We start from the raw sequence: 55,960 nt of genomic DNA, 5'->3' as shown, positions 1-55,960 counted from the left end.
TCACCGAAGGCGAATTCCTCAAGATCGAAAAGCTCGAGCTGGCCACTGGCGAAGCCGTAACTTTTGATCGTGTTCTGCTGATCGGCAATGGCGACGATGTTCAAATCGGCGCCCCGGTTGTTGAAGGTGCCAAGGTTGTAGCTGAAGTGATCGCCCAGGGCCGTCACGACAAGGTCACCATCATCAAGTTCCGTCGTCGTAAGCACCACATGAAGCGCCAGGGCCACCGTCAGTGGTACACCGAGATCAAAATCACCGGTATCCAGGCTTAACTCGTTTCAGTCTGATCCCTTTATAGGAGTATTGAACTCATGGCACACAAAAAAGCTGGCGGTAGTACCCGCAACGGTCGCGACTCAGAAGCTAAACGCCTTGGCGTGAAGATGTATGGCGGCCAGAAAATCATTCCTGGCAACATCATCGTGCGTCAGCGCGGTACCCAGTTCCACGCCGGTTACGGCGTTGGCATGGGTAAAGATCACACCCTCTTCGCGAAAATCGAAGGCGTGATCAAGTTTGAAGTAAAAGGCGCTTTCAACCGCCGTTACGTGAGCGTCGTTGCGGCTTAATTGCGCGACTGCTGGGAAAGCCCCGTCCTTGCGACGGGGCTTTTTTGTTTCTGTATTATTGGGGTTCTTGCCAAACTGTCCTGGGTGCTAGCGTTCAAATTGAATGCAGGTCAATTTTGCAAGAACCTGGTGTTTCTCGTTTTAGATAACCCGCCTTGTTGCGGGAGGCGTACCTATGAAATTCGTCGATGAAGTATCGATTTCTGTAAAGGCCGGTGATGGTGGCAACGGCATGATGAGCTTCCGTCGTGAGAAGTTCATTGAAAATGGCGGTCCTAACGGTGGCGATGGTGGTGATGGCGGCTCGATTTATATCGAGGCCTTTGCCAATCTCAATACCCTGGTGGACTACCGCTATACCCGCCGCTTCCAAGCGCCAAATGGTGACAAGGGTGGTAGCACCGATTGCACTGGCGCCAAGGGTGAGGATCTGATCCTGCCGGTGCCGATTGGTACCACGGTGATTGATGCCGGCACTCAAGAAGTGATTGGCGACCTGACTCGTGCCGGTCAGCGTTTGCTGGTGGCGCAGGGCGGCTGGCACGGGTTGGGTAATACGCGCTTCAAGTCGAGTACCAACCGTGCGCCGCGGCAGACTACGCCGGGTAAGCCGGGTGATGCGCGCGACCTGAAGATGGAATTGAAGGTGCTGGCAGATGTGGGCCTGCTGGGCTTGCCAAATGCCGGCAAAAGCACCTTTATCCGCTCGGTCTCTGCGGCCAAGCCGAAAGTGGCAGATTATCCGTTTACCACCCTGATCCCCAATCTAGGTGTAGTCAGTGTTGATCGTTACAAGAGCTTTGTGGTCGCCGATATTCCGGGGTTGATCGAGGGTGCGTCTGAGGGTGCGGGTCTCGGTATTCGCTTCCTTAAGCACTTGTCGCGTACCCGTCTTCTGCTGCACCTCGTAGATATGGCCCCGCTGGATCTGACTGATCCAGCTGAGTCGGCGGCCACCATTGTCGATGAGCTAACTAAATTTAGCCCGTCGCTGGCTGAGCGGGAACGCTGGTTGGTGCTGAACAAGGCGGATCAGATTCTCGATGAGGAGCAGGAGGCGCGCGTCGCAGAGATCGTCGCTCGGATTGAGTGGGCGGGTCCGGTGTACGTGATTTCTGCTCTGGCGCGCGAAGGCACTGAGCAGTTGTGTTATGACATGATGGACTTCCTTGAGGCGCGTGCTGAGCGCATCCAAGAGAACCCAGAGTTCGCGGCTGAGTTGGCTGAGCTCGATACACGCATCGAAGATGAGGCGCGTGCTCAGTTGCAGGCGCTGGATGATAAGCGCGCGCTGCGCCGTTCCGGGGTTCGGGCGGTCAGTGATGTCGACGAAGACGATAGCTTCTGGGATCAAGAAGACGAAGATGATGGCCCGGAAATCATTTACGTCCGGGATTAAGCAACTACAAAAACGCCGCTTAATTGCGGCGTTTTTGTAATCACAGGTCGCGGCTAAGGTTGGATGATCATGCGTGACAAGGTAACCGGTGCGCAGCGCTGGGTAGTGAAGATTGGCAGTGCGCTGCTGACCGCTGATGGGCGTGGCTTGGATCGTGCGGCCATGGCGGTGTGGGTCGAGCAGATGGTTGCGCTGCGTGAGCAGGGCGTTGAGCTGGTGCTGGTGTCCTCGGGTGCGGTAGCGGCCGGCATGAGTCGCTTAGGTTGGGTGGCGCGTCCAAGTGCCATGCATGAGCTGCAGGCGGCTGCAGCGATTGGGCAGATGGTGCTGATCCAAGCCTGGGAGTCGAGCTTCGCTGAGCATGGTCGCCGTACTGCGCAGATTCTGTTGACCCATGATGACCTGTCGGACCGTAAGCGCTACCTGAATGCGCGCAGCACGTTGCGTACGCTGGTGGATCTGGATGTGGTGCCGGTGATCAATGAAAACGACACCGTGGTCACCGATGAAATTCGTTTCGGTGATAACGATACCTTGGCGGCCTTGGTGGCTAACCTGGTTGAGGCTGATTTGTTGGTGATCCTGACGGATCGCGACGGCATGTATAACGCCGACCCGCGGCATAACCCGAATGCCGAGCTGATTTATGAGGCGCGCGCAGATGATCCGGCTTTGGATGCCGTGGCGGGTGGCGTGGGTGGTGCGTTAGGGCGTGGCGGTATGCAGACTAAGTTGCGTGCGGCGCGCTTGGCGGCGCGTTCTGGAGCGCATACGGTGATCGTCGGTGGTGCCATCGAGCAGGTATTGGCCCGACTCAGGTCTGGCGAGCGCTTGGGTACGTTGCTGGCGCCTGAGCGCGGTATGCTGGCGGCGCGTAAGCAGTGGTTGGCTGGGCATCTGCAGACTCGTGGCGCGTTGGTGCTTGATGATGGTGCGGTCAAGGCGTTGGCGACCGGCACTAGGAGCTTGCTGCCTGTTGGTGTAAAGGCGGTTCAGGGTAGCTTTCGTCGTGGCGAGATGGTCGTTTGTGTGGCGGTGGATGGTCGCGAGATTGCGCGGGGTTTGGCTAATTACAGTGCGCTTGAGGCGCAGAAGATCATTGGTCAGCCGTCTGATGCTATTGAGAGGTTGCTCGGCTATGTGGATGAGCCTGAGTTGGTGCATCGGGATAATTTGATTCTGGTCTGAGGGAAGGCTGATGCGAACTATAAAGGGATTGCTGGGTGCGCTGATGTTGCTGCCTGGGTTGGCGGTGGCGGAAAAGATTGGTGAGGTGTCGACGGTTTTCAAGCTTATGGGGCCGAACGACAAGATCGTTGTCGAGGCTTTTGATGATCCCAAGGTGGCTGGGGTAACCTGTTACCTCTCGCGAGCCAAGACCGGTGGTGTCAAGGGTGGCCTGGGGCTGGCTGAGGACCGTGCAGAAGCCTCGATTGCTTGTCGTCAAGTCGGGCCGATCAGCTTTCTCGATACGCTCAAGGATGGCGATGAGGTCTTTCGTGAGCGCACTTCGCTGGTGTTCAAGACCATGCAGGTGGTGCGTTTCTTCGATCAGAAGCGCAATACCCTGGTTTATCTGGTCTACAGCGATAGAGTGATCGAGGGCAGTCCGCAAAATGCGGTGACGGCTATTCCGATTCTGCCTTGGCCGCAAAAGCCCTAAATGAAAAAGCCCGAAACGATTCGGGCTTTTTCTTGTGTGTCGGTTGTCGTTTTTTGCTGGGCGGCTGTGAGGTGATTGGTGTTTTCTATAGGCAATAAAAAACCGGCGTTTAAGCCGGTTTTCTTACATCTAGCATTGAGTCGCGAGCAGCTTAAGCAGCTGCAGCTTCGCTCAGGGCTTTGATGTGGCCATTCAGGCGGCTCTTATGGCGAGCTGCTTTGTTCTTGTGGATGATGCCTTTATCGGCCATACGGTCGATTACCGGCACAGCCAGGGTGTAAGCGGTAGTTGCAAGAGCGGCATCCTTGGCTTCAATAGCCTTGATAACGTTCTTGATGTAAGTACGGACCATCGAGCGCTGGCTGGCGTTATGGCTACGACGCTTCTCAGCCTGTTTTGCGCGTTTTTTGGCAGAAGGTGTATTGGCCACCGTCAAGCTCCTCGAAAAAATTCTGGGGGTTACAAACAAATAAGGCCGCGAATCATGCCGATATGAGGGCGTGCTGTCAACCCTATAGGCGTTTCCCTGTGCTGGCCTGACCAGTGGCTGGGCGCTACACTCGTCGCCTTTGCGCGACGGCGGGTTGTCCGCGGCGGTGCTTGTTTGCGGAAATCGAATTATTACATGAATTTGCTCAAGTCGTTGGCCGCTGTCAGCTCCATGACCATGCTTTCGCGTGTATTGGGCTTTGTGCGTGACACCATCATCGCTCGCACCTTCGGTGCTGGCGTGGCTTCAGACGCCTTTGTGGTGGCATTCAAACTGCCGAATTTGTTGCGCCGTATTTTTGCCGAAGGCGCCTTTTCCCAAGCCTTTGTGCCAATTTTGGCCGAATATAAAACTCAGCAAGGTGAGGAGGCGACCCGCACGTTTCTCGCTTATGTGACGGGTCTGCTGACGCTGGTGCTGGCGCTGGTCACCTTCATCGGCATTCTGGCTGCGCCTTGGATCGTCTGGGCGTCCGCGCCGGGATTTGCTGATGAGGCGCAGCGGTTTGAATTGACCACTGATCTGCTGCGGATCACTTTTCCTTATATTTTGCTGATTTCTCTATCATCGCTGGCGGGGGCGGTACTCAATACCTGGAACCGTTTCTCGGTGCCTGCGTTTGTACCGACCTTGCTGAACGTCAGCATGATTGTCTTTGCGTTATTCCTGACGCCGTATTTTGATCCGCCGATCATGGCGCTGGGTTGGGCGGTGCTGGTGGGTGGTTTGCTGCAGTTGTTATTTCAGCTGCCTCATCTGCATAAGATCGGCATGCTGGTACTCCCGCGGCTGAACCTCAAAGACACCGGTGTGTGGCGGGTGGTCAAGCAGATGGGGCCGGCGATCTTCGGGGTCTCAGTCAGTCAAATTTCGTTGATCATCAATACGGTGTTTGCCTCGTTTCTCGTTGCAGGCTCCGTGTCATGGATGTACTACGCCGATCGCCTGATGGAGTTGCCGGCCGGAGTGCTTGGCGTCGCGCTGGGGACCATTCTGCTGCCGGTCTTATCAAAAACCCATGCAGGGGCTAGCCGCGAGGATTACTCCAAGCTGCTCGACTGGGGGTTACGTCTGTGCCTGGTGTTAGCGCTGCCGAGTGCAGTGGCGTTGGCGATTATCTCCGAGCCGCTGATCGCTTCGCTATTCCAGTACGGCAAGTTCACCGCTGCCGATACGGTTATGACCCAGCGCGCGCTGATTGCTTATTCCCTCGGGTTGGTCGGGATTATTTTGGTAAAAATCCTCGCGCCAGCCTTCTACGCCCAGCAGAACATCAAGACTCCTGTGCGAATTGGGTTGGTGACGCTGCTGGCCACCCAGGCGATGAATCTGCTGTTTGTCCTCGTCATTCCTCTGGCTCATGCGGGCCTGGCGTTATCTATCGGCTTGGCTGCTTGCTTGAACGCGGGCCTGCTGTATTGGCAGTTGCGCAAACACGACATGTTTACTCCGCAGCCAGGCTGGGCATTGTTTGCCGGTAAGCTGTTGTTGGCGTTGCTGGCGATGGCGGCAGCACTCCTGTTAGCCATGCAGCAGCTTCCGGCTTGGGCGGACGGCAGCATGTTCTGGCGATTGCTGCGTTTAGGTGGGTTGGTGGGGGCGGGGTTGATGGCCTATTTCGCCGTGTTGGCGCTATTGGGCTTTCGCTTGCGCGACTTTGCCCGGCGCAGCGCGCTCTGAAGGCGGCTAATTTGCCGCCTGTTGTCTGCTGCACGGTGTGCGTATAATCGACCACTTTATGAGCAAGAAGCGCGTTATGCAGCTGGTTCGAGGCCTACACAATTTGCGGCCCCAGCATCGGGGCTGTGTCGCCACTATCGGTAATTTCGACGGCGTCCATCGTGGTCACCAGGCCATCTTGGCACGCCTGCGTGAGCGCTCTGCCGAGCTGGGCGTGCCAAGTTGCGTGCTGATTTTCGAGCCGCAACCCCGTGAGTTTTTTGCGCCCGAGGGCGCGCCGGCACGCTTGGCGCGCTTGCGTGACAAGTTAGCGTTGTTGGCCGCCGAGGGTGTTGACCGAGTGCTGTGCCTGAGTTTCAACCGTCGCCTGCGTGAATTGAGCGCCGCCGAGTTTGTGCAGCGCGTGCTGGTAGACGGTTTGGGTGTGCAGCATCTGGAAGTCGGCGATGACTTTCGCTTTGGCTGTGACCGTGCCGGCGATTTCGCTTTTCTAGCCGAAGCCGGTGAGCGTGAAGGTTTCAGTGTCGAAGCTGCCAGTACGGTCGAGCTGGACGGTATTCGTGTCAGCAGCACGCGGGTGCGCGAAGCCCTGGATGTCGGTGATTTTGCCTTGGCAGAGCACTTGCTCGGGCGGCCTTTTCAGATTGTCGGGCGGGTGTTGCACGGGCAGAAGTTGGGGCGGCAGTTGAATGCCCCGACCGCCAATGTGCAACTCAAACGCAAGCGTGTGCCGCTGCGCGGTGTGTATCTGGTTAGCACTGAAATCGACGGTCAGACTTGGCCCGGTGTGGCCAACATCGGGGTACGACCGAGTGTTGCAGGTGATGGCAGTGCCCACCTGGAAGTACATGTGCTGGACTTTGCCGGTGATCTATATGGCCGGCGTTTAACGGTGGCCTTCCACCGCAAGCTGCGTGATGAGCAGCGTTTCGCCTCGCTTGAGGCACTCAAGGCAGCCATTGCTGCCGATATTGTCGCCGCCCGTGCCTATTGGTGCGCTTAAACACATAGCGCCAACCGCTTAAAAGAGCCTGAAATGACTGACTACAAAGCCACGTTGAATCTGCCTGATACCCAATTCCCGATGAAAGCCGGACTGCCGCAGCGCGAGCCGCAGATTTTGCAGCGTTGGAATGAAATTGGCTTGTATCAGAAGCTGCGTGCGCAGGGCGAAGGCCGGCCGAAGTTCGTCCTGCATGACGGCCCTCCTTATGCCAACGGCAGCATTCACATTGGCCATGCGGTCAACAAGATCCTCAAGGACATTATCACCCGTTCGAAAACCCTCTCGGGCTTCGATGCGCCTTACGTGCCGGGCTGGGATTGCCATGGCCTGCCGATTGAGCACAAGGTGGAAACCACCTTCGGCAAGAACCAGCCGTCTGACTTGACCCGCGAGCGTTGCCGCACCTATGCCGGCGAGCAGATCGAAGGGCAGAAGGCCGACTTTATCCGCCTTGGCGTGCTGGGTGACTGGGACAATCCGTACAAGACCATGGATTTTGCCAACGAAGCGGGCGAGATCCGTGCGCTTGCTGAAATGGTCAAGCAAGGCTTCGTGTTCAAGGGCCTGAAGCCAGTCAACTGGTGCTTCGATTGCGGTTCGGCACTGGCCGAGGCTGAGGTCGAGTACCAGGACAAGAAGTCCGAGGCGATCGACGTGGCCTTCGTGGTTGAAGATGCCGACAAGCTGGCCGCCGCCTTTGGTCTGGCCAGCCTGCCCAAAGCCGCGTCTATCGTGATCTGGACCACCACGCCGTGGACCATTCCGGCTAACCAGGCGCTTAACGTCCATCCTGAGTTTACTTATGCCTTGGTCGATACCGGCGAGCGTCTGCTGCTGCTGGCTGAGGAGTTGGTGGAAGGCTGCTTGGCTCGTTATGGCTTACAAGGCGAAGTGATTGCGACTGCCCAAGGCGCTGCCTTGGAGCTGATCCGCTTCCGTCATCCGTTCTATGAGCGTTTCGCCCCAGTGTATCTGGCGGAGTATGTCGAGGTGAGCGCCGGTACTGGCGTTGTGCATTCGGCCCCTGCCTACGGTGAAGACGACTTCCGTTCCTGCAAAAGCTACGGTATGAGCAACGACGACATTCTCAGCCCGGTGCAGAGCAATGGCGTGTATGTCACCGATCTGCCGTTCTTTGGTGGCCAGTTTATCTGGAAGGCTAATCCGGCGATCGTCGCCAAGCTCGAAGAAGTCGGCGCGTTGCTTAAGCACGAAGCCATTCAGCACAGTTACATGCACTGCTGGCGGCACAAAACTCCGTTGATCTACCGCGCCACGGCGCAGTGGTTCGTCGGCATGGACAAGCAGCCGAACGAAGGCAACACTCTGCGCGAGCGTGCGCTGGCGGCCATCGAGCAAACTGAATTCGTCCCTGCCTGGGGCCAAGCGCGCTTGCACAGCATGATTGCCGGGCGTCCGGACTGGTGCATCTCGCGTCAGCGTAACTGGGGCGTGCCGATTCCGTTCTTCCTGCACAAGGCGTCGGGTGAGTTGCACCGCCGCACCGCCGAGCTGATGGAAGATGTGGCCAAGCGCGTTGAACAAGAGGGCATCGAAGCCTGGTTCAAACTCGACGCTGCCGAGCTGCTGGGCGACGAAGCGGCCGACTACGACAAGATCAGCGACACCCTGGACGTCTGGTTCGACTCCGGTACCACCCACCGGCACGTAATGCGTGGCTCGCACCCGATGGGCCACGACAGCGGCCCTCGCGCTGATTTGTACCTAGAGGGCTCCGACCAGCACCGTGGCTGGTTCCACTCGTCCTTGTTGACTGGAGCGGCAATTGATGGTCATGCGCCGTACAAAGAGCTGCTGACCCACGGCTTTGTGGTCGACGAAAATGGCCGCAAGATGTCCAAATCGATGGGCAACGTGGTCGCCCCGCAAGAAGTCAACGATAGCCTGGGTGCTGATATCCTGCGCCTGTGGGTGTCGTCTACCGACTATTCTGGCGAGATGGCCGTATCCAAGCTCATCCTGCAGCGCAGCGCCGACTCTTACCGGCGTATCCGCAATACTGCGCGCTTCCTGCTCTCCAATCTCAGTGGTTTCGACCCGGTGCAACACCTGTTGCCGGCCGAAGACATGCTGGCACTGGACCGTTGGGCGGTGGATCGCGCCTTGCTACTGCAGCGCGAGATCGAAGAAGCCTACGACAGCTACCGCTTCTGGAACGTCTACCAAAAAGTGCACAACTTCTGTGTGCAGGAGCTGGGCGGCTTCTACCTCGACATCATCAAAGACCGTCAGTACACCACCGCCGCTGACAGCGTAGCGCGTCGCTCCTGCCAGAGCGCGCTGTACCATATCGCTGAAGCACTGGTGCGCTGGATCGCACCCGTGTTGTCCTTCACTGCCGACGAGTTCTGGCAGTACCTGCCGGGCGAGCGCAATGAGTCGGTGATGCTCAATGGCTGGTACCAGGGCTTGAGCGAGCTGCCGCAGGACTTCGAACTGAGCCGCGAGTTCTGGGAACGGGTCATGGCGGTAAAGGTTGCGGTGAACAAGGAAATGGAAAACCTGCGCGCGGCCAAGGCCATCGGCGGCAACCTGCAGGCCGAAGTGACTCTGTATGCCGAGGACAGCCTGATCGCTGATCTAAACAAGCTCGGTAACGAGCTGCGTTTCGTGCTGATCACCTCCACCGCCAGCCTTGCGCCACTCAGCGCTGCGCCAGACGATGCGGTGGTGACTGAGGTGGCTGGCCTCAAGCTCAAGGTGCTCAAGTCCGCCCACGCCAAGTGCGCCCGTTGCTGGCATCACCGCGAAGATGTCGGTGTGAAGCCCGCACATCCAGAAATCTGCGGTCGTTGCGTAGACAATATCGAAGGCGCTGGCGAGGTTCGTCACTATGCTTAATAACGGTCTGCCTAAAGCCAGCCGTTTTGGACATTTGGCCTGGTTATGGCTGAGCCTGCTGGTTTTTGTGCTCGATCAGGCGAGCAAGTTTTATTTCGACAACAGCCTGACCATGTACCAGCAAATTGTGATCATTCCGGATTACTTCAGCTGGACGTTGGCCTACAACACCGGCGCAGCCTTCAGTTTTTTAGCGGATGCAGCTGGCTGGCAGCGCTGGTTTTTTGCGGCGATCGCACTGGTGGTCAGCGTAATTCTGGTGGTTTGGCTCAAGCGCCTCAAGCCGAGCGAAACCTGGTTGGCAGTCGCATTGGCTTTGGTGCTCGGTGGTGCGCTGGGTAATTTGGTGGACCGTGTGGTGTTTGGTCATGTGGTCGACTTCATCCTGTTGCACTGGCGTCAGCAGTGGTACTTCCCAGCCTTCAACGTAGCCGACATGGCGATTACCGGCGGTGCCATCCTATTGGCACTGGATATGTTCAAAAGCGAGAAGTCCGGAGACGCAGCCCATGAGTGATCCTCTCATCAATGTGCCGCGCATCGGCGCGAACACAGAAGTCACCCTGCATTTTGCCCTCAAGCTGGATAACGGCGATGTGGTCGACAGCACTTTCGATAAAAAACCGGCCACCTTCAAGGTCGGTGACGGCAACCTATTGCCTGGCTTTGAACAGGCTATTTATGGCTTGAAGGCAGGCGACAAGCGCAGCGTGTCGATCGGCCCGGAGCAGGGCTTTGGTCAGGGTAATCCGCAAAACGTCCAAGTGATGCCGCGCAGCCAGTTCCAGGATATGGAGCTGTCTGAAGGCCTGTTGGTGATCTTCAATGACGCCGCCAATGCTGAGCTGCCTGGGGTGGTCAAAGCCTTTGACGACAGCCAGGTCACCATCGATTTCAATCACCCGCTGGCCGGCAAGGCGCTGAGCTTTGATGTAGAAATCATCGAGGTTAAAGCACTCTGATCTGTCGCCCGCTGCTGTGGGAGCCGCTTTGGCCGTGAGGCTTTATTGCTCCGGCCTGATGGCTGCAGCTGCCTCTACAGATTAGTCATTCTTGAGTACGGCCTCGCCGTACGTTGGCCAGTAAGGTTCACCGCCGAGGTCCCCTCCATGCATATCAAACTCGCCAACCCTCGTGGCTTCTGTGCCGGCGTCGACCGCGCCATCGAGATCGTCAACCGCGCTCTGGAGGTCTTTGGTCCGCCCATCTATGTACGCCACGAAGTGGTGCATAACAAATTTGTGGTGGAAGACCTGCGTTCGCGTGGTGCTATTTTCGTTGAAGAACTGGATCAGATTCCTGACGATGTCATCGTGATCTTCAGCGCTCACGGCGTCTCTCAGGCGGTGCGCAGCGAAGCCGAACGCCGTGGGTTGAAGATCTTCGACGCCACCTGCCCGCTGGTGACCAAGGTGCATATGGAAGTGGTGCGCTACAGCCGCGAGGGGCGTGAGTGCATCCTGATCGGCCACCAAGGCCATCCGGAAGTCGAAGGCACCATGGGCCAGTACGACGCCAGCAACGGCGGCACCATCTACCTGGTTGAGGACGAAACGGACGTGGCTGCATTGCAGGTGCGCAACCCCGAGGCCTTGGCCTTCGTTACCCAGACCACCCTATCGATGGACGATACCAGCAAGGTGATCGACGCCCTGCGCAGCAAATACCCCGCCATCGGCGGTCCGCGTAAGGACGACATCTGCTACGCCACGCAAAACCGTCAGGATGCCGTCAAGCAACTCGCTGCTGAGTGCGATGTGCTGTTGGTCGTTGGTAGCCCCAATAGCTCAAATTCCAACCGCCTGCGCGAGCTGGCCGAACGCATGGGCACCCCGGCCTACCTGATTGATGGGGCCGAAGACCTTAAACAAGAGTGGTTTGCCGGTGTTACCGGCGTCGGGATTACTGCCGGCGCATCTGCACCGGAAGTACTGGTACAGGGCGTGATTAAGCAGCTTGGGGCGTGGGGCGCGAGTAATGCGCAAGAGCTGGAAGGGCGGCCGGAGAATGTAACGTTTTCGATGCCGAAGGAGTTGCGAATCATTACTCGTCAGTAAGCTGAGATGAGCGCGCCATGTTCAGCAGTTAAAGTACTAAGGCGCATTTTTGAGCATTACACAGAGAGTGGCTCGTAAAGATAAAAAGCCCAATCAGTTGATTGGGCTTTTTTGTTTTAGCGCCAGCACTCGTCTCTGGTTTTTTTCGTGCCTGTGCGTTCGCGTGCGCCTAGAGCATTTAGAGTTAGGTTGCCGCAGTCGACGTCACTGAACTGAGGAGTGGCCGTCAGGGTGTAGCCGCCGTCACTGGCCACGCTGCTCACCGCCAGGGTGTATTTACTGGTGGTGGATGTGGTGCTGGCGTTGAGTTTGGCTATGTCTCCAGTTGCCGTGATGTAGCGGTTGTTTTGTGAGTAATAGCGCTCTTGTGCGGCTGCGATATCACTGAGCAGCGCCTGGCCTTCGCTGCGATTACCGCGCTTTACATACTCGGCATAGCTTGGGTAGGCCACTGCTGCCAGGATGCCGATGATAGCCACCACTATCATCATCTCGATCAGGGTAAAGCCCTGCATTTTTCTGCTCGGTACTGGCATGGCAATTCTCACTCTGTTTCTTCGATACGGCGCCAGGAGTTGCGCGCATTAATGTTCGGCGGCGGCTTGATGCCTTCACAGCCCTGGCCGGTGCAAATTTCCAGGCCGTCAGGGGTGTCAGTGACCGTCAAGCCACCTTCGCCATCTTGTTTGATTGCCGAAACAATCGCTGTGGTGCCATCGGGTTTTACTTGCTGCATATCGAAAGCGTTGTAAGGCGTTTTCCCACCGGTAAAAGCGTTCAGGCCGTAAGTCCAGTTACTCGCACCATCGGCGCAGGGGTCGTCATTAGGTACGAGGGACTGGAAGTAAACGCTTTGGCCAATGGTGATCATCGGCTCTATGACCATTTCACCATCAAGCGTGCCGCCCTGCTTGAGGTCGAGTAGCCAGCCTTTCTTTTCATCCCAAGCAATAGCGTTCTGCGAAATGATTCGCGCAGCGGTGTTGCGAGCTTTTGAGTCGGTAGCGGTCACTTGGCTGCCGATGGTTTGTTCAACCAGCTTGGCGCGGGTGATACCGAGTGCGCTGGTAGTGCCTGCTTTTTCGCCACGGCTCTTCTCATCCCAAATGCCGTAAACGGTCTGGGCGATGTTTTTGTTGCCGTCCTTATCGGTGTCCTCGAAGTATTTGCCGGTCGCGAAGATAACCAGGTGGCCTACGCCGGTTGGGTGGCGAACCAAGGCGGGTGCAGCAGTAATGGGTTGTGGTGTTTCCGCCGTATTTGAGGCAACAGCGGTGAACATCGGCTTGCCGCCGTAAGCTACTGCGTAATCACTGATAGAGCCGCGGGTTTCAGGCTTTGAGCGTGCCAGTGGGTTATCAGCGTCACGAGTGCTTGGCAGCAGGTCAAAACGCCAGAGGTTGCCTTGCAGGTCGCCGGCATAAGCGTAGTCGGCCACGCTGTCGCCATTGTTGTCGGCCAGGCGTGGAGTGGACAGGCCATTGGCATTGCCATTGGTGCCAGTGACTTCCAGGCTTCTTTCTAGGGTGCCTTCAACTGCATCCACGATAAACAGAGCGGCTTTGCCATTGGTGTGGTTGCTGGCCTCGTAACCATTACCGAACACCACGGCCCAGCGGCCGTTGTGCAGGCGCGCGATGGTGGGCTGGGAGAAGCTGTTGCCCATTTTCACTGCGTTTGATGTAGTGATTTTGCTGTCATCAAACTCCCACAACAGTTTCTCGCTGCCGGGTGTGGTGATGTCCAAGGCGAAAATTGACTTGCCACCTGCGCGCAGGGTGCCGACCAGAATGGTGCGCCATTTGCTGCCATCATAAATATCAGCAACGACAGGAGAACCATCTACATAGAACTCGTGGCTGTAGTTCTTCCCGGTCAATTTGTTCAGCTTGGGGAATACCGCACTTGGAATAAAGGCAAACTCTTCGACGCCTGTCTCGGCGTTAAAGCCATGCAGCATGCCGTCGTTACCACCGACATAAACTCGTGAGCTACGAGTTGCTAACGATTCTTTGAACGTGGTGTAGGTGTCGTTACCTTCTAGACGGTTAGCCACTCCTGTCAGGTAACGCCCTCCTGATACGACCGCTGGGCTAGATGCGAGTAGATCACCCAATATACCGCTGCGAGTGCGGAATGTAGCGCCTTCACCAGTGCGCACGCCACGTAGGTAGTTAAGGCGGGCTTCGCCTTTACTGTCGGTGGTGTTGCCGTTTTCCGGATCTTTACTAAGCAGGTTTGCCAAAGTGCCCGATGTGTCTTTATTACCGGAATTAGCCCAGGTAAAGGACTGCAGGCCGCCACTGCCTGTGCTTTTTATCTTGATGTTTCGAGCATCCGCAGCGGGCATCTTGTCTTTGGCGCTCCACTTCTCCTTAAGTGCCAATTCAAACTTGCCTGAGCCGGCTGGCAGTTCGGTCCATTCTTTATTCGTGCGCACCAAATTACCCAGCCAGTTTTCGTCGCTAGCGTAGGAGGTTTGGTAGGACGACGTTACAAGCTTGCTATTATTTGGATCATTTTCATCGACCACTACCTGGCCTGAGTTGATCGCTGGTTTAGCAGCGGTAGATTTGCGATCGGCAATACGCGACATGATGTCGGCAAAGGCTTGTACCACTGATTCGGGGCTGTCCGCACTGAAAAAGTCGCCTCTTGAGTTGATAGCCGCGTGCCAAAGGTCATACACATTATTAGCACTGTCCGATTGTGCTTTTGGCCAGTTGCGTGTTCCAGTGGAGATATTTTTATAGCCAGGGCTTGCAAATGAACCATCGGTGCTATTCCATTCCAGGCCGTCTTGGTTTAGCGATGCGGTTAATCCGAGGCCGATGGTGAAGTTAGCCATATTCTGCCAAGTGGCAGGGTTATTTTGCGGGTTCCAGTATTTGTCTGTATCGGTACCCGACTTGTCTTTGTAATAAGGCTTTAAGTTGTTTTCAAGATCGCTATTAAGATCGGTCGCCCAGTAGTGAAAAGCTATGTCTGCAAGTGTATTATCAGTGGCGTCAGAGTATGGTTTGCGTGCCCCGCTGTAATTAACCCCGTCAGGAAAGTTAAAGTTAGATGTGTCTGATTTACTGTCAGTTGGACTGCCATTACTACTATTCCATACGCCGTCTGTCATTAAAATATGATAGCTGGGGCGACAGGCATATTTGTTTTTAGTTGTATTTCCGCTTTCGTTGGGGAATTTGTCCCAGGCAGGTGAAGCATTATTTTTTAAAAACTTTCCAGCGCGATCTAACGCTGCGCGCAATGGTGTGTTACTTGGAAACGCCATAGACTGCATCCAGTCGAATAGCTTGCCGCGTTGAGCGCTATTGTATTCTCGAAAGCGGTTGTCTTTACCCAAGCATTTATTTGCGCTGTTTAAGTCTGTGCAAGTGGTCAAGCCTTGCCAGGTAATCCGTGTGGACGAAGCAAGATCAGCGAACGCAATACTTGCTGCACTTATTGTGGCCAGCGATCGTGTGCGGTAGAAAGAATACCAGATTGCAAAGTTTTTACGCTCATCAGTGCCTGACGCTGTATCTGTTGAGCGAAGCTGGCCTGATGTACTGGATACGTCGACTTTGCGATAGCAGTTGTCATTTTCTATGCGTGTGCTTATGTCTGTTGGGCAGTTCGAAAGGGTATCGTCGTATACGTAGTAATAGGCTGGTACGTTGCTTGTTCTTTTGTTGCTAATGCTTAGTGTGTAAGTGGTACTTGTGCTGCCGGAACGGCTGCAGTTTATCTCGGGGTAGTTCTGCGGCTTTTCGATCGTGACAGTGCAATTTGAGTTCGAGATTCTATTTATTCTAAAGTCGACGCTGTTTGCGCTGATTAGTTCTGACGATTGACCGTTTGAGAGGGTGCGGTTGTAAATTGTACTAAGGTAAAACTCTGGCTCTGGATTGTTCGCGTTACTCTGTGATGTGCTGGTTACATCATATGTGCTGGCGGGGCGATAGCTGTCACTAAGATCAATACTTCCTCTGGATGTGTTAAATCCATTTAGCAAAGCCTTATTAAATGATGTAGAGAGGTCTGCTGCAGGCGTACCATCTAAATTAAATTTGGGTGGTATCTGATAAGTGGTAGTAGGGTTGTAATACATTGGGTTGTAATGAGCTGATTTGTACCGCCGTGTCGATGATCCACCTGGAATCGAGTCAGGCACGTATGCTCTGTCCATGCTGCCCGAATCATCCAGCGTTAATATAAGATTCGGTGGTACGCCTACAGTCAAACTCAGCGGGCTTTGCGAAATAGCGGCTTGTACATCGAGTGCAGCCAGTAGCAGGCTGCTAGAGGCGCAGCAAAACGCTAAGCTGCGCAGCGAATATAATGAAGTCTTCATATCAGTGCTCCGGTGCGTGGCAGCTTAGTTGCTGGGGCCTGGGTAGTATTTGGCTATCGTGGTTTGCAAGGCTAATTCATCTTGGGCTTGACCGCTGACAAGGTAGTAGTACACGCCGCGGCCGATGAGTTCGTCGCCATAATTGGCATTGAGGCCTTCTACTGGCATTTCGGCGGTATTCCAGTAAGCGGGGAAAACGGCTTCGGCGGACTTTTCGCTGGACGTGCCGCGATAGGGCATCCAAGAAATATAAGTGTCATTGCCAGCGGCGTCTGTTTTGGCGCCTGTCCAGCTCATTTGCGTGTTAATTGTGGCAATAGGGTCGAGCACGTAGTTGCGCATCTTGCCTGCATAACTTGCATCGGTTTGTTGTTCGATTTCCACGATGCAGGGGTACATAGTTATCCGATTATATTTAACTGATTTCTTGCAGAAGTCCTGCTTGGGCTCAGGCTTGGTGCTGAGTCGCAGAGCTTCGAAGAAGCGTGCTTCACCTTCGCGCAGAGCAGACTCAGCTGCGTTGTTAAGGCCTAAACTTTCCATGCGATTGGCTGTCATACGGGTTTCTAGGGTCACTTCGCGCATATTGGTTACGGTCAGTACTGTCAGTACCAGTAGCATGACCAAGGCAATAAGCAGGGTGACTCCACGTTGTTGTTGCGGAAAGCTTGGGTTCATGGTGTCAGGTTCCTCAGGGTGACCGTATTACTGGCGATTTGATACAGCTGGCCGGTGTCTGCACCTTCAATCAAGGTTTTTTCCGCAGCACTGGCTTGCTTGAGCCAGTTATCAAGTACTGCCGAGTCGCCCTTGCCGCGCTGGTTATTAGTGGATGCGACTAACGCTTCGTAGCGCACTTGCAGTATCTGGCCCTTGCTGTTGTCCCAGTCTGCTGCGGAGAGCGTTTGAGTGACATTGGTATCGCTGGAGGGGTTAATGCCGAACTCTAAACGTAATCCCGATAAGCCGGTCATTAGCTCTGCATCAGTATTGCCGCTTTGGCAGCGCAGGACGTCATCCTTGACGTACAGAGCAGTAGTCACGAGAGGGGCTTGCTTTAAAAATGGATTACTGTCGACGAAAGCAGCTGTTTTATTTCCCGCGCAGTCCAGTTCTTCGCTTTTTAATTGGCTGTAGCGAATACAGACGCCGGAACCTTTTTTTGCTTTGGTCACCGTTTGACCGCTTTTAAACGCTTCGCAGTAATCCGTGCTGGTTTGAGCGGTAAATACCTGCTCATTACCAAGATAGGGTTCACGGCTATAGCCGGCCTTGTTTAAGTAGGTGTCAAATATAAGGCTGATAAAGCGGTTGCCTTCCTGGATTTCGCCTTGCGACTGCTGAAAGGCGTAATTGCGTTTGTTGTCGATGTAGATCTGGGTGATACCAATAATCAAGAACGAGCTAATGGCAAGAGCAATCAGCAGTTCGATCATTGACAGGCCTGTTTGTCGGGCTCGGTGTTGTAGGTAGGTATTCATAGCTCGATCCGAGTGCGATAGATGCAGGTGGTAAGGTCGGGAGCCCTTACGTCTGGGCAACTGCCGGATTTAACGGTCCAGGCAAGCTGGATTTCGGTGATTGGGCCGTTTGCTTCGCAGTTAGGTTTTTTTACAGCGCTGCTGCTAAAGCTCTTGCAGATGTGAAAGCTGTTGCTGAGTAAGCCGGCTGCGCCGGGCAGTGTCTTCTGCACACGCTCAAGCCAGCAGTCACGTTGTTTTTGTGCCGTGTTGGGGGTTTTACAGTCAGCCGCACTGGGCTCCGCGTATGCCGGGCTGAATGCGCTACCGTCTTCCTTGTAAAAGAGCGCGTCGGGGTTGCTGCGCAGTATTTCGGTGAGTTGGATGGTTAGCTCAACCGCTGCATTACGCTGTACTGCTTCTTGGGTGTATTGGATGCTGCGGCTTTGCATTGTGACCATGCCAAGTATGCCGACGGTCACCAATACCAACGTGACCAGTACTTCTATCAAGCTGAAGCCGTTGTGCTTGTTCAAGGGCGTCTCCTTTATTCGCACTTGGCGAGGGCTGCGTTGTCTTTCTGCTTGCCGCGTGGGTAGAGCTGAATGCTGCCGTTGGCGGCGACGCTGACCTGATAGCCACTCTCAGCTTTTTTGTCATGACAAATGGTGAAGTTGACCGGAGCTTTGACCACTCCGTTGGCGTAGTAGGTAAGCTCATTAACGGCGCTGCCTGAGGTGTTGGCGGCAACCAATTTGGCTTCAGCTTGGTTGATTTCTAAGGTTCTTATCGAGGCATTAGAGTCTTTGCTTGGGCGTACAGCGATCCACTTATCAGCATCTTTGGCTTTTAGCGTAATAACGGCTCGCTTGACTACCGCCTCGGAGCGGGCAGCTTGCAGGAAACTCTTCAGCTCCTCTGCTTTGGCCTGCAGTCGATTGTTAATAGTGAACTGGGTGAAGCTGGGCACCGCGATCATTGCCATGATGGCCAGCAACGCCACTGTGATCATCAGTTCTACGAGCGTGAAACCTTGTGTGCGGCCTGCAGCAGACATGCTGAACTCCAATGGGTCTTGTGAGGATAAGCATGGCTTGCCGGGCAGCGCTTGTCTGCTGCGCTGGGATGGCCGGCATAATGTCGCGGATGACTGGCCGCAGTGCCTCCATTGACGTGCGGAGCATCACATTTGGACGGTTAGCAGCGGGTGCTTTCTTGTTGGTTTTCCAACTTGCTGCCCCAGCGAATCCGTCCTTGTTTGTTGATGATGAGTTGCTGGCTGATGACCTTTTCTTCACAAATAAAGAAGCGTCCGTTGCTGATAGGGCTGATACCCGTATTGTAAAAACGGATGCTACCGCTAAAGCCGGCCCAGCGAAGCTCGCCGCTACCCGCATGAGCAGGTGTGTGACTAAGAGGCTGGCTGCTGCTGCGGACTCTCAACAGCCTGGGGTGCGTCCAATTGGTGCTGCATTTTAAACCGTCGAGGCTTGGGCATAGCTCGAGTGTGCGCTTGCGGGTTACCGCTTGGCTGCGTGCTTGCTGCAAAAGGGCGTGGAGCTCATGCATGGCGGCTTGATTTCGATTGCTGACCACGAGCTGGTTTAGTTCGGGTAGTGCGATGGAGGCCGCGATAGAAAGCACGGCAAGGGTCAGTGTTAGTTCAACGAGCGTTAATCCAGACTGATATGATTTTTTCATCTTCTTCATCCCTCTAGTTGTGTTGGCCTTCCTGGCCTCTTTTTGTTTAGACGCTGTTGTTAAATGCAGCAAGTTTTAAGGTGGCGAATGTGATGGATGTTCTGGTTGTCGGGGGAGGGGTGATCGGCTTGCTGTCGGCCATGCAGCTGGCGGTCACCGGGAAGGTGGTTGGGCTCGTCGAGGCCAGAGAGGCAGGGCGTGAATCCTCCTGGGCTGGCGGTGGCATTGTTTCGCCGTTGTATCCGTGGCGTTACAGTCCTGCCGTCACTGCGCTGGCGCATTGGTCGCAGGATTTTTATCCGCGCCTGGCTGAGCAGTTATTGGCGCAAACGCAGATTGATCCTGAGGTGTATGTCACGGGGTTGTACTGGTTGGACCTTGACGATGACGCCGATGCGTTAGCTTGGGCGAAGCGGGAAGGGCGGGCGCTGCGGTCGGTTGATATGGCGGCCGTGCAACGTGCGGTACCGGCGTTGGCAGCGGGCTTTGGTCGTGCACTGCAGATGGCCGACGTGGCCAATGTGCGCAATCCACGTCTGGTCAAGGCGTTGCGGGCAGCGCTGCAGCAGATGCCAAATGTCACCGTGCATGAGCAGTGTGCGGTCAGTGGTTTTATTCTCGACGGTGGGCGCATCACAGGGGTGCAGACTGCGCAGGGTGATATGCAGGCCGATCAGGTGGTGCTCGCGGCCGGTGCATGGAGCGGTGAGTTGATGAAGACGCTTGGTATCGAGTTGCCGGTAGTGCCGGTCAAGGGACAGATGATTTTGTACAAGTGCGCCGAGGACTTTTTGCCCGCCATGGTGCTGGCCAACGGGCGTTATGCGATTCCGCGGCGTGATGGTCATATTCTGATTGGTAGTACGCTGGAGCATGCCGCGTTCGACAAAACCACGACCGAGGAGGCATTGCTAAGCCTCAAAGCCTCGGCAGTTGAGCTGTTGCCGGCTTTGGCTGATGCCGAGGTGGTGGGGCACTGGGCGGGGTTGAGGCCGGGTTCGCCTGAAGGCATTCCGTATATCGGGCCGGTACCTGGGCATGAGGGCTTATGGCTGAATTGCGGGCATTACCGCAATGGTTTGGTTCTGGCGCCGGCGTCCTGCCAATTACTCGCAGACTTGATGCTGGGGCGTGAGCCGATTGTCGACCCAGCCCCTTATGCCCCTACTGGACGGCTGGGGTTGGCGGGGTGAGTGTTGGCTGAGCTCTAGAAGCTCGCGGCTAAAGCTGCTCTCACAGTGAACACAGCTTTGCCTGCGCGTTGAGCGGATTTAATTCAGTCGATGCCAAGCTTTTTGAGGCGGTAGCGCATTGAGCGGAAGCTAAGGCCTAAGCGCTGCGCGGCGGCGGTGCGGTTCCAGCGGGTTTCTTCCAGAGCCTGCATGATTAATTTTCGCTCGATGATTTCGAGGTGGTCTTCCAGGTTATCGATCTGCGCGAGATTGCTTTCGCCGTTTTCACTGTTGGGGTTGCAGTCGGCCAGGCGTAGGTCACTGGCCGTGATGCGATCGTCTTCACACAGCGTATAGGCACGTTCGAGCATGTTCTCTAGCTCGCGCACGTTACCGGGGAAGCGGTAGCTCTTGAGCTTTTCAAGTGCATCATCATCCAGCTTGGCGGCGCTTATGCCGGTGCCTTCGGCTAGGCGCTTGAGCACGCTGTCGGTGAGCAGGGCAATGTCTTCGCGGCGCTCGCGCAGGGCGGGTACGCGCAGCTCGATGACGTTGAGGCGGTAATAGAGGTCTTGGCGGAAGCGTTCGGCGGCGACTTCCCCAGCGAGGTCTTTGTGGGTGGCGCAGAGAATACGCACATCGACGATCAGCTCTTGCTGACCGCCGACTGCGCGGACGGCTTTTTCCTGAATGGCGCGCAGCAGTTTGACCTGCATCGGCAGCGGCAGGTCGGCCACCTCGTCGAGGAACAAGGTGCCACCGTTGGCGGCCTGGAATAAGCCCTGCTTGTCTTCGATGGCGCCGGTAAAGCTGCCTTTCTTGTGGCCGAAAAACTCGCTTTCCATCAGTTCGGTGGGGATTGCGCCGCAGTTGACCGGTACGAAAGGTTGCTCGCAGCGCGACCCTTGTTCGTGGATCAGTCGCGCCACCAGCTCCTTGCCGCTGCCGGATTCGCCGCTGATGTACACCGGCGCTTGGCTGCGGGCCAGTTTGAGAATCTGTTTGCGCAAGGACTGCATCGGTGGTGAGTTGCCGAGCAGGCGACTGTCGACAGGCAGCTCTTCGCCATCGGCGCTGCGCAGGCGCAATGCGGCCGCGACCAGTTCGCGCAATCGGCCGAGGTCGACTGGCTTGGTTAGAAAGTCGAATGCGCCGGCTTTCAGGGCGTTAATCGCGGTGTCCAGGCTGCCATAAGCGGTGATCATCGCCACCGGCACTTGCGGGTGGCGCTGCAGAATATGTTGCACCAACTCCAGGCCGGTACCGTCAGGCAGGCGCATGTCGGTCAGGCAAAGATCAAAGGGTTCCTTGGCCAGCCATTCGCGGGCTTCTTTGACGTTGCGTGCGCTGCGGGTGTCGAGCTTCATGCGCCCCAGGGTGATTTCCAAGAGTTCGCGAATATCGGGTTCGTCATCGACGATCAGGGCTCTCTGGCGGGTCATGGTCAGCTCAGTTTACGCGGGTGGGCGAAGGTGATGCGTAGGCAGCTGCCGCCACCTTCACGAGGTTTGTAGTCGAGGCGGGCTTGGTTGCTTTCGCACAGCTCGCGGGAAATATACAGGCCCAGACCGGTGCCTTTGTTTTCTGTGGTGTAGAAGGGCTCGAACAGGTGATGCAGTTGTTCTTCGGCCACACCAGGGCCGTCGTCGAGTATCTCGAGTACGGGTAGCTCACTGCTGGGGTCGCGGAACAGCTTCAGCCAAACTTGCCCGTGCTTGTTGTTCTTCGCACTGTAGCGCAGGCCGTTTTCCACCAGGTTGCTCAATACCTGGGTGAGCTGGTGCGGGTCCATGCGGGTCTGGATGCTGCCGTTGCTGGTTTCCAGATGCAGCGTTTGGTTCGGCGCAGCGCTGCTGCGAAACTCACTGGCGAAACGGTGCAGCCAGTACTTGAGATCGAGTAATTGCGGCTCGGCCTGGCGCCGCCGCGAGAGTTGTAGAACGTTCTCAATCACCAGGTTCATGCGCCGCGAGTGATCCTGAATGATCTGCGCCAGGCGCAGGTCATGCCCTTGCAGTTCCTCCGATTCTTGCAGCAGCTGTGCGGCATGACTGATGGCTCCAAGTGGGTTGCGAATCTCGTGGGCGATGCCGGCGGTCAGGCGACCGAGCGAGGCGAGTTTGAGTTGCTGCGCTTGCTGGGCGATCTGCGAAATGTCGTCGAGGAAGATCAGCGTGTGCTTATGTTTGTCGCGTTGCAGGGCGATAAAACTCGGCTGCAGCAGGCGCCCGTCAGGTTTTGCTTGCAGGTTAGCAGGGCGTAGGCTGGGGTTGTGCAGCCACTGTTGCATGCGTTTGATCAGTTGTGGGCAATGCGGGTCGAGGATTTTTCCGGTCAGGTCGGCATGCCCCAGCAGGAGCTTGGCGCCTTCGTTGATCAGCAGCACGCGGTGCAATTCATCCAGTACCAGAATGCCCGTGCGCATGCGTTGTAGAATCAGCGCGTTGAGTGCTTCCAGGTTGGCGACGTCGGCGGCGCGCTGCTCGGCCAGGTTTTCACTGAGTTGTAGGCGACGGGTCAGGCCTTGCACAAACAGTGCGGCAGCAAAGCACAGCGCGCCGAACGCGCCGACTTGCACGTACTGCGCAGAAGCAGCCGGGCGACTTAGGCTGAGGTAGAACGTCAGGTAGATCATGCCAATTGCCGCAACGGCCGCAATTAATAGGCCGATGCGGCCGCGTAAGAGAATGTTGGTGATGGCCACGGCGACAATCAGTAGGTTGCCGATGCCGCTGGGCGTACCGCCAGCGGCATAGAACAGGCCGGAGAGCAAAATCACATCGACCAAGGCCAGGCTGAATACCTGCGCCAGGCGTTTGGGGCGGCGCACGGTGGCGATGATCAGGACGTTGAGCGCCAGGTACAGCCAGCTGCCATTGCGGAACAGTGCTGGATGCGCCATGTCCAGCAGTTGTGAATCAAGGTCGCTGGAGACCAGCGTCGCTAAGGTAATGCCGATAATCAGGCGGTACAGGTGGTAAAGCCGCAGAATCCGCCAGCTTTGTTCGCCGCTCAGGGCGAAATCAGTGCTCACTGGATTGTGAGCCTTGCTCTAGGTGGGCTTGGCTGCAGAACCACTTCTCGCCCTTCGCCAGTGCGTGATCGCGGGGGACATGGATGCCGCAGTGCTGGCAGCGCACCATAGGTGCTGCTTTCGGCATTGCGTCAGGTTTTTCCGCGTGCGTCGCTGAAGATCGGGCTAAGCGGCGCCACAGCCAGAAAGCGGCAGCAATGATGGCAATCCAGAACAGCAAGCGGAACAGGCCCATGGCGCTCTCTTCTTATCGGCAGGCGAGCAGTTTAGCTAACCCATCCGCATGCGCCCAGCGCTCAAACAGTGACCCAGGCGTTGTTATGCGTATTGGCAGGTATATGGTCGTCCCGTTTGGTGGCGGGTAGGCTTGTTGGGGCTGGTCAGGCCATGCTGTACATGGGGTGGTGATAGGCCTGGCCTAATCTTGACCTATTCCGTCCGTTCTACAGGTATGAAAAAGGGAGGCCTGAGCCTCCCTTTTTATTTGCTGCAGGTACTTAATCGAACAAACCAAACGTCATGTAGCTGAACCAAGAGCGGCTCGGTGCTTCAGCTGCGTCGGTTTTCAGTTCGTCCGGGATCAGTTCTTCGGCATCTTCGTACTGGCGGATGACGTCTTGGCTGGCGCGAGTTTCACCTGGCGGCAGCGGCGTGTCGGTTTCGATCAGGCCCAAGGTGGCCTTGGCTATCCAGGAGCGCGTATCGGCTTCTTCTTCGCGCGGCACGAACTGACCGTCGACCAGGCTTGGATGATCCGGGTAGTTGAGTTTAAGGGTTTCTAGGCTGGTAGCTGCCAGGTCATCCAGGGTCAGGCGCAGGTAGGCCTCGGTCATCACCGCCAGGCCGTCACCGACTGCCGGGGTTTCCTGGAAATTTTCCACCACATAGCGGCCGCGGTTGGCGGCTGCGACGTAGGCGTTACGAGTCAGGTAGTAGTGCGCTACGTGGATTTCATAGGCTGCCAGCAGGTTGCGCAGGTAAATCATGCGCTGCTTGGCGTCCGGGGCGTAACGGCTGCTCGGAAAGCGGCTGGTGAGTTGGGCGAACTCGTTATAAGAGTCGCGAGCCGCACCTGGGTCGCGCTTGGTCATGTCCAGCGGCACGAAGCGGGCGATCAGGCCACGGTCCTGGTCGAAGGATGCCAGACCCTTGAGGTAGTAGGCGTAATCGACGTTGGCGTGCTGTGGGTGCAGGCGGATGAAGCGATCGGCGGCGGACTTTGCGGCTTCCGGCTCAACGTTCTTGTAGTAAGCGTAAATCAGCTCCAGCTGAGCCTGCTCGGCGTAACGGCCGAACGGATAGCGTGACTCCAGCGCCTTGAGCTTGGCCACCGCGGCGGTGTAGCTACTATTGTCCAGGTCGGCTTGTGCCTGCTGGTAGAGTTCGGCCTCGCTGAGGTTTTCGTCAACCACCTGTTTCGATGAGCAGGCGGCGGTGAGGGCGAGGATTGCGATCAGCAGCAGGTGTTTCACTTGCATGGCGGCTTGCGTCCCTGTGACGGCGGCTGTCTTGAGCAAAGCCGTCCTGTTATGATGAGCGCCCCCGGTACCCCTGGGGCAAAGACGCCGTATTTAACCACAAGCGTGTAGCCGAAACCAAAGGCTAGACCTTTCAGACTTTCCCGCCGTTGCCGAGCATGCCCTCTATTAATAAGCAGATTATTGAACTGAACGCCGAGGTGCCCTATGACATGGGCGGTCAACGCCTCGACCAAGTCGCCGCACTCCTGTTCGCTGAGCACTCGCGTTCGCGTCTGTCTGCCTGGATCAAAGAGGGTCTGCTGACCGTCGATGGTGCGGTCTTGCGCCCGCGCGACATCGTCCATGGCGGTTCGCTGCTGGCACTCAAGGCCGAGCAGGAAGCCCAGGGTGAGTGGGTTGCCCAGGACATCCCGCTGAACATCGTCTATGAAGACGATCAGATCCTGGTCATCGACAAGCCTGCCGGCCTGGTGGTGCACCCGGCTGCCGGGCACGCCGATGGCACCTTGCTCAACGCCTTGCTGCACCACGTGCCGGACATCATCAATGTGCCGCGTGCGGGCATCGTGCACCGCCTGGACAAGGACACCACCGGTTTGATGGTGGTGGCCAAGACTATCGAGGCGCAGACCCGTCTGGTCGATCAGCTGCAGAAGCGCTCGGTTAGCCGCATCTACGAGTGCATTGTGATTGGTGTGATTACCGCTGGCGGCAAGATCAATGCCCCGATTGGCCGCAGCTCGTCGCAGCGTCAGCGTATGGCAGTAAGCGATGGCGGTAAGCCGGCGGTGAGCCATTACCGGGTGCTAGAGCGCTATCGCTCGCATACTCATGCGCGGGTCAAGCTGGAAACCGGGCGCACTCACCAGATCCGTGTGCACATGAGCCATATCGGTTATCCACTGGTTGGTGATCCGGTTTACGGCGGGCGTTTCCGTATTCCGCCGGCAGCCAACCCAAGCATGGTGCAGACCCTCAAGGAGTTCCCGCGCCAAGCGTTGCATGCGCGCTTCCTTGAGCTGGACCATCCGATAACAGGTGAGCGGATGAAGTGGCAATCGCCATTGCCGGATGACTTTGTCTGGTTGCTGACGCTATTGCGCCAGGACCGCGAGGCATTTATTGGGTGACCCGATGCACGATTGGTTGATGCCGCAATGGCCCGCAGCGGCCAAAGTTAAAACCGCAGTCACCACCCGCAGCGGGGGTGTCAGCGTTGCGCCGTATGACTCGCTTAATTTGGGTGATCATGTCGGCGATGACCTGCAGGCGGTCGCTAAAAACCGCCAGCGTTTGGTCAGTCTGCTGGGCTGTAAGCCGGCTTGGTTACAGCAGGTGCATGGGGTTGCGGTGGTTGAAGCCAATCCTGCAGCAGTGCTCGAGGCCGACGCCAGCTGGACCCATACGCCGGGCGTAGCCTGCACGGTAATGACCGCCGATTGTTTGCCGGCACTTTTCTGTGATCGCGCCGGCACTCGCGTAGCTGCCGCTCATGCTGGCTGGCGCGGACTGGCCGGCGGCGTGCTGGAGGCCACCTTGGGTGAGCTGGACGTGCCGGCGGATCAGGTGTTGGTCTGGTTGGGCCCAGCGATTGGGCCGCAGGCCTTTGAGGTGGGTACGGAAGTGCGTGAGGCCTTTATCGGCCAGCATGCGCAAGCAGCGGCAGCCTTCCAGCCGAGCATCAATCCGGGCAAGTTTATGGCGGATATCTACCAGCTGGCGCGCATTCGTCTGGCAGCTATTGGTGTCGACGCAGTTTATGGTGGCGATTTTTGTACCGTTACCGACCCGCGCTTTTTCTCCTACCGCCGCTCGGCGCAAACCGGACGCTTTGCCAGTTTGATCTGGCTGGGCAACTGACTTTTTAGCCCGTGCAGTTCTATGCCGGCTCACGCTTTACTGATCCTCATCAACGCCGCTTGGCTTGAAACGCGCACAATCGACCTTATCTACTCTTCATCTCGCAGGCTTTCTGTTTGGGTGCGATTCAGTGCGCCGGCCTGCTTCCACTCCGAGGGCTGATTATTTATGCGTATTGATCGTTTAACCAGCAAGTTGCAACTCGCGCTATCCGATGCGCAATCCTTGGCCGTGGGCCTTGATCATGCGGCCATTGAGCCGCTGCACCTGATGCAGGCTCTGCTCGAACAGCAGGGTGGCTCGATCAAGCCGCTGCTGATGCAGGTTGGTTTCGACGTTAATAGCCTGCGTCTAGCCCTAGGCAAAGAGCTGGATCAGCTGGGCAAGATCCAGAACCCCTCCGGCGACGTAAATCTGTCGCAGGATTTAGCGCGCCTGCTCAATCAGGCCGATCGCTTGTCGCAGCAGAAGGGCGATCAATTCATCTCCAGCGAGCTGGTACTGCTGGCCGCAATGGATGACAGCACCAAGCTGGGTAAGCTGTTGCTCGGCCAGGGCGTCAGCCGTAAGGCGTTGGAAAACGCCGTGACTAACCTGCGTGGCGGCGATGCGGTGAATGACCCCAACGTCGAAGAAAACCGTCAGGCCCTGGATAAGTACACCGTTGACCTGACCAAGCGTGCCGAGGAAGGCAAGCTCGACCCAGTGATTGGCCGTGATGATGAAATCCGCCGCACCATTCAGGTGTTGCAGCGTCGTACCAAGAACAACCCGGTGCTGATCGGTGAGCCGGGCGTGGGCAAAACGGCGATTGCCGAGGGCTTGGCCCAGCGCATCGTCAATGGCGAGGTGCCGGATGGCCTGAAAGACAAGCGTGTGTTGTCGCTGGACATGGGGGCGCTGATCGCCGGTGCCAAGTTCCGTGGTGAGTTCGAAGAGCGCCTTAAGGCGGTACTCAACGAGTTAGGCAAGCAGGAAGGGCGAATCATTCTGTTTATCGACGAACTGCACACCATGGTCGGCGCCGGTAAAGGCGAGGGCTCGATGGATGCCGGCAATATGCTCAAGCCGGCCCTGGCTCGTGGCGAACTGCATTGCGTGGGCGCGACCACGCTCAATGAGTATCGCCAGTACATCGAAAAAGATGCGGCGCTGGAGCGGCGCTTCCAGAAAGTGTTGATCGATGAGCCGAGCGAAGAAGACACCATCGCCATCTTGCGCGGCCTTAAAGAGCGCTACGAAGTGCACCACAAGGTGGCCATCACTGACGGTGCGATTATCGCGGCGGCCAAGTTGAGCCATCGCTACATCACTGACCGTCAGTTGCCAGACAAGGCCATAGACTTAATTGACGAGGCGGCCAGCCGCATTCGCATGGAGATCGACTCCAAGCCGGAAGTGCTTGATCGCCTGGAGCGGCGCTTGATTCAGCTCAAGGTCGAGCGTCAGGCGTTGAAGAAAGAAGATGATGAGGCGGCTTTGAAGCGCCTGGAAAAGCTGAAAGAAGACATCGCACGCCTGGAGCGTGAGTACGCCGACCTCGAAGAAATCTGGAAAGCGGAGAAAGCCGAGGTGCAAGGCTCTGCGCAGATTCAGCAGAAAATTGAGCAGGCCCGTCAGGAGCTGGAAGCGGCGCGGCGTAAAAGTGATCTGGAGCAAATGGCTAAATTGCAGTACAGCGTTATTCCAGACTTGGAGCGCAGCCTGCAAATGGTCGATCAGCACGGCAAAAAAGATAATCAGTTGCTGCGCAGTAAGGTCACCGAAGAAGAAATCGCCGAAGTGGTGTCGAAGTGGACCGGCATTCCTGTGAGCAAGATGCTTGAAGGTGAGCGCGATAAGTTGCTGAAAATGGAAGGCCTGCTGCATCAGCGCGTGATTGGTCAGGATGAGGCTGTGGTGGCTGTTTCCAATGCGGTGCGGCGTTCGCGTGCTGGGCTTTCTGATCCGAACCGGCCGAGTGGCTCGTTCCTGTTTCTGGGCCCGACCGGGGTCGGCAAAACCGAGCTGTGCAAAGCGCTGGCTGAGTTCTTGTTTGACACCGAAGACGCGCTGGTGCGTATCGATATGTCCGAGTTTATGGAGAAGCACTCCGTGGCGCGGCTGATCGGCGCGCCACCAGGCTATGTCGGTTATGAAGAGGGCGGTTACTTGACCGAGGCCGTACGCCGCAAGCCCTATTCAGTGATTCTGCTGGATGAGGTGGAGAAGGCTCACCCGGATGTATTTAACGTGCTGTTGCAGGTGCTGGAAGACGGTCGCCTTACGGATAGCCACGGCCGCACCGTGGACTTCAAAAACACCGTGATCGTGATGACCTCCAACCTTGGTTCCGCGCAGATCCAGGAGCTGGTTGGCGATCGTGAAGCGCAGCGCGCGGCGGTGATGGATGCGGTAAGCACGCATTTCCGCCCGGAATTTATCAACCGTATCGATGAGGTGGTGATTTTCGAGCCACTGGCCCGTGATCAAATTGCCGGTATTGCGCAGATCCAGCTGGGTCGTTTACGTGAGCGTCTGGCTGAGCGTGAGCTTAATTTGGAGCTGTCGAACGAAGCGATGGATAAGCTGATTGCCATTGGTTATGACCCTGTGTACGGCGCGCGTCCGCTCAAGCGTGCCGTGCAGCGCTGGATTGAGAACCCCTTGGCGCAGTTAATTCTGGCGGGCAAGTTCGCTCCGGGCAGCTGCGTCAGCGGTCGCGTTGAGGGTGATGAGATCGTCTTCGACTGATTGTGATTAGCGGCATTAAATTCGCCTAATAAAAAACACCCCGGTTCAGCGTGCACTGACCGGGGTGTTTTTTGTCAGGGTTAAAGGTGTTTGAGTAGGACTTCCAAGGCGGCGGCCTGATCCTCGGCCAGATCAATAATATGGAAGCCGGCCCAGCAGTGCTGGCCGTCAGCGCCGGGGCGGCTCCAGAGGCAGTCGGCGCCTAGGGTTATTTCGCCCACGCCATCAATCAGCTGTTCACTGACTAGGCGGCACTCCACCAGTTCGTCGGCAGCCAGCGGGGTGTCGCTAAACAACATAAAGCCATCAGCAGAGAGGTCGACTATGCGGCCCAGGCGTTGGCCTGAGTGCAAGTCAAAGACCTCTAGCTGCACGTCGGCGTTATGCCGACTATGCAGGCGACGTTCGTCATTCATACGAGTTCCTTATTCTTGAGACTCGGCCGTGCGCCCGGTAAAACGCTGCAGCACGCGGTAAATAGCAGTAAGAGCGCGGTCCACCAGCGGTGCGCCTCGTTCAGGGGTGACGATGCGCGCCAGCCCTTGTTCCATTTCAGTGGCCAGTTGGGTGAGTGGTTTGATGGCCACGCGCTGGCCGCTCTGGTCGACAAACATGTAATTGCGTGTTGTTGGGCTGAACCAGGACAGCTTGAGTAGGCGCACTTGCTCGCCCGTGACAAACTCAAACCAGGTTCCGAACTCGATATGGCCCAACTCTTTGGCCAGCGCTTGGGCGCGGGCGGAGAGTGTCGACTCACGCGGTGCCTGGGTCGCCAGTGCGGCGTCTTCGCCAAGCATGGCGGCCAGCGGGCTTTCTGGCAGGCTGGGTTGGAGTTTGGCGGCCACCTGCGGTTGTTTGGCCTGTACCGCATGCTGACAGGCCACTAGGTCCTGCAGCAGGCGACGTATGCCTGCTTCGTGATAGCCGCCGAGCAGCTCCAGGCCTTTGCGCAAGTCTTCGAGCAGCGGCACGCGCAGCTTCTGTAAGCGCTCGCGCCCGGCTTCGTCGAGCAGGGTACCGCTCCAGGCTAGCTGCTCGGCCGCCTCGCAGGCGCTTTGCCATTCTGGGCTGCGCTCGCCATTGCGCAGCAACACGAATACCAGTACGTCGGCCCAGGTCAGTTCGAGGAAGTTACGAATAATGCTGGGCGGCTGGCGATTGCTCAGGCTATTGGCGATGACCTCTACCGCGTTCTGACGAGCGCCGAGCAGCTTGTCGCGGCCTTTTGCGGCCTCTACTGCGCGGCGCTCGCGCAACTCGACCTTGTGTCTGAGGGTGCCGACGAACTCATTGAATTCCTCCAGTAGGCCATCAAACAGCTGCAAGTCGCCCAGGAAATCATGAATGACACGTTCGACCACCCACTGCATCTTGGCCAGCAGGCCGCGTTCATCCCCTTCGCTGCCATACAGCACGCCCGCCTGGGCCATGCTGTTGAGCAGGCGGCGGGCAGGGTGGTGATGCTGGGTGAACAGCGCCTTATCCTGCAGGGCCACCTTTAGATAAGGGGTGTGCAGGTGCGACAGGGTGGTCTTACATGTGTCGGGCAGGTTGTCGTCGTCGAGAATAAAGTCGAATAACATACCGACCAAGTCGATCACGTCGGCTTCCTGGTCGGACACCTTCTGCTGGCCTGGCAGCGCGCTGTGGGCCTCCAGCTGTTGCTGCAAATCGGCCTTCAGGCCTTCAACTTGCTGTGGGTGGTGCAGGCGTTGCGATAGGTCGCTGGCCGAGTGCTGCTGCATGCGATTGAGTGCGTCCAGCAGGGCCGAGGCGCTGTAGGTACTGGTCGCTTCGCGTGGGGTAAAGCTGGCAATGCTACGGGTGCCGCCGAGTAAGGGGGCATCAATGTCGCGCTGGCGATGTTCGCTCAGTAGGGTTGCTAGGCTGCCCAGCAATTCCAGCGGGTCGCTGGGCGGAGGGCCGCTGAGATCGGTGTTGCCGGCGTTGTGCTGCTGCCCAGCGCCGCTGCTAACGCTGCGGCTGCTCTCGGCCGGTTGTTCGGCTTGGGCTGCAGCCGGCGTTGCCTTGGGGCGTGCGAGCTGGTTGTTACGCTGCGCGCTGTACTTTAGGTTAGGCAGCACGCCCGCTTCGATCAGGCGTTGATTCAGTGCGCTATAGATGTTGTCCAGGCTCTGCATGACGTGGGTGTCAAACAGTGTATAGAGGATGACCTTTATACGCAGCGGGAACGGGCATGGGGCCAGGGCGTCACGGAACGCCTGGGCAATCATCTGTGGGCCGAAGGGGTTGCTGTCTTCGCCCAGCTTCTGGCCGTTATTCAGCAAAGCCAGGCGTTGCTCTAAGGCGAATAGCGGTTGCGCACAGCGTGCCTTGACCCGGCTGACCATGTTGGTGACTTGCAGGCTTTCTTCATAATCCTCGTTTTGCACTAAGGCCATTTGTTCGACATCCAGCTCGCTGGCGCTGGCTGGCGGCTTAAGTGTGCCTTCGAGGAAGTCGGAGAGGTTCTGCGCGATCTGCTTATGGTAGCTGCGTTCTATTTGTGGGCGCTGCTTGCGGATCTCGCGCATGTTGTCGAAAAACAGTGTTTGTACCTGATTGTTCTCAGCTTTTTCGGCGCACTCAAATAGCGTGTCGTCGACCTGGGCGAAGACGCCTGTGAGGTGTTCGGCCAAGCGGTTCATCACCAGCTTGCGGCAGCTTTGCACCAGCTCACCGAAGCGTGGCTGAATGCCACGATTAGCAAGAGTCTGCATAGAAGAGGGTGGGGTCGGCGGTGTGCCCTGGTTACTCATGGACTTTCCTGACTGAGGCCTTGCGGCAGATGCGTCCTGCAATGAACACAGACATAGTGAAGATATAGCAGCCCATCACGTAGCTGCAAATCATTGTACTAAAAGCAATTTTAGGGGTTGACAGGTTTACGATAAACCGTAAAATGGCGCGCCTCAGACAAGCGAAACGAATTAACAAGCGGTTCGGTTTTATGAGAAAGGAAGCAAGTAGTTCCGCGATAGCTCAGTCGGTAGAGCAAATGACTGTTAATCATTGGGTCCCAGGTTCGAGTCCTGGTCGCGGAGCCAATCTTTCATCGGGGTATAGCGCAGTCCGGTAGCGCGCCTGCTTTGGGAGCAGGATGTCGGGAGTTCGAATCCCCCTACCCCGACCATTTTTGGGTCGTTAGCTCAGTTGGTAGAGCAGTTGGCTTTTAACCAATTGGTCGTAGGTTCGAATCCCACACGACCCACCATTTCAAGCATGCTTGAATGATAAAAAACCCGCCTAGTGCGGGTTTTTTATTGTCTGCGATTTGATATTTTCGTTCTCTGTTGTGCTGGCGGGCAAGGCTTGTCCTTGCCCGCGCGGGGATTCAGTGAAGTTTCAGGCGCGGTTCGGTGCTGCGGCCGATGCGATCGCCCAGCATCATCAACAGCGTGCGGGTCACGCCATACAGGGCGATCTGGTGCATGCGGTAGAGCGATACGTAGAACATTCTCGCCAGCCAGCCTTCGAGCATGACGCTGCCAGTCAGATTACCCATCAGGTTGCCGACCGCCGAAAAAGTCGACAGCGAGATCAGTGAGCCGTAATCGCGGTAGCGGTATTCCGCCAGCGTCTTGCCCTCGATGCGAAGCTTCAGCGATTTTGCGAGCAGTGAGGCCTGTTGGTGCGCGGCCTGTGCGCGCGGCGGTACGTTGCGTCCTTCGCTGCCTGGTTGCGGGCAGGCGGCGCAATCACCGAAGGCGAAGATGTCGTCGTCCAAGGTGGTTTGCAGGGTCGGCCTTACGTGCAGTTGGTTGATCCGGTTGCTTTCCAGGCCATCCAGCGCTTTGAGGAAGTCAGGTGCGCGAATCCCTGCCGCCCATACTTTCAGCGTGGCCGGGATGATCTGGCCTTGTGCGGTATGCAGCGCCTCACGGGTGACCTGGCTGACAGCGGCACCGGTGAGTACGGTGACGCCGAGCTTCTCCAGAGTTTTGTGCACTGGCTGGCTGATGCGTTCAGGCAGGGCGGGCAATACGCGCGGGCCGGCTTCGATCAGGGTGATGCGCATGTTTTCCGGGCTGATTCGATCCAGGCCGTAGGCCGCCAGCTCACGCGCCGCATGGTGCAGTTCGGCCGCCAGTTCGACCCCCGTGGCGCCGGCCCCGACAATCGCGACATTAATCAGCTCAGTCGTTTCGCTCTGGCTGGCGTGGGCGCGCATGTAGTGGTTGAGCAGTTGGTGGTGAAAACGCTCAGCCTGCTCGCGTGTGTCGAGAAACAGGCAGTGCTCGGCAGCGCCGGCAGTGCCGAAATCATTGGTCGTACTGCCGACGGCGATGACCAGGCTGTCATAGCTCAGCGCGCGCGCGGGGACCAATACCTGGCCGTGCTCATCCAGGGTGGCCGATAGGCTAATACGTTTGTTCGCGCGATTGAGGTCGTGCATACGCCCCAACTGAAACTCGAAGTGGTTCCACTTGGCCTGGGCCACGTAGTTCAGTTCGTCGCCAGAAGAGTTCAGCGAGCCGGCGGCTACTTCGTGCAGTAATGGCTTCCAGATATGCGTCAGGTTGGCGTCGACCAGGGTGATCTTGGCTTGGCCGCGTTTACCCAAGGTTCTACCTAGGCGGGTAGCAAGCTCCAGTCCGCCGGCGCCACCGCCGACAATTACGATTTGATGAGTCATTCGACACGCTCACAAGGCTTTTAAGGAAAGACGGTGAGTCGGTGTGGGCGAGCGCTAAGCAGCTCATAGCACCAGGCGACTCAGAAGGCGGCTCAGCAGGCCCAGGCCAATCGTGATCACCACGATGATCAGCAGCAGCCGCCAAACCTTGAACGGCTGGCGCTCGACCTGATGCTGTGGAGCACTGAGGTATTGCTCGACACGTTTTTGATCATCAGGGTTCAGGCGGCTGGTCATGTGTGCCTCGAGTAAAGGGGGGCGTTTGCAATTGAGTAGGGGCGATTGCGGGCTGGGGCGTTGGGCATTCTAGCTGCGCAGCTTATAACGGCTCAACGCGCAAGGCATCATCCAGGCGAATAATCCCCCCTTGTAACACGCGCGCAGTAATTCCGCCGTGGCCACGCATGGCCTGAAATGTGCCGAGCCCTAGCTGCTCTTCTAGCTTTGCGCAGGGTTGGCACCAGCCAGTGGATTCCAGAATCGCTTGGCCGAGGCGAAAGCGCCGGCCTTTGAGGCTAAACAGGTTGATCCCACTGATGGCGATATTGCGCCGCAGTTCATGCGCGGTAATTGGGTTCTCGGCAGTGCGACCCATTAGGGCGCTGATTACCGCCAAATGTTCCCATTGGATCAGGGTCACTTGCCGGGCATTGCGCGGTCCTGGCCGGCTGTGGTCGCCAGTCAGGCCGGCTTCGCGGCGCGCTTCCACGGCGTCCAGTTCGATCATCGTCGCTCGTGAGGCAGGGCGCACGCCAATCCAGCGCACGCAGCCCTGTTGCGGCACGGTCGCGAGTAACTCGTGCAAGGGGCTCACAGGCTGATGCCCACATCAAACAGCACGCTGCGGCCGAGATTGTTACGCAGAAAGCTCGGTGCATCCGGGTGCGCGAACAGCACGCGGGCAAAGGTCGGACCCACCAGTGACAGTGAGCGCCAGCCCTGACGGAGAAATTCGGTCGGCGGTGGGAAGTGGCTGTTGAAGTCTGGCACGGCGCGTTTCAGGTTGACGTAGGCGAGCAGGTCCAGTTCGCCTAGGTCGAGGCCGCGCTCTTGGTAGTTATGGGCTTTTTTGCGCAGGGTTGGCGTCAGCCGCTGTTGCAGATTAGCCGCGGCAATACGCCTCGGCTTGGCTTCACGGCGCACCAGTTGGCTGATGGAGAACGCGCTGCGTCGGCGCTCCAACTCGGCGCGCCATTCATCATTGAGGCGGCGGCCCTCGTCGAGGACGAAGAACACTTCAAAGCGGGCGTCGCGGAACAATACGTCCGGCGGCTCGTGGTCTGCGGCGCTGAACTCATCTAGGCGGTGGCTGACATTCAAGGCTTGTAGCAGGCGTTGGCAGACCCAACGCTCACGCTCCCACTTGCGCGCGTTGGAGAGGAAAGCGTTGGCTTGTTCGGCCTGGTGCGTCAGTAGGCGCAGGTAGTCTGAGTCGTCCATGGCTTCAGCTTAGCCTGCGCGGCAGGTGTGTTGGTACCCTCTGCTGCGGTTGTTTCAGGCTTTTTGTCGCAGGTTGGGTGATTGTGCTGGTGGCGGTTGTAGACTGCCTAGGATCAACACGCGTGTATGGGGGTTGTTTGGATGATTGCCGCGCACTTGTTGTCTTTCACCAGTCAGTTGCTGGGCTGGCTGGTCTATCTACCGCTGCTATGTTGGGCCATCTGGCGTGCACCCTGGGTCGAGCTCTGCAGTGACATGCGTCGCCAGCATCTGTTGGGCGGCACGGCACTGGCGCTGTTCGTGCTGTGGCTGATACGTCGGGATTTCGACTCGGGGCTGTCCTATCATTTTATTGGCATGACGGCGGTCACCTTATTGCTGGATTGGCCGCTGGCCATGCTGGTGGGGTTAGTTGCCCAGCTGGGGTTGCTGGCGCTGGGGCGGCAGGATTTAGCGGCGCTGGGCGTCAACGGTTTGCTGCTGGTGGTGATTCCTGTGTGGGTGACCGAGGCCTGTGCACTGTGGGTCGAGAAAAAACAGCCGCGTAATCTGTTCGTCTACATCCTGTTTAACGGCTTCTTTGCTGCAGCGCTGGCAGCGTTAGTGTTTATCGCCACCGCCTTCGCCGTGCTTTGGCTGGACGGGTTGTTCCCGATGCCGCCCTGGCTGGAGGACTTTATCGGCTACCTCTGGCTGGTGATTTTCCCTGAGGCGTTTATCAACGGCATGCTGGTGACGGCGCTGGTGGTGTTCTACCCGGACTGGCTAGAAACCTTCAACCGCACGCGTTATCTCGCCGCGCCGTGGAAGGATGACGATCCGTCGCGCTGATGGTGCGGCCTTCAGCGGCTTGATCGCGCTGTGCGTGTTGATGTGGATCAAGCCGCGCGAGCTATTAGGGCTCATCGTGGTGGCATCAATCAGGAGGGCGTGAGATGGGTGTACATCACTGGGCAAGGCAGGCAATCGAGCAGAGTCTGCAGGGTGTCGAGGCGCAAGGCTTCGATCAGGCCATGGCGTTGCGGGCATTACTCAGCGCCGTTATCGAGCGTAGTCGGGCGGCGCGAAGTGCGACAGATCTGGCCGCAGAGCTGCAATTTCTCGCCGATAACCTCGATGACGAGCGTGATTACAGCTTTATGCGACCCTGACGAGTAGCCGGCGATTAAAGCCCTGCCTGCTTCGCCAGCGCGTTCAACGGCCTGTTTAGTGTTCGCGCGGTGGCAGTTCACCCGAAAATAGATCGTCTTCCAGAGGGTTGCCGGGGATCGCATGCTCTTCCGAGGCCCAGGCGCCGAGGTCAATCAGCTTGCAGCGTTCCGAGCAGAAGGGCCGGCTCGGGCTTTGTGGGCCCCACTCGACGGACGCGCTGCAGGTAGGACAGGGGACTAAGGTGGGGGTGCTCATGCTTGGCCTCCGCGTAGGGTTAGATAGAAAGCGTGGAGTCGTTCCACTTCGGCTTGCAGTCCGTGCAGGTCTTGGTCGTTAAGCAATACATCGTGTGCATGGCGCAGGCGTTCTTCGCGGCTGGCTTGGGCCTGGAGAATGGCCTGCACCTGTTCGCTGGAGCTTTGGTCGCGGGCCATGGTGCGCTCTATTTGCAGGTGCTCCGGCGCATCCACCACCAGTATGCGCTGGGTCAGTTGGTGTTGGCCGGACTCCACCAGCAATGGCGATACCAGAATGGCGTAGGGTGATTCGGCGCGCGCCAGGTATTGGGCGATTTCCTGGCCGATCAATGGATGCAAGAGCACTTCGAGCCAGCGTCGCTCTGCCACATCAGCAAAGATCCGCTTGCGCAGGGCGGTGCGATCAAGCTGGCCATCGGCTTGCAAAACCTGCGTGCCGAAGTGCTCGACTATCTTCGCCAGCGCCGGCTTGCCTGGCTCAACCACCCAGCGCGCCGCATGGTCAGCGTCGACCAAATGCACGCCCAGGTCGATAAAGTGTTGGGCGACAGCACTCTTGCCGCTGCCGATGCCGCCAGTAAGGCCAAGAATCCAGGGTTTTGTGCTCAAGGTGCGCGCTCGCATCGGTGATTCAGGGCGCGATTGTAGGGCGGATTCAGGAGCGAAGCGAACAATCCGCCACGAACCTAGAGCCCGGCAATCCGCAGGTAGCGGGCCGTGATTTGCTTGCCCCTGCTTTTGTAGGGTGGGTTAGCGGCGCTAGTGCTGATTATGGGTACGCCACGCCATTCGAGCGCTGCGTAACCCACCATTGGATTTTCTCGGTAGACCGCCATGGTGGGTTACGGCGCGTTGAGAGCCGATGGTGTTTGCGTGATCCTGGTTCGCGCCTAACCCACCCTACGGATTACTTCAGCAGCCCAGATGCAGTTTGGGTTGCTGTGCCGTATCAGAAGCCGGCAATCTGCAGGTAGCTGGCGGTGATATGCTCGCCCCAGAGCAGGGCAATCCAGCCGGCAATCGCTAGATAAGGGCCGAACGGGATCGGTGTGCTGGTTTCGGCGTTGCGCAGGCGCAGCATGATCAGGCCGAGTACCGCACCCACCAATGACGACAGCAAAATGGTCAGCGGCAATACCTGCCAGCCACCCCAGGCGCCGAGCATGGCCAGCAGCTTGAAGTCGCCATAGCCCATGCCTTCCTTGCCGGTAACCAGCTTGAACAGCCAATACACCGACCACAAACTCAGGTAGCCGGCAATCGCGCCCCAGAGTGCATCTTCCAGGCTGGTAAACAAACCGAAGCTGTTGGCAATCAAACCGAGCCACAGCAGTGGCAGTACCAGCGAATCCGGCAACAGTTGATGGTCAACATCGATCAGGCTCATCGCGAGCAAGCCCCAGGTCAACAGTAGCATCGCGCCGGCCTGCCAGGTAAAACCGAAGTGCCAGGCGACATAAGCCGAGAGCAAACCGCAGGTCAGCTCAACCAGCGGGTAACGCAGGCTGATCGGTGCTTTACAGCTGGAGCATTTGCCACGCAGAAACAGATAGCTGATAACCGGGATGTTTTCCCAGGGCTTTATTTCATGGGTGCAGTGCGGGCATTGCGAGTTCGGCAGTACTAAGTTGAATGTGACTGACTGGGCTTCAGCAGGCAGTTGCAAAATCTCACGGGCCTGCTCGCGCCAATCACGCTGCATCATCTTTGGCAGGCGGTAAATCACGACATTGAGAAAACTGCCGACCAGTAAGCCGATCAGGAGCGCGCATAAAACAAAGGCCAGCACATGGCTGACCAAAAAGTCGATTACGGACATAGGTTAAACAACAGCACCGAGTTGGAAGATAGGCAGGTACATGGCAATGATCAGGCCGCCGACCAGCACGCCGAGTACTGACATGATCAGCGGCTCCATCAGGCTGGTAAGGCCATCGACGGCGTTGTCGACCTCGGCCTCGTAATAGCTGGCGACTTTATCCAGCATCATGTCCAGCGCGCCGGACTCTTCACCAATGGCGGTCATTTGGATGGCCATAGAGGGGAATACCGCCGTGCTGCGCATGGAGAAGTTCAGCTGCATACCGGCGCTGACATCCTGCTTGATTTTATTCACAGCATTCTTGAACACGATATTGCCGGTTGCGCCGGCTACAGAGTCCAGGGCTTCTACAAGCGGTACGCCGGCAGCGAAGGTGGTAGCCAGGGTGCGGGCGTAGCGAGCGACAGATGATTTGTAGATGATATCACCGACAATCGGTGCTTTCAGTGCTGTGCGGTCGAGCCAGTTACGGAGTTTCTCCGAGCGTTTCTTAGCTTCAATAAAAGCAAAACCTGAAGCAAAGAAACCAATCAGAATGATAAACCACCACTTTTGCAGGGCTTGCGAAATGCCGATTACAAACTGAGTAAACGCCGGCAGTTCAGCGCCAAAGTTGGCAAATACAGACTCAAACTGCGGTACCACTTTGATCAGCAAAATAGCCGAAACGATCACCGCCACCAGTACCACCGCAATAGGGTAGTTCATGGCTTTTTTGATTTTAGCTTTAAGTGCTTCGGTCTTCTCTTTGTAAGTGGCTACACGGTCCAGTAGGTTTTCCAGTGCGCCTGCTTGCTCGCCTGCATCGACTAGGTTGCAGAACAGGTCATCAAAGTATTCGGGGCGCGTTCTGAGTGAGGCCGCAAAGCTATTACCCGCCGCCACATGCTGTTTGATGTCATCCACCAGCTTGCGCATATTCGGGTTGTCCACACCCTCAGCAATAATGTCAAAAGACTGCAGTAGCGGCACGCCGGCCTTCATCATCGTGGCCATTTGCCGGGCAAACAGCGCAATGTCCATCGGTTTAATCTTTTTCCCCGCGCTAAACAGCGAGGTAGACTTTTTGCGCACCTTGGTCGGGTTGATGCCCTGCTTGCGCAGTTGCGCTTTTACCAGTGCTGGGTTCTGGCCGCTGGCTTCACCTTTTATTTTGGCACCCTGCTTGTTGGTGCCTTCCCAGGCGAAGGTGCTGGTTTTTAGTGCTTTAACGGCCATCAGTTAGTCCTTTGTCACGCGGTTCACTTCAGCGAGGCTGGTCACGCCCTGCATGGCCTTCAGCAAGGCTGAGGTTCGCAAGTCATTAAAGCCGTCTTTGCGCATCTGGATGGAGATATCAATCGAGTTGCCTTCCTCCATGATAATCCGCTGCAGCGCCGGCGTGTTTTTAACCACTTCATAAATCCCGACACGGCCTTTGTAACCGCCGTTGCAATTTTCGCAGCCAACCGGCTCGTAAATCTTGAAGGTGCCGATTTTGTCTTCCGGGAAGCCTTCCTCCAGCAGGGTCTCGCGGGGGATCTGGATTTCCTTCTTGCAGCTGATGCACAGTTTGCGTGCCAGGCGCTGGGCGATAATCAGGTTCACCGAGGTGGCGATGTTGAACGACGGCACGCCCATATTGCGCAGGCGGGTCAGGGTTTCAGCCGCGCTGTTGGTGTGCAGGGTCGACATCACCATGTGCCCGGTTTGTGCCGCCTTGATGGCGATAGAGGCGGTATCCAGGTCACGAATCTCGCCGACCATGATGATGTCCGGATCCTGACGCAGGAAGGCTTTCAGTGCCGCGGTAAAGTCCATGCCCTGCTTGGGGTTGACGTTGACTTGGTTGATGCCCTCCAGGTTGATTTCTACCGGGTCTTCAGCCGTGGAGATATTCACGTCGACGGTATTGAGGATGTTCAAGCCGGTATATAGCGATACCGTTTTGCCGGAGCCGGTCGGGCCGGTCACCAGAATCATGCCCTGCGGCTGCTTGAGCGCCGCCATGTACAGCTCTTTTTGCGACTCCTCATAGCCCAGCGCGTCGATGCCCATCTGCGCACTGGCAGAGTCAAGAATCCGCATCACGATCTTCTCGCCCCATAGCGTTGGGCAGGTGCTGACGCGGAAGTCGATGGATTTGGTTTTCGAGATGCGCATTTTAATGCGCCCATCCTGCGGCTTGCGCCGTTCGGAAATATCCAGGCCGGCCATCACTTTTAAACGCGCAGAGATGCGTGGTGATAGCTGTATAGGGGGGCGGGCGATTTCTTGCAAAATACCGTCGGTGCGAAAGCGCACGCGATAGGTCTTCTCATAAGGCTCGAAGTGCAGGTCGGAGGAGCCCTTTTTAATCGCATCCAGCAGCATCTTGTTAACAAAGCGCACCACTGGTGCGTCGTCGGCCGAATTGCCGTCGCCTGCCGCTTCGGTTTCGTCATTAACCGCCTCGACATCCAGGCTGTCGAGGTCGATGTCGGCCAGGTCTTCCATGCCGCTGGTGGCGGAATCGAAAAACTTATCGATGGCCTCGCCGAGCTTGTCATCCTCAACCAGAATGGCCTCGGTGTTCATCCCGGTGCTGAACTGAATGTCGGTAATGGCTTGGTGGTTGGTGGGGTCGGAGACTGCGACAAACAGCTTATTACCCCGGCGCCATAACGGCAGCACGCGGTGCTGGCGCACCAGTTTTTCGGTCACCAGATCTTTAGGTAGGCTTTCTTTATCGAGGGCATTTAGGTCGACAAAGGATACGCCGAACTGATCACTGGCCAGCTCGGCCAGCACTCGGCTCTTTACCAGTTTGTTCTGCACTAGGTAGGTGACCAGCGACAGCTTGTTGCGCTGCGCCTGGGCTTGCGCTTGTTGCGCCGCTTTTTCATCCAGCAGCTCCGCTAACACCATCTGCCGGGCCAGGCCGGTAAGGGACACGCTATCGTTCATCACAGGCTCCATAACAATGCATGCCTTATAGCTTAGATGCTTAAGGGCTGCCAAATACAACAGGCTAAGGTGACAAAAAACGGCAGTTAGTGCCGGCGTTGCAATGGTGGCTGACCAGCGTGCTTATCCGAGAGCCCGGATTACGGCGGCATGGGAGGTTGGCATGCGAGCTGCATTCTCAGGTTTAGGTCGTCGACCTATACACACTAAGGAGATGCTTCTATGAAAGCTCAAATGCAAAAAGGCTTTACCCTGATTGAATTGATGATCGTTGTGGCGATTATCGGTATTTTGGCTGCTGTTGCACTGCCGGCGTATCAGGATTACACCACTCGCGCTAAGATGAGTGAAGTAATTGTTATGGGGGCTCCTGCTAAGCTTGCAGTTGCTGAAACAGCGTCTTCTCTTGGTGCGTTGGCTTCTGTAACTGCTTCGAACTCGGGTTATACATTCCCCGGCGCTACCAAATACGTCTCTAACGTAGCAATCACCGACACAACTGGTGTTGTTACGATCACCTCAAGCGTGCCAAACGCAACTGGCACCATTGTTCTGACTCCGACGACTGTTGCAGCTGGCCAACTTAAGTGGGGTTGCGCAGGTGGTAGCGGAATGCTCGCAAAATATTTGCCTTCGGAATGCCGTTAGTAAGTATTTAGCGTAGATTGATTTGGTTTTAGGAAATGCGGCCTTCGGGCCGCATTTTTGTTTGGTAGGTTAAAGCTGTCAGGTAAGGGCTTGTAGAGTTTCCAGCAGCCCATCGGTGATTTTTTTCAATAAGCGGGTTGGCTAAAAGTGAAAATTAAACTGGCCACTTGCAACGCTGGCTTCGCCACCCCTGTTGTGACTAAAGATGGTTTAGGTCAGCCAGTGGGGGTGGGCTGGTTGTTATGGGTAGTCGGTGCATCATTGCCTTGGTTATTGCCAACGCACTCGGACCCTTGGACGACGTTTTACAGTGAGCTATTGATGGCGGCTATGCTGCTTGCGCTACTGGGGTGGGCAATTATTGCTTCGAGGCTACGTTGGCCAGTGAGTCGACTGGTATTGATGCTTGTGGCTATTTCTGCCATTCCCTTAGGTCATTCGACTTTCGGTTTGCTGCTCTTCCCTGGCGAGGCAGTCTTACAAGTCATCTGTATGTTGGCTTTTGCGGCTTCTGTGTCACTGGGGCAGTGGGGCCAGCTGTGCCAGCGCCATAAGCTAATGGATAGCTTATTTGCCAGTCTGGTTGTAGCCGCTCTGTTTTCAACAGGGCTTGCGCTTTATCAGTGGCTTGCTCTCGGAGGGTGGGGAGTACTGTTGCCATCTATAGACGTCGGGGGGCTGCGTGCCGTTGCAAATGTCGGGCAGGCCAATAATTTAGCTACGCTTTTGGTTTGGGGGATGGTGGGGCTCTGGTGGGGCGGTAGTAGACAGGCTATAGGAGTGGGTATTGCTGCTTTTGGCGCTGCGTTCCTCTTGCTCGGTTTGGTTCTGACCGGCTCACGGACCGGCAGCCTTCAGGCAATTTTTCTCGGCGTTATGGTCGTTATTTTTGGGCGTTCTGAGTTTTTATCATGTCGGTTACTTGTTGTCGCAATCCTCGGCGGATGGTTAGCCTTTCTCTCGGTCGCGGTGCCAGTGGTTGGCGAGTTTTTATTTGGTGCTATTAGTCGAGATATCTTGAGTGTGGGGATTCGCCCAGTGTTCTGGACGATGGCTTTAGAGGCGTTGGCTATGCATCCGATCACTGGTTACGGCTGGAACCAGGTGGTGACGGCTCACGTGTTGATCTCGGATAGGTACTCTGGGCTCGGCGAAGTTATGGGGCAAACTCATAATTTTTTCCTAGATATGTTGTTGTGGAGCGGGGTTTTACTAGGAGGAGGGATTATTGTTGGGGTGCTCTGGTGGTGGTGGAGGCAGATTCGTAGAGCAACAAAAGAGACTCATTGGATAATTCTTGCAGCTCTGGGCGTCTTCTTGATTCATGCCATGCTTGAACTGCCTCACCTATATGCATTTTTCTATTTACCGGTGGGCATTATGGTTGGGGTCGCCAGCGCTTATTTTCCGATGAAAATTGCAGTGCTGTTGCCGCGAGGATGTGTAGTTTTTGTGGGTGTTGTATTTGCTGTATTGCTCGGACTTATGTTCCGTGACTATAGATTGATAGAAATAGATTTGACTGCTCATCGAATGGTTGCCGCTCGTATAGCGGGTGCAGAGACTCCTAAGTCGCCTAAAATCTTAGTCTTAGGATTCTTGCAAGAAGCGCTTGAGCTGCTTCGCACTGATCCGCATCGAGACATTGGTGATGAGGATCTTGAGAGGGTGCGTCGCGCTGTCCAGCGCTATCCCGCGGTCGGTGGGCTTTTTCGATATGCTCAAAGCGCTGCTTTGAATAACCGACCCGAAGAGGCACGCTGGGCCCTACAAGTGATATGCAATCTAAGGTCGGCTAAAGCATGCGCTGCGGTAATCAGTGATTGGAGAACTTTGGCGCGGGCTGGGAATCCTGAAATGAATGTTGTTTCTTTACCGCTTAGCAATAAGTAATTTTTTTGAGTTTGTTGTGCTCCTTTCGGTGTGTGGCTTGTTGCTTAAGTGTTTTTACTCTATCTGCTTACGAGCTTAACCGCATCGACAAATCCACTGCTCTTACATCTTTGGTCAACGCACCAATCGACACATAATCAACGCCTGTCTCAGCAATCGCCCTCAAGGTGCTTTCATTCACCCCGCCCGAGGCCTCCAGCTTGGCTTGGCCTAGGCTGGTGGCGACGGCCTCGCGCATTTCGTCCAGGCTAAGCTCATCGAGCATGATGATGTCGGCACCCGCGTCGAGTGCCTCGCGCAGTTCGTGCAAGCTTTCTACTTCAACTTCCACCGGCTTGCCGGGGGCGATTTTATGGGCGGCGGTCACGGCTTGGGCTATGCCGCCGCAGGCGGCGATGTGGTTTTCTTTAATAAGGAAGGCATCAAACAGGCCGATGCGGTGGTTGTGGCAACTGCCTTGGGTAACGGCGTATTTCTGTGCCAGGCGCAGGCCGGGTAGGGTTTTGCGGGTGTCGAGCAGTTTCACGGCGGTGCCTTGCACGAGGTCAGCATAGTGTTGGCAGCGGGTGGCGACGGCGGAGAGGGTCTGCAGGAAGTTCAGCGCGCTGCGCTCGCCGCTTAGTAAAGCGCGGGCGGGGCCTTCCAGTTCAAATAGTACCTGGTTGGGCTCGGCGCGCTGGCCGTCCTGGATGTGCCAATGAACCGCGACACGCGGGTCGAGTTGGCGGAATGCCGCATCGACCCAGGCGGTGCCGCAGATGATCGCGGTTTCACGGGTGATGACCTTGGCATGCGCCAGGCGATCGGAGGGTATCAACTGGGCGGTGATGTCGCCGCTGCCGATATCCTCTGCCAGCGCGCGGCGCACGTTGGCCTCGATTTCGTTGGCGAGGTCGGCGAGGATCAGGTTAGGCATGATGGGCTCCAGTCAGCAGAATGCGCCGATTATAGAGTTTGCCGGCTGTTTGCGCAGTGCTTACGGCTGTTCTCTGACGGTTGTGGGGCTATGCTGGTGAAAATGCTTGGTAGGGCTTTGTGTTATGGCGTGCGGCACTGGTCACTGCAGGTGACCGCTGGGAAGCTGGGGCGCTGCATCTGTGACTTGGGTCATGTATGGATGAAAAGTCAGCTTGGTATGTGCGTGCACATCTCTATAATGGCTTTACTTCTTATAATTGTTGACGCCAGGCCTTTGACGTTACGGATGACGCTCAGTTGATCGCTGTGCAGGTCAGTTAGCCCAAGAGGGGCAGTCTGCAGGAGAATCGCAATGAAGACTGATGCGAATGTGGTGCGCCTGAGCAAGGTAAGCCCTGAGCAATCGCCCACTTCACCGGTAGGAAGACTGCCTGTGGCGCTAACAACTGTACGTGACAACGCGGCGCAACAGCTGAAAACGGCGTTGCAGGCGCTGTTTGATAATGCCGACGATACGCTATTCGAGATGGCCGATCGCGCCACCAGCAACGCCGAGCAGAATGCCTTTTTTGAGGCGATGCGCGATCTGCGCTTGAAGCGCAAAAATATTGAGCGTGGCTTCTTGCAGAAGGTTTTTGAAGCCTTCGCCACGCTTAATCAATATGAAATCGGTAAGCCTGCACCCTTGGATGCGGTGTCATTTGATGCGTTGTCGTTGGTGCAGAACGACGCGCTGGAAGAGTCGGTCGCCCTGGATTCGATGGTGGCCAAGGTGGTCAGCCGTGATGCGACGGCGCTCAACCATCTGACCACCCGTTTCAATGCAATGGTCAGCAAGAAGCTCGATGACAAAACCAACCCGCTCGGCCCAACTTGCCTCTGCGAGTTCTTCCTAGATGCCTGCAGCAGTTTGGGCGTCGAGATCAGGGTCAAGCTTATTATTCTGAAGCTGTTTGAAAAGTACGTGCTGACTGGTCTCGATCAGTTGTATGCGCAAGCCAACCAGGCCTTGATTGCCACTGGCGTGCTGCCTGAACTCAAGTCTGCACCGGCGCGGCGTAACCCCTCGCGTACCAATGCGCCAGCCGGTAACGCAGGGCAGGAGGCGGCGCCTGAGCTGTCGGCTGGGTTTGCCGATGAGGGCGTGCAGGAGGTGTTTGGCGCGCTGCAGGCGCTGCTGTCCCAGGCGCGCGGTACGACGCTTGCGCAACGTAACCGGCCGGCCGACGCCATGCCGATTTCCAGTAATGACCTGATGCGCCTGCTCTCGCATATGCAGCAGCGTGCGCCGGCACAGGTTAGCGATGATTTTGATTTGCGCGAGCAGCTTGAAGGCTTGCTGACCCGTGCCAGTGCTAAGGCTGGCAAAGCGCGAGTGGTCGGTGAGGTTGATGAAGACGTCATCAATCTGGTGTCGATGCTGTTCGAGTTCATCCTTGATGACCGCACCCTGCCGGACTCGCTCAAGGCGCTGATCGGCCGTTTGCAGATACCGATGCTGAAAGTGGCGGTGATCGACAAAACCTTCTTCAGCCGTGGCAGCCATCCGGCCCGCCGCTTGCTCAATGAAATCGCCTCGGCGGCCCTGGGCTGGGGTGAGCAGGATGGCGCGCAGCGCGACAGCCTGTATCTAAAGATCGAGCAGGTGGTGCAGCGTCTGCTCAACGACTTTGTTGACGATCCGCTTATTTTCTCCGAGCTGCTCGCCGAGTTTCTGGCCTTTACCGGTGACGAGCGTCGGCGCAGCGAGCTGCTTGAACAGCGCACGCGTGATGCCGAAGAAGGCAGTGCCAAAGCAGCATTGGCGCGGCGTCAAGTCGAGCAGGCACTGAATCAGCGGCTGCTTGGCAAGACCCTGCCGGAAGTAGTGGTGCGCTTGCTGCAGGAGGCTTGGAGCAAGGTATTGATGCTTACGTGCCTAAAGCACGGGGTTGAGTCAGACCAGTGGCAGGCCGCCTTGGCGACGATGGATGACCTGGTTTGGAGTGTTGAGCACCACGACGAACCAGAAGCGCGTATGCGCCTGCTGGAGATGGTGCCAAGCTTGCTTAAGGCGCTGCGTGAAGGCATGGCCAGCGCGGCGTTTGATCCGTTCTCTACTGGTGAATTCTTCAACCAGCTGGAAGCCTTGCATGTGCAAGCCTTCCAGCGCTTTAAGCGCAGCTTGCCGGAAGACAGTGCGCCGGCCGATGCCCCGGTGCTCGCTGATATTACTGACGAGCAACGCGCTGAGCTGGCTGAGGTCGGGATGGACTTACCTCTGCTGGAACTGCCTGCTGCGGAGGCTGTTGAAGAGCCCGCGATGGTCGAGGTGATAGAAGAAATCATCCTGCTGGCGCCAGGCGAGCTGCGTGCTACCGAGCCAGAAATCAGCCTGCCTGACGATGATGAGGCGTTGCTGCAGGTGGACAACCTGCGTGTCGGTAGCTGGGTCGAGTTTCAGGAAGACGAAGAACACAAGCTGCGTTGCAAGCTGGCCGCAGTGATCAAGCCGACGGGTAAATACATCTTCGTCAACCGCACCGGCATGAAGGTGTTGGAGAAGACCCGTATGGGCCTGGCTGTAGAGTTCCGCCGCAGTGCCATTCGCTTGCTGGATGACGCGCTGCTGTTTGACCGGGCGCTGGAGTCGGTGATTGGCAACTTGCGGAAGCTCAAGGGCACCTGATCAGCCGGCGTAGGCTAACAATCACGCCGCCGGGGCTACCTCGGCGGCGTTTTTATTTGGGTCGCTGCTGTTGACGGTCTTGGCCCCTATAGTCGCGAGCGAACCCATAAATCGAAGCTAGATAAACATGCATCGCGGCCAAGTCCAGGTCTACGGGCGCCGAAGCGCTTGCTTGGCTTTCACCCTTGGCCTTGAGGCGACGCTGAACTAGAGTGGCCGCTTGATCAAGGAGCTTTTATGCAGCTGGACCCTTCCAGTGGCTGGTGTGATGGTATCCAGCACTGTCCCTCGCCGAACTTCAATCAGCGGCCGCTGGGTGAGGTTTCTTTGTTGGTGATTCACAACATCAGCTTGCCGCCTGGCGAGTTCGGTACGGGTAAGGTGCAGGCGTTCTTTCAGAACCGGCTGGACGCGGATGAACATCCGTATTTCGCCAGTATCGCGAGCCTGCAGGTGTCCGCGCATTTCTTTATCGAGCGTGATGGCGCTGTCACGCAGTTCGTCTCTTGTAATGAGCGCGCCTGGCATGCGGGACAGTCGCGCTTTGCCGAGCGGGAAAACTGTAATGATTTTTCCCTAGGGATTGAGCTTGAAGGGACCGATGATCTGCCCTTTACGGCGGCGCAATATGCGGCGCTGATCGCGCTGACGCAGCAACTGCAAGCGGCTTATCCGGCCATCACCCAGGCGCGTATCTGCGGGCATAGCGATATCGCGCCAGGCCGCAAGACTGACCCCGGCCCGGCATTCGACTGGCAGCGTATGCGCCTGGCATTGCAGCAAGACAAGGAGCTGACATGAATTTTCTGGTGCTACTGCTGGTGCTGTGGGTCGAGAAGTTCTCGGCCTGGCGTAAGCACATTCAACACGACGGCCCCTGGCTGCGGTTATTAACGGCGCTTGAGCGCAAGCCTCAGTGGGCTGAGCGCCCCTGGCTGGCGTTGGCTTTGCTGGTACTGCTGCCGCTGTTGGTGCTGGGGCTGATTCTGTTGTTGTTAGAGTCTGTGGCATACGGCTGGTTGGCGTTGCCGGTGCATCTAGTGGTAGTGATTTACAGTCTGGGTCGCGGTGATCTGCTGGCGGCGCTGGGGCCGTTTCGCGACAGCTGGCGGCGTGGCGATGCCGAGGCGGCGTACCTGGTTGCCCAGCGTGATTTGTCGCTTGAGGCGGACGAAGAGGGCGAGTTACTGCAGCGCGTGCAGGGCCATTTGGTATGGCAGGCCTATCAGAGCTTTTTCGCGGTGATCTTCTGGTACGCGCTGTTGGGGCCTGTAGCGGCGTTGGCATATCGGCTGGTTGCTTTGAGCAGCGAACAGGCGACGTTGCCAGCCTTGTGTGAGGCGGCTGCGCAGGTGCGCCATGGCCTCGATTGGTTGCCGGTGCGTGTATTGGCCGCCAGCTTTGCCCTAGTGGGCAATTTTGCCGGGGTGAGTCGGGCGTTGCTGCACGAACTGCTTAGTTGGGACATTAGCGCGGCGCAGTTGGTCATTAACACTGCGCGGGCGGCTGGCGAGATTCCGGAGCCGGTGATTGGCGAAGCCGGCGTCAGCAGTCTGGATGGGCTGTGGCAGTTGCTGGTGCGCGCCGCGGTGTTCTGGTATGCGGGGTTTGCCGTGTGGACCCTGCTTATCTAAGGCCTTGTGCTCCATATATGTTGGCGTGTGGCACGGTTATGCGATTTCTGAGGCGCAGTAATGTGTAGAGTGGTTTAGGCACGAATTGCGGCCAGGCAAGCAACAGCAACCGCCGGCACGCCTTAACCCATCATGGCGGCCTACTGGTAAATCGCCGTGTGGTGGGTTACGCGGCGACCAGCTTGCGTAGCGTCAGCCAGGCCGCTCCAACGCCGCTAACTCACCTGACAAAAGCAGGCTGCAACTCCTCTCGTGTACCAAGGCTTATCTGAGATCGTCGTTCCACAGCCAGGCGGCGCCGCGCACGCCGCTGGAGTCGCCGTGGTGAGCTTGCAGCAGGCGCGTGTTGACCTGGTCGGAGAACACGTAGCGCGCCAGCAGCGGCAATACATCAGAGTAGAGCGCGCGGCTGTTGGACAGGCCGCCGCCGAGGACGATAACGTGTGGGTCAATCAGGTTGATCACCGCCGCCAAACCTCGCGCCAGTTGGTCGCAATAACGGGCAAATGCCTGCTGAGCTGCTGGATTACCGACTGTTGCGGCGTTTACCAAGGCGCTCGCATCCAGGCCAAGGTTGCTGCGCGCCACCCAGCCTGGGCCACTTAAAAAAGTCTCGATGCAATCATCCTTGCCGCAATAACAGCGCCGGCTCGGGCCGTCCTCGCTGCGCCGCCAGGGCAGAGGGTTATGCCCCCATTCGCCAGTAATGGCATTCGGCCCGCTGAGCAGTTGCTGGTGCACGACCAGCCCGCCGCCGACGCCTGTGCCGAGAATCACCCCGAACACGCTAGCGGCTCCTGCGCCGGCGCCATCGCAGGCTTCTGAGAGGGCAAAGCAATCGGCGTCGTTGGCCAGGCGCATCGGGCGGTTTAAGCGCTGTTCAAGGTCGGTCTGTAAGTCCTGGCCAATCAGGCACAGAGAGTTGGCATTCTTGATCCGCCCATGGTCTGGGGAGCGGGTGCCGGGGATGCCGACCCCGACACTGCCGCGGCGGCCCAACTCGCGCTCGCAGTCCTCCACTAAACGGGCGAGTAACTCGACGGTTTGCGGATAATCGCCTTGTGGCGTTGGGGCGCGGCGGCGTAAGACTTGGCGGCCGTTGTCCAGGGCGATGATTTCGACTTTGCTGCCACCCAAATCAATACCCAGCTTCAGCGGTGTGTGCATCATTAACCTTAAGTTACAGAGGTTGAAGTCGATAAGAGGTATACATGGCGCATTGCTCGGTCGCCGCTTTGTGACAGTGGTCACGTCAATCGGCGCTTATCTATCCGGTTGATTCAAGTGCCGTAGGTCGAGCAACAAGGGACATGTAGGGCGTCATTTGCCATTGTGCGCGGCCTATTTGTAACCTGACACAACAATAATTAGAACTGGAGACGTCCTGTGAAGACCGTGCTGTATCCGGCCATCGCGCTAATGAATCGCCTCAGCTTCGGTATGAAGTTCAGCTTGATCAGTGTGCTGTTCTTGCTGCCCATGCTGGTCACCAACTTCTACTTGGTGCGTGACTCCTACCGCCAATTCGTCAGCACTCAAGCGGCCCTCGAAAGCATTGACCTGCTGGGCGAAAGTTTGACGTTACGGCGTAATCTTGAGGACTTTGTTGACCTCGTCGAGATCAACGCCATGATCGGTCAGTCTGGTCAGGCCGGTGATCTTGAGGCGCGTCTGACTAAGCTTCACGCGACTATTTCCACTGCGCTGCAGGGCATGGCGGCTGTGGTGCGCGAGGCGGAACAGATCGAAGAATTCAACAATAAGCGCGATGAACTGATTGCCGAATTAGCGGCGGTGCAACGTGAGGCCTCCCTGCAAGGCAAGATCGCCCTGGCGGAAAAGCTGCTGGGCTCCTCTCAGGTGTTTATTAAGCTGGTCGCCAGTCAGGCTGGTCTGAGTCAGGATCGCCAGAGTGCGGTGCGGCAGATGGTCGAGTTAGTTAGCGTCGCCACGCCTAAGGTCACGGCTGCGCTAAGCGAAGGGCGGGCCATCGGTGCCTACTCGCTGGCGCAGGGGTTTCTTAACTCATCGGCCAGCACTGCTTTTGATGAGCTGCTGCTGGAGCTGGAAAAGCTGCATGCCGAGTACGGCCTGAGTCTACAAACCTCGCTCAACAGCAGCGCTGAGGCGCGCACGGTATTGGCCAGCTCGGCTGCGAGCAGCCTGGAAACCCTGAAAACCATAGCGGTGCTGTTCGAAGACAAGGTGGTGATCGCCGACTCGTTGGATATGCCTTGGGCGCAGTTCTATGACGATGTCAGCGCGGCTATGGCGCAGACCTACGAACTTAATAGCGCTGTGCTGGTGTTTCTCGACCAGCAGTTGCAGGTGCGTCTGGAAGAAAATCGCGTACACATGGTGTTACTGGTGGCTGCCTTGGTGGTGGTATTCCTGCTGATCATTTATTTGTATAGCGGGTTCTACGTGTCGATCCGCACCACCCTGAAGAGTCTCGGTCAGGTGATGAATCAGGTAGCGGCGGGTGATATGACTGTCAGCTTCAAGGCGCAAAGCCGAGATGAGTTGGGTGAGTTGGGTCAGGTGTTCAATGAGACGGTGCGCAAAATCCACCAGCTTATCGAGCGCGTGGGACAGACAGTGGTTGAGGTTGAGCGTCAGGCCGATCGTGTGCAGGCGATCTCTGGGGAAAGTAACCAGGCCGTAGCCGGGCAGCGTGGACAGATCGATCAGGTGGCGACGGCCATGAATCAGATGTCGGCAACCGCTCAGGAGGTCGCCAGCAGCGCGGCGGCAGCGGTGGGCAGTGCGCAGAGCGTGAATGATGAAACAGCCAATGGCCGCGCGCTGGTTGAGTCGCAGGTCGGCAGTATCCAGCGACTGGCAGGGGAAATTGACCAGTCGGTGGCGGTGATCAACAAGCTGGCCAGCGATAGCGCCTCGATTAGTCAGGTGCTAGACGTGATCAAAGGCATCGCCGAGCAGACTAACTTGCTCGCGCTTAATGCGGCTATCGAGGCTGCGCGTGCCGGTGAGCAGGGCCGCGGTTTTGCCGTGGTGGCTGATGAGGTGCGCAACCTGGCCAAACGCACCCAGCAGTCCACCCAGGAAATCGAGTCGATGATCGCCACGCTGCAAGGTGGCGTAGGTGCGGCGGTGAAGTCGATGAGCTCCAGCCACAAGATGGCCGACAACACGGTCAATGAGTCCGGCAAAGTCCAGCAAGCGCTGGAGAATATCCTCGCGGCTGTGGGCATGATCGTTGATCAAAACCAGCAGATTGCCACCGCCGCTGAGGAGCAAACATCCGTGGCTCAGGATATCGACCAGAACATTGTCGAAATCAGCCAGGCTGGTGAGCGCACTGCTGAAGGTGCCAGCCAAACCGAGCAGGCCAGCCGCGAGCTGTCGGGGTCGGTAAGCCGCCTGAAACAGTTGATCAGCGCCTTCCGCGTGTAAGCGTTCTGCTGTACCGACAAGGCCCACCTATAAGGTGGGCCTTGTCGTTTTAGTGGGATGACGGATGAACTTGCTTCAAGTCTGTATGGGCAGCGCTCTAGTGTGCTGCGGCGCTAGTTCCAGCCAAACAATTCGGCCGCGTTGCGGCTGCTGGCGCTGGCCAGTTCGTCTGGGCTAATACCGCGCAATTCGGCCAGGGCTGCGCAGATATCAGGCAGATGCTCTGGGCTGTTGCGTTGGATGGGATGCATCGCTGGAGCCATGTCCGGAGAGTCGGTTTCCAGCACGATCGCCTCTAATGGCAGCTGCGCCACCACCTTGCGTAGGCGCAAGGCTTGCGGCCAGGTCGGTGCGCCACCCAGGCCCAGTTTGAAACCCAGCGTGAGGTATTCGCGGGCTTCCTCATAGCTGCCGGCGAAGGCGTGGATGATGCCGCCCCGCGCTGGTTTGAGGCGCTTGAGGGTGGCGATAGTCGCGGCATGGGCGCGGCGTACATGGAGCAGGGCGGGCAGCTCGAACTCGCTGGCCAGTTTGAGTTGTGCTTCAAATAACTGCTGCTGGCGTTGGCGATCAAGCTGCTGCAGAAAATAATCCAGACCGAACTCACCCACCGCGCACAGCCTGGGGTGGCCAGCGTAACGGCTCAGCCAGTCGCTTAACGCAGCCACGTGCGCGGGCTGGTGTTCATCCAGATACATCGGGTGCAGGCCGAAGGCGGCGTACAGGCCATCTTCAGCCAGCACCAGGTCCCACACGCGCTGCCAATTAGCCTGATGCACGCCAAGCACAACTAAACGCTCGACGCCGAGGTCGCGACAGCGGCGCAACAGTGCGTCGCGATCAGCATCGAAGTCGGGGAAGTCCAAGTGGGTGTGGGTGTCGATCAGGCGCTGCATAGGGCCGCTCGTGGTATGTATAAGGTTCAGCCTAAGCGAGCAAGGCGCTTCTGGGAAGCCAGCTGCACTTGCCTGACCAGGCCTATGGCCGCAGCATGCGGCCATAGAACGCGGCGGGTTAGCCTAGATGATGTTGAGCCTTAATAACGCTGTACTGCTGGCAGGGGCATTGCTGTTGGGTTGTCTGCTCTTTCAGCCACGCTTGCTGGCGATGACCGGATGGCGGGCGACGGTAACGCCACTGGCGTCGATTATCGGTTCGGGCTTTTTGGTGGCGGGGCCTATCCTGGCGCACGCGGTTGGCCCCTGGGCGGCATTGGCCATGCTTGCGCTGTGGGGGTTGAGTTACTGGTTTGGCGCGGCCATCCGCTACAACATCCGTTATGTCGAGCCGAGCCTGGCGCAACATCCGCCGACATATCAGGTCGGTTTGGAGCGCGCTTCTGATCTGGCATTGTCCCTGGCGTATTTTGTTTCCGTGGCCTACTACCTCAACCTGTTTGCCGCTTTCGGTTTGCGCTTGGGCGACGTGGTCGATCCCAACTGGATACGCATCGTCTCTACCGTGGTGATTGGCTCTATTGGTCTGCTCGGCTTGCTGCGTGGGTTGGCCGGGCTGGAGCGTCTTGAGGTGCTGGTGGTGGCGCTCAAGCTGACCTTGATCGGCGCGTTGCTAATCCTGCTCTTCAAGGTTAATAGCGCTGCTTACCTGGATGGCTCGCTGGGCTGGGCTGGCACTGTGGAAATGAGCCTCTGGGATAGGCTTGCGACCCTGATGGGGCTGCTGATTCTGGTCCAAGGCTTTGAAACCTCGCGCTACCTCGGTGACCAGTATGACGCCACGCTGCGAATACGCAGCATGCGCTGGGCGCAGTGGATTGCCGGCGCGATTTACCTGGCGTTTTTGCTGCTGATTACCGGGCAGTTTGCCGACAGCTTGCCGGCCGAGGGTGGTGAAACGGCGATTATCGATCTGCTCAAGCCGATTGGCAGCGTCGTCGCACCGTTACTGATTCTCACGGCGCTGGCCTCGCAATTATCTGCCGCGGTAGCGGACACGAATGGCGCGGGCGGCTTATTGGCCGAAGTCAGCGGGCGACGTATACCGGTGCGGATTGGCAACCTGATCACTGCGCTGGTAGCCATTGGTATCACCTGGACGGCCAATATCTACGAGATCATTACCTACGCCTCAAAGATGTTTGTCATCTATTACGGCTTACAGGCTTTACAGGCAGCACTCGCCGCCGGACGGCGCAGGCAGTGGTGGCGAGCATCTGGGTTTGGGGTGGCCGTGCTGGTGGCGGCGGCCGTAGTGGTGCTGGCCAAGCCGGTGGCGGCGTAGCGCGGTTGGGCCGCGCGGGGGAATGCCTTAAGCAGTCCGCGTTTGCAGAACGCTGGCGGGAGTAATGGCTCCCGCCAATGCTCGCAGGGCTTAGTGATGCTCGCGCGTAGCGCGGAATTTCACGTCGGGCCAGCGCTCTTCCATCAGCGCCAGGTTGACCCGGGTTGGCGCCAGGTAGGTGAGGTGGCCGCCGCCATCGAGGGCGAGGTTTTCCACCGCTTTGTTGGAGAATTCCTCCAGCTTCTTCTTGTCGCTGCAGTCGATCCAGCGCGCCGACCATACGGTGATGGGCTCGTACGCGCACTCGACCTTGTATTCCTCTTTCAGGCGGCTGGCGACCACATCGAACTGCAGCACGCCGACCGCGCCGAGGATGATGTCGTTGCTGCGCTCAGGGAAGAACACCTGGGTCGCGCCTTCCTCGGCCAGCTGCTGCAAGCCTTGGCGCAGTTGCTTGGATTTTAGCGGGTCCTTCAGGCGCACGCGGCGAAACAGCTCCGGGGCGAAGTGCGGAATGCCGGTAAAGCCCAGCGCCTCACCTTCGGTGAAGGTGTCGCCGATCTGGATGGTGCCGTGGTTGTGCAGGCCGATGATGTCGCCGGCATAGGCCTCGACCAGCATCTCCCGTTCGCTGGAGAAGAAGGTCAGCGCGTCGCCTATACGCAGGTCTTTGCCGGTGCGCACATGGCGCATCTTCATGCCCTGGCTGTATTTGCCCGAGCAGATGCGCATAAAGGCGATGCGGTCGCGGTGCTTGGGGTCCATGTTCGCTTGGATCTTGAACACAAAGCCGCTGA

Annotated in this window: 51 protein-coding genes, 3 tRNA genes and 1 pseudogene (2 of these 55 only partly in view); 28 read left to right on the top strand and 27 right to left on the bottom strand. The window is 57.3% G+C overall.

Annotation, left to right across the window (positions count from 1 at the left end; translation table 11 throughout):
- From rplU to BMZ32_RS04500, 5 genes are all read left to right on the top strand, one after another.
- Positions 1 to 272: the 3' portion of a 50S ribosomal protein L21 gene (rplU, locus tag BMZ32_RS04520; protein ID WP_090240099.1), read on the top strand. Its footprint begins 40 nt before the window's first position; 272 of the gene's 312 nt are visible here — the last part of the coding sequence; the start codon falls outside the window, past its left edge; the stop codon is at positions 270 to 272.
- Positions 273 to 311: 39 nt separating this feature from the next.
- Positions 312 to 569: a 50S ribosomal protein L27 gene (gene rpmA, locus BMZ32_RS04515; RefSeq protein WP_003176049.1), complete on the top strand. Its 258-nt coding sequence runs from the start codon at positions 312 to 314 to the stop codon at positions 567 to 569.
- Positions 570 to 744: 175 nt separating this feature from the next.
- Positions 745 to 1,968, top strand: a complete 1,224-nt coding sequence (gene cgtA / locus BMZ32_RS04510) for an Obg family GTPase CgtA (RefSeq protein WP_090240097.1) — start codon at positions 745 to 747, stop codon at positions 1,966 to 1,968.
- Positions 1,969 to 2,037: 69 nt separating this feature from the next.
- Complete coding sequence (gene proB / locus BMZ32_RS04505; RefSeq protein WP_090240095.1) at positions 2,038 to 3,156, top strand: glutamate 5-kinase; 1,119 nt, start codon at positions 2,038 to 2,040, stop codon at positions 3,154 to 3,156.
- A gap of 10 nt (positions 3,157 to 3,166) precedes the next feature.
- The gene (locus BMZ32_RS04500) at positions 3,167 to 3,631 is read left to right on the top strand and encodes a CreA family protein (protein ID WP_090240094.1); all 465 of its coding nucleotides are present in this window, start codon (positions 3,167 to 3,169) and stop codon (positions 3,629 to 3,631) included.
- 151 nt (positions 3,632 to 3,782) lie between these two features.
- Here the strand turns inward: BMZ32_RS04500 and rpsT are convergent, their stop codons facing one another.
- Positions 3,783 to 4,061 carry a 30S ribosomal protein S20 gene (rpsT, locus tag BMZ32_RS04495; RefSeq protein WP_090240092.1) on the bottom strand — a complete coding sequence of 93 codons (279 nt, stop codon included), beginning with the start codon at positions 4,059 to 4,061 and terminating at the stop codon, positions 3,783 to 3,785.
- 195 nt (positions 4,062 to 4,256) lie between these two features.
- On the opposite strand from rpsT, the gene murJ reads away from it, so the two are divergent.
- The 6 genes from murJ to ispH all read left to right on the top strand — a co-directional run bounded on the left by murJ (position 4,257) and on the right by ispH (position 11,726).
- The gene (gene murJ, locus BMZ32_RS04490; protein WP_090240090.1) at positions 4,257 to 5,801 is read left to right on the top strand and encodes a murein biosynthesis integral membrane protein MurJ; all 1,545 of its coding nucleotides are present in this window, start codon (positions 4,257 to 4,259) and stop codon (positions 5,799 to 5,801) included.
- Between the two features lie 76 nt (positions 5,802 to 5,877).
- A complete protein-coding gene (gene ribF / locus BMZ32_RS04485; protein WP_090241545.1) occupies positions 5,878 to 6,804 on the top strand; it encodes a bifunctional riboflavin kinase/FAD synthetase in 927 nt (308 codons plus the stop codon).
- 33 nt (positions 6,805 to 6,837) lie between these two features.
- Positions 6,838 to 9,669, top strand: a complete 2,832-nt coding sequence (ileS, locus tag BMZ32_RS04480; protein WP_090240089.1) for an isoleucine--tRNA ligase — start codon at positions 6,838 to 6,840, stop codon at positions 9,667 to 9,669.
- A gap of 7 nt (positions 9,670 to 9,676) precedes the next feature.
- A complete protein-coding gene (lspA, locus tag BMZ32_RS04475) occupies positions 9,677 to 10,186 on the top strand; it encodes a signal peptidase II (RefSeq protein ID WP_090241544.1) in 510 nt (169 codons plus the stop codon).
- A complete protein-coding gene (fkpB, locus tag BMZ32_RS04470; RefSeq protein ID WP_090240087.1) occupies positions 10,179 to 10,631 on the top strand; it encodes an FKBP-type peptidyl-prolyl cis-trans isomerase in 453 nt (150 codons plus the stop codon). Before lspA ends, fkpB begins: the two co-directional genes overlap by 8 nt.
- Before the next feature lie 147 nt (positions 10,632 to 10,778).
- Complete coding sequence (gene ispH, locus BMZ32_RS04465) at positions 10,779 to 11,726, top strand: 4-hydroxy-3-methylbut-2-enyl diphosphate reductase (protein WP_090240086.1); 948 nt, start codon at positions 10,779 to 10,781, stop codon at positions 11,724 to 11,726.
- A 116-nt stretch (positions 11,727 to 11,842) separates the two neighbouring features.
- Here the strand turns inward: ispH and BMZ32_RS04460 are convergent, their stop codons facing one another.
- The 7 genes from BMZ32_RS04460 to BMZ32_RS04430 all read right to left on the bottom strand — a co-directional run bounded on the left by BMZ32_RS04460 (position 11,843) and on the right by BMZ32_RS04430 (position 19,232).
- Complete coding sequence (locus tag BMZ32_RS04460) at positions 11,843 to 12,262, bottom strand: type IV pilin protein (RefSeq protein WP_090240084.1); 420 nt, start codon at positions 12,260 to 12,262, stop codon at positions 11,843 to 11,845.
- 8 nt (positions 12,263 to 12,270) lie between these two features.
- Positions 12,271 to 16,071 (bottom strand): pilus assembly protein, encoded by a 3,801-nt coding sequence (locus BMZ32_RS04455; protein WP_090240082.1) that lies wholly within the window; start codon positions 16,069 to 16,071, stop codon positions 12,271 to 12,273.
- 24 nt (positions 16,072 to 16,095) lie between these two features.
- A complete protein-coding gene (locus BMZ32_RS04450) occupies positions 16,096 to 16,749 on the bottom strand; it encodes a PilX N-terminal domain-containing pilus assembly protein (RefSeq protein ID WP_090240081.1) in 654 nt (217 codons plus the stop codon).
- A complete protein-coding gene (locus BMZ32_RS04445) occupies positions 16,746 to 17,552 on the bottom strand; it encodes a PilW family protein (protein WP_090240079.1) in 807 nt (268 codons plus the stop codon). Before BMZ32_RS04445 ends, BMZ32_RS04450 begins: the two co-directional genes overlap by 4 nt.
- Positions 17,549 to 18,067: a type IV pilus modification protein PilV gene (gene pilV / locus BMZ32_RS04440; protein WP_090240077.1), complete on the bottom strand. Its 519-nt coding sequence runs from the start codon at positions 18,065 to 18,067 to the stop codon at positions 17,549 to 17,551. Before pilV ends, BMZ32_RS04445 begins: the two co-directional genes overlap by 4 nt.
- A gap of 11 nt (positions 18,068 to 18,078) precedes the next feature.
- Positions 18,079 to 18,588, bottom strand: a complete 510-nt coding sequence (locus BMZ32_RS19505; RefSeq protein ID WP_090240075.1) for a GspH/FimT family pseudopilin — start codon at positions 18,586 to 18,588, stop codon at positions 18,079 to 18,081.
- Between the two features lie 140 nt (positions 18,589 to 18,728).
- A complete protein-coding gene (locus BMZ32_RS04430; protein WP_167376712.1) occupies positions 18,729 to 19,232 on the bottom strand; it encodes a GspH/FimT family pseudopilin in 504 nt (167 codons plus the stop codon).
- A gap of 92 nt (positions 19,233 to 19,324) precedes the next feature.
- Here BMZ32_RS04430 and thiO point away from each other — a divergent pair, with 92 nt between their 5' ends.
- Entirely contained in the window at positions 19,325 to 20,425 is a 1,101-nt protein-coding gene (gene thiO, locus BMZ32_RS04425; protein WP_090240074.1) for a glycine oxidase ThiO, read from the top strand.
- Positions 20,426 to 20,508: 83 nt separating this feature from the next.
- On the opposite strand, the gene BMZ32_RS04420 is transcribed toward thiO, so the two are convergent.
- The 4 genes from BMZ32_RS04420 to BMZ32_RS04405 form a co-directional block, all read right to left on the bottom strand.
- The gene (locus tag BMZ32_RS04420; RefSeq protein WP_090240072.1) at positions 20,509 to 21,846 is read right to left on the bottom strand and encodes a sigma-54-dependent transcriptional regulator; all 1,338 of its coding nucleotides are present in this window, start codon (positions 21,844 to 21,846) and stop codon (positions 20,509 to 20,511) included.
- 2 nt (positions 21,847 to 21,848) lie between these two features.
- Positions 21,849 to 23,438, bottom strand: a complete 1,590-nt coding sequence (locus BMZ32_RS04415) for a sensor histidine kinase (protein WP_090240071.1) — start codon at positions 23,436 to 23,438, stop codon at positions 21,849 to 21,851.
- A complete protein-coding gene (locus BMZ32_RS04410; protein WP_090240069.1) occupies positions 23,428 to 23,673 on the bottom strand; it encodes a PP0621 family protein in 246 nt (81 codons plus the stop codon). Before BMZ32_RS04410 ends, BMZ32_RS04415 begins: the two co-directional genes overlap by 11 nt.
- Positions 23,674 to 23,935: 262 nt before the next feature.
- Entirely contained in the window at positions 23,936 to 24,916 is a 981-nt protein-coding gene (locus BMZ32_RS04405; protein WP_090240068.1) for an outer membrane protein assembly factor BamD, read from the bottom strand.
- A 158-nt stretch (positions 24,917 to 25,074) separates the two neighbouring features.
- Here BMZ32_RS04405 and rluD point away from each other — a divergent pair, with 158 nt between their 5' ends.
- The 3 genes from rluD (at position 25,075) to clpB (ending at position 29,512) form a co-directional block, all read left to right on the top strand.
- On the top strand, positions 25,075 to 26,049 hold the full coding sequence (gene rluD / locus BMZ32_RS04400) for a 23S rRNA pseudouridine(1911/1915/1917) synthase RluD (protein ID WP_090240066.1): 975 nt from the start codon (positions 25,075 to 25,077) through the stop codon (positions 26,047 to 26,049).
- A gap of 4 nt (positions 26,050 to 26,053) precedes the next feature.
- Positions 26,054 to 26,779 (top strand): peptidoglycan editing factor PgeF, encoded by a 726-nt coding sequence (gene pgeF / locus BMZ32_RS04395; protein ID WP_090240065.1) that lies wholly within the window; start codon positions 26,054 to 26,056, stop codon positions 26,777 to 26,779.
- 168 nt (positions 26,780 to 26,947) lie between these two features.
- A complete protein-coding gene (gene clpB / locus BMZ32_RS04390) occupies positions 26,948 to 29,512 on the top strand; it encodes an ATP-dependent chaperone ClpB (RefSeq protein ID WP_090240063.1) in 2,565 nt (854 codons plus the stop codon).
- A gap of 80 nt (positions 29,513 to 29,592) precedes the next feature.
- On the opposite strand, the gene BMZ32_RS04385 is transcribed toward clpB, so the two are convergent.
- Positions 29,593 to 29,928, bottom strand: coding sequence for a PilZ domain-containing protein (locus BMZ32_RS04385; RefSeq protein WP_090240061.1), 336 nt, complete (start codon positions 29,926 to 29,928; stop codon positions 29,593 to 29,595).
- Positions 29,929 to 29,937: 9 nt separating this feature from the next.
- Positions 29,938 to 32,271, bottom strand: a complete 2,334-nt coding sequence (locus tag BMZ32_RS04380) for a DUF1631 domain-containing protein (protein WP_090240060.1) — start codon at positions 32,269 to 32,271, stop codon at positions 29,938 to 29,940.
- Positions 32,272 to 32,483: 212 nt separating this feature from the next.
- Between BMZ32_RS04380 and BMZ32_RS04375 the strand changes: the two genes are divergently transcribed.
- The 3 genes from BMZ32_RS04375 (at position 32,484) to BMZ32_RS04365 (ending at position 32,726) form a co-directional block, all read left to right on the top strand.
- Positions 32,484 to 32,559: transfer RNA gene (locus tag BMZ32_RS04375), tRNA-Asn, on the top strand.
- Between the two features lie 9 nt (positions 32,560 to 32,568).
- Positions 32,569 to 32,645: transfer RNA gene (locus BMZ32_RS04370), tRNA-Pro, on the top strand.
- Between the two features lie 5 nt (positions 32,646 to 32,650).
- Positions 32,651 to 32,726: transfer RNA gene (locus tag BMZ32_RS04365), tRNA-Lys, on the top strand.
- Between the two features lie 120 nt (positions 32,727 to 32,846).
- Here the strand turns inward: BMZ32_RS04365 and BMZ32_RS04360 are convergent.
- The 4 genes from BMZ32_RS04360 to BMZ32_RS04345 form a co-directional block, all read right to left on the bottom strand.
- The gene (locus tag BMZ32_RS04360; RefSeq protein ID WP_090240058.1) at positions 32,847 to 34,148 is read right to left on the bottom strand and encodes an NAD(P)/FAD-dependent oxidoreductase; all 1,302 of its coding nucleotides are present in this window, start codon (positions 34,146 to 34,148) and stop codon (positions 32,847 to 32,849) included.
- A gap of 63 nt (positions 34,149 to 34,211) precedes the next feature.
- Positions 34,212 to 34,385: a DUF3094 family protein gene (locus BMZ32_RS04355; protein WP_090240056.1), complete on the bottom strand. Its 174-nt coding sequence runs from the start codon at positions 34,383 to 34,385 to the stop codon at positions 34,212 to 34,214.
- Positions 34,386 to 34,467: 82 nt separating this feature from the next.
- Complete coding sequence (locus tag BMZ32_RS04350) at positions 34,468 to 34,962, bottom strand: MOSC domain-containing protein (protein WP_090240055.1); 495 nt, start codon at positions 34,960 to 34,962, stop codon at positions 34,468 to 34,470.
- Complete coding sequence (locus BMZ32_RS04345) at positions 34,959 to 35,588, bottom strand: DUF1780 domain-containing protein (RefSeq protein ID WP_090240053.1); 630 nt, start codon at positions 35,586 to 35,588, stop codon at positions 34,959 to 34,961. The genes BMZ32_RS04350 and BMZ32_RS04345 overlap by 4 nt, the downstream gene beginning before the upstream one ends.
- A gap of 141 nt (positions 35,589 to 35,729) precedes the next feature.
- On the opposite strand from BMZ32_RS04345, the gene BMZ32_RS04340 reads away from it, so the two are divergent.
- Entirely contained in the window at positions 35,730 to 36,419 is a 690-nt protein-coding gene (locus BMZ32_RS04340; RefSeq protein WP_090240052.1) for an energy-coupling factor ABC transporter permease, read from the top strand.
- 104 nt (positions 36,420 to 36,523) lie between these two features.
- Positions 36,524 to 36,739, top strand: coding sequence for a hypothetical protein (locus BMZ32_RS04335; protein WP_090240050.1), 216 nt, complete (start codon positions 36,524 to 36,526; stop codon positions 36,737 to 36,739).
- Positions 36,740 to 36,794: 55 nt separating this feature from the next.
- Here BMZ32_RS04335 and yacG read toward each other — a convergent pair whose 3' ends face one another.
- The 5 genes from yacG to pilB all read right to left on the bottom strand — a co-directional run bounded on the left by yacG (position 36,795) and on the right by pilB (position 41,744).
- On the bottom strand, positions 36,795 to 36,995 hold the full coding sequence (yacG, locus tag BMZ32_RS04330) for a DNA gyrase inhibitor YacG (protein WP_090240049.1): 201 nt from the start codon (positions 36,993 to 36,995) through the stop codon (positions 36,795 to 36,797).
- Positions 36,992 to 37,621 (bottom strand): dephospho-CoA kinase, encoded by a 630-nt coding sequence (gene coaE, locus BMZ32_RS04325; RefSeq protein WP_090240047.1) that lies wholly within the window; start codon positions 37,619 to 37,621, stop codon positions 36,992 to 36,994. Before coaE ends, yacG begins: the two co-directional genes overlap by 4 nt.
- A gap of 325 nt (positions 37,622 to 37,946) precedes the next feature.
- Complete coding sequence (locus BMZ32_RS04320) at positions 37,947 to 38,816, bottom strand: prepilin peptidase (RefSeq protein ID WP_090240046.1); 870 nt, start codon at positions 38,814 to 38,816, stop codon at positions 37,947 to 37,949.
- A 3-nt stretch (positions 38,817 to 38,819) separates the two neighbouring features.
- Positions 38,820 to 40,037 (bottom strand): type II secretion system F family protein, encoded by a 1,218-nt coding sequence (locus tag BMZ32_RS04315; RefSeq protein WP_090240044.1) that lies wholly within the window; start codon positions 40,035 to 40,037, stop codon positions 38,820 to 38,822.
- Positions 40,038 to 40,040: 3 nt separating this feature from the next.
- Positions 40,041 to 41,744: a type IV-A pilus assembly ATPase PilB gene (gene pilB / locus BMZ32_RS04310; protein ID WP_090240042.1), complete on the bottom strand. Its 1,704-nt coding sequence runs from the start codon at positions 41,742 to 41,744 to the stop codon at positions 40,041 to 40,043.
- Positions 41,745 to 41,966: 222 nt separating this feature from the next.
- Here pilB and BMZ32_RS04305 point away from each other — a divergent pair, with 222 nt between their 5' ends.
- Positions 41,967 to 42,392, top strand: coding sequence for a pilin (locus BMZ32_RS04305; protein WP_090240039.1), 426 nt, complete (start codon positions 41,967 to 41,969; stop codon positions 42,390 to 42,392).
- Positions 42,393 to 42,539: 147 nt separating this feature from the next.
- The gene (locus BMZ32_RS04300) at positions 42,540 to 44,285 is read left to right on the top strand and encodes a PglL family O-oligosaccharyltransferase (protein WP_139213935.1); all 1,746 of its coding nucleotides are present in this window, start codon (positions 42,540 to 42,542) and stop codon (positions 44,283 to 44,285) included.
- A 67-nt stretch (positions 44,286 to 44,352) separates the two neighbouring features.
- Here BMZ32_RS04300 and nadC read toward each other — a convergent pair whose 3' ends face one another.
- Positions 44,353 to 45,201 (bottom strand): carboxylating nicotinate-nucleotide diphosphorylase, encoded by an 849-nt coding sequence (nadC, locus tag BMZ32_RS04295; RefSeq protein ID WP_090240033.1) that lies wholly within the window; start codon positions 45,199 to 45,201, stop codon positions 44,353 to 44,355.
- A 354-nt stretch (positions 45,202 to 45,555) separates the two neighbouring features.
- Between nadC and BMZ32_RS04290 the strand changes: the two genes are divergently transcribed.
- The 3 genes from BMZ32_RS04290 to ampE all read left to right on the top strand — a co-directional run bounded on the left by BMZ32_RS04290 (position 45,556) and on the right by ampE (position 49,505).
- Positions 45,556 to 47,871: a DUF1631 domain-containing protein gene (locus BMZ32_RS04290; protein ID WP_090240030.1), complete on the top strand. Its 2,316-nt coding sequence runs from the start codon at positions 45,556 to 45,558 to the stop codon at positions 47,869 to 47,871.
- A gap of 237 nt (positions 47,872 to 48,108) precedes the next feature.
- A complete protein-coding gene (gene ampD, locus BMZ32_RS04285; protein ID WP_090240028.1) occupies positions 48,109 to 48,672 on the top strand; it encodes a 1,6-anhydro-N-acetylmuramyl-L-alanine amidase AmpD in 564 nt (187 codons plus the stop codon).
- A complete protein-coding gene (gene ampE / locus BMZ32_RS04280) occupies positions 48,669 to 49,505 on the top strand; it encodes a regulatory signaling modulator protein AmpE (RefSeq protein WP_090240026.1) in 837 nt (278 codons plus the stop codon). The genes ampD and ampE overlap by 4 nt, the downstream gene beginning before the upstream one ends.
- A gap of 264 nt (positions 49,506 to 49,769) precedes the next feature.
- Here ampE and BMZ32_RS04275 read toward each other — a convergent pair whose 3' ends face one another.
- Positions 49,770 to 50,672: an ROK family protein gene (locus BMZ32_RS04275; protein WP_090240023.1), complete on the bottom strand. Its 903-nt coding sequence runs from the start codon at positions 50,670 to 50,672 to the stop codon at positions 49,770 to 49,772.
- Positions 50,673 to 50,924: 252 nt separating this feature from the next.
- Here BMZ32_RS04275 and BMZ32_RS19740 point away from each other — a divergent pair.
- Positions 50,925 to 52,067, top strand: a pseudogene (locus BMZ32_RS19740) (HAMP domain-containing protein); the annotation flags it as partial.
- A gap of 141 nt (positions 52,068 to 52,208) precedes the next feature.
- A complete protein-coding gene (locus BMZ32_RS19735) occupies positions 52,209 to 52,922 on the top strand; it encodes a methyl-accepting chemotaxis protein (protein ID WP_423815452.1) in 714 nt (237 codons plus the stop codon).
- 113 nt (positions 52,923 to 53,035) lie between these two features.
- Here BMZ32_RS19735 and BMZ32_RS04265 read toward each other — a convergent pair whose 3' ends face one another.
- Positions 53,036 to 53,818 carry a TatD family hydrolase gene (locus BMZ32_RS04265; protein ID WP_090240018.1) on the bottom strand — a complete coding sequence of 261 codons (783 nt, stop codon included), beginning with the start codon at positions 53,816 to 53,818 and terminating at the stop codon, positions 53,036 to 53,038.
- A 127-nt stretch (positions 53,819 to 53,945) separates the two neighbouring features.
- Here BMZ32_RS04265 and BMZ32_RS04260 point away from each other — a divergent pair, with 127 nt between their 5' ends.
- Positions 53,946 to 55,163 carry a hypothetical protein gene (locus BMZ32_RS04260; RefSeq protein ID WP_090240015.1) on the top strand — a complete coding sequence of 406 codons (1,218 nt, stop codon included), beginning with the start codon at positions 53,946 to 53,948 and terminating at the stop codon, positions 55,161 to 55,163.
- Between the two features lie 90 nt (positions 55,164 to 55,253).
- Here the strand turns inward: BMZ32_RS04260 and BMZ32_RS04255 are convergent, their stop codons facing one another.
- Positions 55,254 to 55,960, bottom strand: the 3' portion of a protein-coding gene (locus BMZ32_RS04255; protein WP_090240012.1) for a peptide chain release factor 3. It continues 877 nt past the right edge of the window; the window shows 707 of its 1,584 coding nt (coding positions 878–1,584); its start codon lies off the right edge, out of view; the stop codon is at positions 55,254 to 55,256.

The sequence above is a fragment of the Pseudomonas guineae genome (assembly GCF_900113745.1).
GTDB classification, from domain to species: Bacteria; Pseudomonadota; Gammaproteobacteria; order Pseudomonadales; family Pseudomonadaceae; genus Aquipseudomonas; species Aquipseudomonas guineae.
This window is presented reverse-complemented; position numbering and strand designations above follow the sequence as displayed.

Coding starts and splice junctions, on each gene's coding strand:
- yacG (WP_090240049.1), bottom strand. CDS start 36,995: ATGAGCACCCCCACCTTAGTCCCCTGTCCTACCTGCAGCGCGTCCGTC.
- ribF (WP_090241545.1), top strand. CDS start 5,878: ATGCAGCTGGTTCGAGGCCTACACAATTTGCGGCCCCAGCATCGGGGC.
- BMZ32_RS04410 (WP_090240069.1), bottom strand. CDS start 23,673: ATGGGCCTGTTCCGCTTGCTGTTCTGGATTGCCATCATTGCTGCCGCT.
- BMZ32_RS04275 (WP_090240023.1), bottom strand. CDS start 50,672: ATGCACACACCGCTGAAGCTGGGTATTGATTTGGGTGGCAGCAAAGTC.
- BMZ32_RS04340 (WP_090240052.1), top strand. CDS start 35,730: ATGATTGCCGCGCACTTGTTGTCTTTCACCAGTCAGTTGCTGGGCTGG.
- ileS (WP_090240089.1), top strand. CDS start 6,838: ATGACTGACTACAAAGCCACGTTGAATCTGCCTGATACCCAATTCCCG.
- ispH (WP_090240086.1), top strand. CDS start 10,779: ATGCATATCAAACTCGCCAACCCTCGTGGCTTCTGTGCCGGCGTCGAC.
- BMZ32_RS04420 (WP_090240072.1), bottom strand. CDS start 21,846: ATGACCCGCCAGAGAGCCCTGATCGTCGATGACGAACCCGATATTCGC.
- BMZ32_RS04500 (WP_090240094.1), top strand. CDS start 3,167: ATGCGAACTATAAAGGGATTGCTGGGTGCGCTGATGTTGCTGCCTGGG.
- BMZ32_RS19505 (WP_090240075.1), bottom strand. CDS start 18,588: ATGTCTGCTGCAGGCCGCACACAAGGTTTCACGCTCGTAGAACTGATG.
- BMZ32_RS04430 (WP_167376712.1), bottom strand. CDS start 19,232: ATGAAAAAATCATATCAGTCTGGATTAACGCTCGTTGAACTAACACTG.
- BMZ32_RS04335 (WP_090240050.1), top strand. CDS start 36,524: ATGGGTGTACATCACTGGGCAAGGCAGGCAATCGAGCAGAGTCTGCAG.
- BMZ32_RS04320 (WP_090240046.1), bottom strand. CDS start 38,816: ATGTCCGTAATCGACTTTTTGGTCAGCCATGTGCTGGCCTTTGTTTTA.
- rluD (WP_090240066.1), top strand. CDS start 25,075: ATGCCCTCTATTAATAAGCAGATTATTGAACTGAACGCCGAGGTGCCC.
- BMZ32_RS04355 (WP_090240056.1), bottom strand. CDS start 34,385: ATGACCAGCCGCCTGAACCCTGATGATCAAAAACGTGTCGAGCAATAC.
- murJ (WP_090240090.1), top strand. CDS start 4,257: ATGAATTTGCTCAAGTCGTTGGCCGCTGTCAGCTCCATGACCATGCTT.
- BMZ32_RS04385 (WP_090240061.1), bottom strand. CDS start 29,928: ATGAATGACGAACGTCGCCTGCATAGTCGGCATAACGCCGACGTGCAG.
- rpmA (WP_003176049.1), top strand. CDS start 312: ATGGCACACAAAAAAGCTGGCGGTAGTACCCGCAACGGTCGCGACTCA.
- BMZ32_RS04315 (WP_090240044.1), bottom strand. CDS start 40,037: ATGGCCGTTAAAGCACTAAAAACCAGCACCTTCGCCTGGGAAGGCACC.
- ampD (WP_090240028.1), top strand. CDS start 48,109: ATGCAGCTGGACCCTTCCAGTGGCTGGTGTGATGGTATCCAGCACTGT.
- pgeF (WP_090240065.1), top strand. CDS start 26,054: ATGCACGATTGGTTGATGCCGCAATGGCCCGCAGCGGCCAAAGTTAAA.
- BMZ32_RS04260 (WP_090240015.1), top strand. CDS start 53,946: ATGATGTTGAGCCTTAATAACGCTGTACTGCTGGCAGGGGCATTGCTG.
- fkpB (WP_090240087.1), top strand. CDS start 10,179: ATGAGTGATCCTCTCATCAATGTGCCGCGCATCGGCGCGAACACAGAA.
- cgtA (WP_090240097.1), top strand. CDS start 745: ATGAAATTCGTCGATGAAGTATCGATTTCTGTAAAGGCCGGTGATGGT.
- BMZ32_RS04265 (WP_090240018.1), bottom strand. CDS start 53,818: ATGCAGCGCCTGATCGACACCCACACCCACTTGGACTTCCCCGACTTC.
- BMZ32_RS04345 (WP_090240053.1), bottom strand. CDS start 35,588: ATGGACGACTCAGACTACCTGCGCCTACTGACGCACCAGGCCGAACAA.
- BMZ32_RS19735 (WP_423815452.1), top strand. CDS start 52,209: ATGAATCAGATGTCGGCAACCGCTCAGGAGGTCGCCAGCAGCGCGGCG.
- thiO (WP_090240074.1), top strand. CDS start 19,325: ATGGATGTTCTGGTTGTCGGGGGAGGGGTGATCGGCTTGCTGTCGGCC.
- BMZ32_RS04460 (WP_090240084.1), bottom strand. CDS start 12,262: ATGCCAGTACCGAGCAGAAAAATGCAGGGCTTTACCCTGATCGAGATG.
- BMZ32_RS04305 (WP_090240039.1), top strand. CDS start 41,967: ATGAAAGCTCAAATGCAAAAAGGCTTTACCCTGATTGAATTGATGATC.
- BMZ32_RS04290 (WP_090240030.1), top strand. CDS start 45,556: ATGAAGACTGATGCGAATGTGGTGCGCCTGAGCAAGGTAAGCCCTGAG.
- BMZ32_RS04450 (WP_090240081.1), bottom strand. CDS start 16,749: ATGAACCCAAGCTTTCCGCAACAACAACGTGGAGTCACCCTGCTTATT.
- BMZ32_RS04360 (WP_090240058.1), bottom strand. CDS start 34,148: ATGACTCATCAAATCGTAATTGTCGGCGGTGGCGCCGGCGGACTGGAG.
- ampE (WP_090240026.1), top strand. CDS start 48,669: ATGAATTTTCTGGTGCTACTGCTGGTGCTGTGGGTCGAGAAGTTCTCG.
- BMZ32_RS04445 (WP_090240079.1), bottom strand. CDS start 17,552: ATGAATACCTACCTACAACACCGAGCCCGACAAACAGGCCTGTCAATG.
- BMZ32_RS04405 (WP_090240068.1), bottom strand. CDS start 24,916: ATGCAAGTGAAACACCTGCTGCTGATCGCAATCCTCGCCCTCACCGCC.
- BMZ32_RS04380 (WP_090240060.1), bottom strand. CDS start 32,271: ATGAGTAACCAGGGCACACCGCCGACCCCACCCTCTTCTATGCAGACT.
- clpB (WP_090240063.1), top strand. CDS start 26,948: ATGCGTATTGATCGTTTAACCAGCAAGTTGCAACTCGCGCTATCCGAT.
- BMZ32_RS04455 (WP_090240082.1), bottom strand. CDS start 16,071: ATGAAGACTTCATTATATTCGCTGCGCAGCTTAGCGTTTTGCTGCGCC.
- pilB (WP_090240042.1), bottom strand. CDS start 41,744: ATGAACGATAGCGTGTCCCTTACCGGCCTGGCCCGGCAGATGGTGTTA.
- nadC (WP_090240033.1), bottom strand. CDS start 45,201: ATGCCTAACCTGATCCTCGCCGACCTCGCCAACGAAATCGAGGCCAAC.
- coaE (WP_090240047.1), bottom strand. CDS start 37,621: ATGCGAGCGCGCACCTTGAGCACAAAACCCTGGATTCTTGGCCTTACT.
- proB (WP_090240095.1), top strand. CDS start 2,038: ATGCGTGACAAGGTAACCGGTGCGCAGCGCTGGGTAGTGAAGATTGGC.